This window comes from Dysgonomonas sp. ZJ709 (assembly GCF_011039195.1).
Lineage (GTDB): Bacteria > Bacteroidota > Bacteroidia > Bacteroidales > Dysgonomonadaceae > Dysgonomonas.
Genome location: NZ_JAAKEM010000018.1, coordinates 1 through 57,671 on the forward strand (window position 1 = coordinate 1; position 57,671 = coordinate 57,671).

Consider the following 57,671-nt stretch of genomic DNA (forward strand, 5'->3'; position numbering starts at 1 on the left):
CACTTAACGTGTCGATAGAACTTAAATAACGCTTATATTCTAAATACGTATTGAAGTTTATTCCGTGCAATTTTACAAAATGAATGAAGTGCTTTATTCTGGATAAGTATTCTTTACGAGTGTTTTCGGTAACATCTATACAATCAAAAATACTATTCTTTAATTGCAGTACATCGTTATACTTTACTATCCCCATAGTCTGATTATTTCTTATTTAACTATGAAGTTACAAAAAAATATTTACTTTTACAATATATAAACAATTGAATACAAGCTTTTTAAGCTTAATCAAACTAAATGTTTTACCTATGTTTAACCCATCTAAAAGAAAAAACGCTGCAATTTATTCAATTACAACGTTTTACAAATTTCTATTCGTGGTGCCACCAGGAATCGAACCGGGGACACAAGGATTTTCAGTCCTTTGCTCTACCAACTGAGCTATGGCACCATTGCTATTAGCGTGTGCAAAGATAGAACAATTTTCATTCACTCCAAATATCTGTGTAATAAATTTTGCTTCAAGCCTCTTTTTCTATCGAATCCCAGCCTTGAGCTTTCAACTCAATTTCTGTTCCATCACGGGTTTCGAGCATTAGTCCTAAGCTTTCTCTGGCGATATGCCCTACCACATGAACTCCTTTCATTTGAGATACTTTATCATGAAGATGTAAAGGTACGGTGAAAAGAAGCTCATAGTCCTCTCCCCCATTCAAAGCTACGGTAGTCACATTCATATTAAATTGTTCAGCCATCATGGCTGTTTGATAATCAATAGGTAAACGCTCTTCAAAAACACAGCACCCTACCCCACTTTGCTTACAAACATGCTTCAACTCAGAAGACAAACCATCCGAAATATCAATCATAGAAGTAGGAACAATACCATCTTTCGCTAAAAGATCAATGATGTCTTTACGAGCCTCCGGTTTCAATTGCCGTTCCAAAAGATATTCTTTACCCGAGAAATCCGGTTGAAAATCTTTCTCGCCACCGTAAACAGCTTTTTCACGCTCTAGTAATTGAAGTCCCATAAAAGCAGCACCTAAATCTCCGGACACACAAATCAAATCTGTTTCTTTGGCTCCGTTACGATAAACAATTTTCCCTTCATCACCTTCTCCCAAACAAGTAATGCTTATAGTTAATCCGGTCAATGATGATGAAGTATCCCCTCCTACTATATCGACACCATGATGATCGCAAGCAAGTTGCAGCCCATCATAGAATGCCTCCAGATCCTCAACCGAAAAACGCTTCGAGATACCTAAAGAAACCGTAATTTGCTTAGGTTGACCATTCATCGCATATATATCCGAGAAGTTGACAATAGCCGATTTATATCCCAAGTGTTTCATGGGTACGTAAGTCAGATCAAAGTGTATGCCTTCCAACAAAAGATCGGTCGTTACCAGAGTTTTTTTATCACCATACGATAAAACTGCAGCATCATCCCCTACCCCTTTTTGGCTACTACTATTTTTAAGTTCTATTGTTTTTGTCAAATGATCAATTAGACCAAATTCTCCTAAACTAGCTATTTCTGTTCGTTGCATTTGTATAAAGACTAAATTGTGAAATCCAAAGTTAATTATATTTTATCAGAATTGAGGAATGCTATATAGAAACCCTTAAGCCATTTCCCGAAAAATAAAAAGAGTGACTCTGCGGAGTCACTCTTTTTAAATATTTATAGCTATTGTATCAATAGGCTCTCTCTACTATATATTCCACTGCATGACCCAGAGCCTTACGAACATCCGGATTGGTTACTGTCGAAATTATATCTTCTGCTTTTTCTTTATATTCTTCAATCTTCTGATAAGCATATTCTATGCCACCATTTTCTTTGGCAAACGATATCAACCTTTCTATATTCTCTTCCGTATAATCATAAGATGAAATGATACCACGAAGTTCACTTTTTTCATCTTCAGACGCTTTCTCGATTGCATACAATAAAGGAAGTGTTATTTTACCTTCTCGTATATCATTACCAGTCGGTTTCCCCACATTTGTTTTAAAATAATCGAATATGTCGTCTCTCAATTGAAAACAAACACCTAATATTTCTCCCAATAGAGTAAACTTATCAACTTCGCTTCGAGGGGCATTTACTGATATCGCACCAATCTTCATACAAGTAGAAAGAAGTGATGCTGTCTTTTTCTTTATTACTTCAAAATATTCAGTCTCATCAATAATCAATTCTCTTACTAAAGACAATTGATTCAATTCTCCCTCTGCAAGACTGCGACCCAGATTAGAAACATCTGAAATTATTTCCATATTTCCGGTCAGAACACTTTTTATCAATGCAGTAGAAAGAAAATAATCGCCCGCAAGAACTGCCATTTTATTATCATACACAGCATTAAGGGATGCTTTCCCTCTACGAATCTTTGATTCATCCACTACATCGTCGTGAACAAGAGAAGCGGTATGAAGAAGCTCAACAGTAATCGCTGCATTATAGGTTGTATCATTAATCTCTCCACAAGCTCTGGCTGCAAGTAATAATAAAATCGGGCGAATTTTTTTTCCATCCGATTTCAGTATATAATCTATAATTTCTTGTATCCGAGAATTATTACAAAAGATCGAATCTTTGTAATAGAGATTAAATTTATCTAGTTCAGTGGCTACAGGTTGAGCTATTAAAAGCCTTTTATCCATATTTATGATTGAGTTGAAATGCAAATTTATAAATAATTCCGCTTTTAGCCTTATTTATTTATAACTTTGCATCTATGTCAAGAACATATTTAGCGTTGAAAAATAAAATTTCACATTTTTTATTTTTGTACGATGGTCTCTGCCTCAAAGATACGCAAACTTGTCATAATGCAGATAGTAATAATCAATTTTTAATTTCACTGATTTTTCTGTAATTTGGCAGCATATAACAACTCAAAATCATATTTAGATGAAATTATTTCTCTTAGACGCATACGCACTCATATATCGTTCATATTATGCTTTTATAAAAAGTCCCAGAATAAATTCGAAAGGGCTTAATACATCAGCCATATTCGGATTTGTAAATACATTGGAAGAGTTATTAAGAAAGGAAAATCCAACGCATATAGCTGTTGCTTTCGACCCTCCCGGTGGAACATTCCGTCATGATGCCTACGAACTTTATAAAGCTCAACGACAAGAAACTCCTGAAGATATAAGACTTGCTGTACCAATCATCAAGCAAATAATAGAGGCATATAATATTAAAATGCTTGAAGTGCCGCGTTACGAAGCCGATGATGTTATCGGAACAATAGCGAAAAAAGCCGAAAAAGAATCGTTTGACGTATATATGATGACCCCTGATAAGGACTATGGTCAACTCACCAGCGATCATATATTCATGTATAAACCGAAATTTGCTGGAAATGGCTTCGATGTGCTCGATTCAAAAGCAATCATGGCCAAATATGAGGTAAGCTCACCCGATCAAATGATCGATCTATTAGGATTGATGGGTGATTCTGCCGACAATATTCCGGGCTGTCCGGGAGTAGGTCCCAAAACTGCTCAGAAACTGCTAGAAGAGTATGGCACTATCGAAAATCTACTTGAGAATACGAAGCATATTAAAGGAACTTTAAAGATAAGATTAGAGGAAAATAAAGAACAAATTATATTTTCTAAATTCTTAGCCACAATAAAGACTGATGTACCAATCGATTTTAAAAGAGAAGAATTTAAACGTAAAGGAATAGATGTAGAAAAACTGGAAACTCTGTTCGAAGAACTCGAGTTTAGAACCCTTATTAATCGTGTGTTGAAGAAAGAGAATGCCGCTGCACCTCCCAGCACCACACATGAAGCTATTCAAGGAGATTTATTTGCAGAATTAATGCCTACTGCAGCTGTCAACGATACTACCAGTTACTCCGGTTTACAAGAATTGAAAGATGTCGCTCACTCCTATCACTTAGTTGATACAGATGAAAAAATAGCCGATCTGATAACTAAAATCTGCGCTCATGATTTCTGTGCATTCGATACAGAAACAACAGGTTTAGACCCAACATCAAGCGAACTAGTAGGGATGTCGTTCTCATTTAAGGAAGGTGAAGCATACTATGTACCCGTAGATGAAAATTTTGACGAAGCCAAAAAACTTGTAGAAAAATTCAGATGTTTTCTTGAGAATGATACAATTCTGAAAATAGGACAAAATATTAAATATGATATTATAGTACTTAAAAAATATGATATCAATGTGAAAGGAAAGCTATTTGATACAATGATAGCTCACTACCTAATCAATCCCGAATTGAGACACAATATGGACTATATGGCAGAAACTTATCTGAAATACAGGACAATACATATTGAAGAATTGATCGGATCGAAAGGTAAAAACCAATCGAATATGCGCAGTCTTAAACCTGAACAGATCTGCGACTATGCGTGCGAAGATGCCGACATAACTCTGAAATTGAAAATGATTTTAGAGAAGGCAATCGAAAAACAAGATGTTGAGAAATTGCTCTATGAAATCGAATTTCCTCTTATATATGTTCTGGCCGATATGGAATATGCAGGTGTCAGATTAGATATAGAAGCACTAGCTGAATATTCTAAAACATTGACTATTGAGCTTCAAAATATTGAAAAAGAAATATTTGGACTTGCTGGTTCCGAATTCAATATAAATTCGGCAAAGCAAGTTGGTGAAATCCTTTTCGAAAAACTTACAATTGTAGAAAAGCCTAAAAAAACAAAGACAGGTCAGTACGTAACCAGCGAAGAAGTGCTGGAGAGTCTGAAAGACTCCCACCCTATTGTCAATAAAATACTGGAATACAGAGGATTGAAAAAGTTGTTAAGTACCTATATAGATGCTCTTCCACTACTTATCAATCCGAAGGACAACAAACTACACACATCATATAATCAGACAGTTACAGCTACGGGTCGCTTAAGTTCGAGCAATCCTAATCTGCAAAATATACCGATTCGCGATGCACAAGGCAAAGAAATAAGAAGAGCATTTATAGCTGACAAGGGATGTACTTTCTTTTCTGCCGACTATTCACAAATAGAATTGCGCATTATGGCGCATCTGAGTAAAGATCCGAACATGATAGACGCCTTTAACAGTGGCGAAGATATCCATGCCGCTACAGCTGCCAAAATATTCAAATTGCCGATCGATCAGGTAACAGGTGATATGCGCCGTAAAGCTAAAACAGCCAACTTCGGTATTATATATGGTATATCGGTATTTGGTCTTGCCGAACGTTTATCTATTCCTCGCGGAGAAGCAAAAATACTGATTGATGGTTATTTCGAAACCTACCCTCAGGTAAAAGAATACATGGACAGATGTATTACCATTGCCCGTGAAAAAACATATGTCGAAACTATCTTCGGACGTAAACGTTATTTACCTGATATCAATTCACGCAATACAACTGTACGTGGATATGCTGAGCGAAATGCAATAAATGCCCCGATACAAGGGAGTGCCGCCGATATTATTAAGGTGGCTATGAACAAAATTTTTGAGCGATTCACTGCAGAAAATATAAAATCGAAAATGATTTTACAAGTACATGACGAATTGAACTTTAATGTTTTTGATAATGAGTTGAACAAAGTTCAGCAGATAGTTATTGAAGAAATGGAAAATGCGTATAAGTTAGTTGTACCATTGAGAGCTGATTGCGGTAGTGGCGAAAATTGGTTACAAGCGCATTAAATATATAGTTAGTAACATACAATAATATATGAATTCTTTCAATAGAATATTAAATAAAATATCAGATCATAAGAAATCACATTTCTGGTTATTTCTTATGATTTTGACTTTATTGACCATATATATGATGTTGGCTAACAAACCTTTATTGCTTGGTCACGATATGCTTGTTCATTATGCCCGCATAGAGGGTCTGAAAAATGCTATTGAAGACGGAAGATTCCCTTGGTATATCAACTATAATGGATTAGATGGATATGGCTATTTTATAAAAGCGTTCTATTGTGATTTGCTACTCGTTCCTTTTGCTGTAATTGCTATTTTTACAGATAATGTTACAGCTTATGAGTGCATGATTTTCATCATTACTCTTTTATGTGGCATATCTACTTATCTCGTGATTAAGCGAATCTATAATAGCTCAGTAGCTGCCATTCTGGGCGCATTACTCTATACCTTTTGCTGCTATCGCCTACTGGATTTATTCATTAGGGCAGCCATCGGAGAGTCATTCGCTTTCATTTTTTTACCAATAGTCTTATTAGGAGCATATGAAATTATAAGAGGAGACTATAAAAAATGGTATATACTAACTATTGGCTATAGCCTCCTTATTTTTTCTCATCTTATCTCTTCTGCACTTACCTTTATTACCCTAATAATATTTTTTGTAATCTATTATAAGTGTTTAATAAGAGAACCCAAACGTATTACTTATTTGTTTATAGCAGCTCTTGTAACATTGATTATTACCGCGTACTATCTATTTCCAATGATAGAGCAGATGATGTCCAACACATTTTATTATGAAGTTAAAGGCTCAATCCCCGATAATATGAATTCTGTGGCAGTTCGGATAACTCCAATCATAGAAGGAATGATACAAGGAGTTACTTCGCATTTGCAAACATTCCATGTAAAAATAGGCCTATTGCTCACCGCTTCGATATGTACGCGAGTATTTGTTTCCGGCAAATCGAAACTAGTAAGAAGTGCTGACATACTTGTAATTGTAGGTCTATTTTATGTTTTTATGTCTTCTACTATATTTCCATGGGCAATATTTCCTTTCAACAAACTAAGTTTTATGCAATTTCCATGGAGATTGTATCAATTCTCCAGTTTATTTTTTGCAATTGCAGGAGGATTTTATTTATCTGAGGCTACAAAGACAAATAAGAGAAAACTCATTGTTCTAATTGGCTTTATAATAGGAACCTGCATTGTTGTTAACTCCGAAGGTAAGAATTTCACATACCAAATAGCTGAAATTCATGGAAATAATACTTTAAGGGAGATAGATGAAACAAAACGATCGAACTATAGTGGGCTTGAATACATGCCAATTAAAGTACCTTCAAGTTCCTATATTTATGATAGAGGTAATAGAATAAGTACAAAATCCGAAGAGGCCAATATTACAGATTATAAGAAAGAAAAAGGTATTACAAGTTTCAGTATAAATACAAACAAAAAAGATATTCTCGAACTACCTTTAATATATTACAAAGGATATAGCGCAATCCTTAATGGAAGAGAAATAACGGTAGAACAAAGTCAAAACGGATTAATAGAAATACCGGTCGAACAGTCGGGAGAGGTAATTGTTTACTATAAAGGTACATTGATACAAAAAATTAGTTTCTATATTACAATCATCAGTATATTAGCTCTTTGTATCTACATATTCTCACAAAGAAGGAAAAAATCTCATTTAAAATATAAGTACGATGACACAACTGTCTGATATTGATTACATATACGCTGCAATAGGAGTGATTGTAGGCATCATAATGATATTCAGTCCTCGTACATTTATGCGAGGGGCAAAATATGATGAAGATAGTTTGAAAACAGAATCTTTTCTTAAAAAAATCGGAATAGCTGTAATCATACTTGGTATTGTATTTGCTGTAATTATCTATACCCGATAACCATGCTTGACGGATTTATCGAATATGGATATATAGGATTATTCCTTGCTTCATTTCTAGCTGCTACTATACTACCTTTCGGATCTGAATTTGTATTCGTCGGATTACTTGCTGCCGGTCTTAATGGATGGGGTTGTGTAGCAGTAGCATCTGTTGGAAATTGGATGGGAGGTATGACCAATTACTATCTGGGAAGCATGGGTAAAATAGAGTGGATAGAAAAATATCTGAAAGTAAAGAAAGAGAAAATAGAAAAAATGCAACATTGGCTCGAAGGAAAAGGTGCCATAATGGGATTTTTTAGCTTCATGCCAGTAGTAGGAGATCTTATCGCATTGGCTCTGGGTTACATGCGTGCCAACGTTTATATTGTAAGTGGTAGTATGTTTGCAGGCAAACTTATTCGTTATATACTAATTATGTATGGTGTAAGTTGGATTATTTAAATATTAAGATTTACTTATAATTATGTCAACTATATTATTTCACGAAATAGTTTTCGGACCTATTCACAGTCGTAGATTAGGCACCTCATTGGGTATGAATTTACTGCCTTATGACGGCAAATTATGTTCTTTCGACTGCATTTATTGCGAATGCGGGTATAATAAGGATTTCAAAACAAAAACAAAACTTCCTTCGCGCGAAAATGTAAAGGCTGCTCTTGAGGATAAACTCATTCGATTGAAAGAAGAGAATATAATTCCCGACGTTATCACTTTTGCCGGAAATGGCGAACCTACAATGCACCCACAATTCTCGGAGATAATAGATGATACAATCGAACTTCGCGACAAGTACATCCCACAGACCAAAATAAGCGTATTGTCGAACGCCATGCATATCTCTAATGAAAAAGTATTCGAAGCATTAAAAAAAGTTGATAACAATATACTCAAGCTAGATTCGGCCATACTGGAAACAGCAAAATTTATAGATCGTCCTAATGCACCTTCGTATAGTATAGAAAAGCAAATAGAACTTTTTAAGCGATTTGAAGGGAATTTTATCATGCAAACTATGTTCTTAAGGGGTAGCCACGAGGGTAGGGTGGTTGACAATACTACGGAAGAAGAGGTTTCAGCATGGATAGAAGCCATCAAGGCCACTAAACCGCGCGAAGTGATGATCTACACCATCGATAGAGAAACACCTTCTAAGATGCTTGAAAAAGTACCTGCCGAAGACCTAAGGAAAATAGGGAAGAAAGTTGAAGATTTGGGAATAAAAGTTAACATAGCGGGATAATATACAAAATATAAGTAATTTTGCAGCCTTAATTTATTATACTAATCACATATTATGGTAACAATAGTACTTGCCCATCCATGGCACGGAAGCTTCAATAAAGCAATATTAGACACAGTAACTGCCAAGTTCGATAAAGAGAATAAGGCATATCAGGTAATAGATCTTCACAAAGATAATTTCGACCCTGCATTCACAGAAAAAGAACTAGCTGTTTTCAATCAGGGAAAAGCCCTTGACCCATTGGTTATTCAATATCAGGCAGTACTAAAAAATGCCGATGAAATAATTTTTATTTTTCCTATCTGGTGGGGTACAATGCCGGCTATACTAAAAGGTTTCTTCGATAAAGTATTGCTTGTCAATTTCGCTTATTCTTACCAAGGGGGATGGACTCCACTCTTGAAGATAAATAAGGGCACTGTAATCACAACATCGCAAAGTCCGACAGAAAATTTCAGAAGCTCTATTGAAGATAATTTTATACCATCTATGCTAAATTCTATTGGAATTAATAATGCGACATGGCTCAACAATGAAGAAACATCTAGCGGAACAGATGAGCAGCGTAAAGATTTCTTGAAAAAAGTAGAGAATCAAATTTAAACTGATCCTCTATTCACTTAAATAGGTCAAACAGCCGATGATTATAAACTCATCGGCTGTTCTTTTTAGCATTTTATCCTCATACCTCATAAATATAGAAACAATTGTCAAAAAATACTTGAGATCAGATCATTTTTATATCTCAAAATGATCAAAATGAAAGTATTTAAACGACATACATATTCCTTTGCAATAGTTACACATAGAGCACTTTTTTTTAACGCGGATTAACTACCATTTTTTTCAAACTAGCTATACATTTGGTGTGTAATTAATCACATGTTTAACCCTTTTACAATAAGGAAAATTTTATGAAAAAATTTATTATTTCAGGTGTTATGGCCATCGCTCTTATTGCTTCTGCTAATGTAATGGCTCAGGATGTACATAAAAAAACAGTATCAGAAAAAGCTAAGACAGAAGTTAAATCGGAAGGTAAAGCAGGTAAAGCTGAAGCAAAGAAAGATGCTCAGGCAGTGAAAACAGATGCGAAAAAAGTAGAAAAGGCAACAAAAGACAAACTAAAGTAAAACAATAAAAAGATAATAGTAAATTAAGTTTTGAAAAGAAAAGATCGATACGTCTAACGTACCGACCTTTTTTGTTTATTGAATAGGCAGATAAATCTCTGTCTTCAGTTTCTCAGGAGCTACTTTTGACGAATCATTCACGTATTTTTCAAACCCGCATTCCATACGAAGTTCGTATCCACTTTCAGGCAGCCATTTCCCGTAAATAGTATCAAATACATTGATTAGTTTATCATAAGGTCCGATGTAAGTAAACACAGCAAATTTACCTCCGGGAATATCTCTTATTCCTATTTCGCCTTTAGGCAATACTTCCTTGTGAACAGCTAAGCAGACATCTGTACGAAGCTTATCTGTATCTGTAACCTTAGGATCGTCATGGCTTATTGTAATCGCTTCGATACCTGCTGTAAACAGTTTATTTTCTTTTATAAAAGCCCATAATTTATTATATGCTCCACAGTAATCCATAGTCCTGTAATCGCCTTGTAGCCGTACATAAATCGCTTTTCGAGGCGGTAACTCAACTATTTTAGGATCTTTCAATTTTACATCTTCACTTATTTGTAATGGTCTCATAATTGTGTGATTTTTATTGTTACGATAATCTATTGGCGAAATAGCATAGAACTGCTTAAAAACCTTTGTTAACGAAGACGGAACATTATAACCGACACTATAAGCAATATCCTGAACTGGTACTGCTGTATATCTGAGCAACCGAGCTGCAGTCTCGATACGCATCCTCACTATAAATGCCCCCAAAGATTCACCTACAATAGCTTTAAATATACGATGAAAATGAAATGGAGAAAAACCTGATACTCCGGCAAGTCTTTGCAAATCTATCTCCCCATCCAGATTATTAGCTATATAATCTATGATGATATTTATTCGTTTCGCATATTCTTCTCTTGTAATTACTTTTCGTTGCATATTCTATAATATTTCATCACAAAATTAGAGATCTTATAACACAAGTACTTTTCCGAACTTGCTAACTTAATAAAAAAAGAGCACCGATAAACGGTACTCTTTCACGATGTATATGATAGTATCAGATTTTATACTAAAAGTGCTTTCACTTTTTCCAAATCTTTGAAGTCTTCTATAACTCCATAAGAATAATCCTTCAAAAAGTCTGCCGATAGGGTAGTGGATATACCTATTACACGCATAAAAGCATATGTAGCAGCTTTAATTCCTGTAAATGAATCTTCGAAAACAGCACATTCGCTAGGATGAACTCCCAAATTTGTGCTAGCCAATACATAACCCATAGGATCGGGTTTACCTCTTTTTATAGAATCGGAAGTGATAATGGTATCGAATACACCACCGTTCAACGATAGTTCATTCAATACAGCACCTACTTTACTTGTGGGTGAGCTTGTAACTAGACCAAGCTTATAATTTGATTTTTTGATATATTTAATAAAATCGATAAGACCCGGAGTCATTATGTCTTTATATGGGATAGATTGCTCCATTTCGGAAGATGCTTTTCTGATAGCTTGCTTTTCTTCGGGTGTAGAAATAGCGAAATAAAGTTCTATAATAGAATTTATTGTCATCCCCTTTATGACAGCAGAGAAATTATCTATTTTTAATCCGTTGTCAAGTGCAATCTGATTCCAAAATTTATCGTAGTAGCTTTCTGTATCTACAACAACACCATCCAAACCAAGCAATATGGTTGTAATTTTACTTTCCGCCATTATATTTATTTTAGTTATTTATGTTCCCCAGTATAATTTCTATGCAAAGTAATACATTTTTATTTTACAAGAACAAAAAAGAGAGACTTTTGTTAGTCTCTCTTTCCAAAAATAAGACAATTACCTTATTTTTTCTCTTTTCCGTATTTTTGATCTAATTTCTCAGCTCTCTTCGCACTGTCCGGATGGCTGGAAAATAATTGATTCACTTTACTTTTGTCCGCACCTGCATCATCTTGCAATTTTTGGATCACACGCAAAGCCGAAGCCATACTTTGAGGATCTTTTCCCGATCTTTTCAAAAACTCATACCCATAATCATCAGCTGCATATTCTTGCTTTTGAGAATAGGTAGCCCCTGCTAATGATTCTCCTAATGCACCTAATTGAGAGTCGGTAAGAGCCGCCGCTGTTCCACTTGTAGAACCTACTGCATCTTTAAGAGCCGAAGTAAGCAGGGCGTTTTTAAATGCGTCTTTAGAGTCTTTATTTACGATATGTCCTACTTCATGACCGATAATACCTAATATCTCATCGTCTGTCATTAGTTCCATTAGTCCTGCAAAGACACGGATACTACCATTTGCACAAGCAAAAGCATTTTGATCTACCACATAAAATGCCTGTATATCAAGATTTAATTCTTTCACATCAGGGGCAGTCGATATTATTTTTTCAAGACGTTCGGCACATGCCTTTTTACCGGGATCAGTATCAGTTACTTTACATAAAGGATTATGAGCATCTACCCAGTCGATATATTCTTGGCAGTATGCTGCCATTTCTGCATCTGTAAGTGTAAGTGCCTTAGCCGTTTTGGTAGCTGCTTCAATCTGTTTGCTGTTAATTTTCACTTTGCCGAATTGAGCATTCGCAACAAAACAACACGACATAACAAGTGTTAGGGTAAGAAGAATCTTTTTCATAAGTTTTATTTGTTTAGTATCAAAGTATAATTATAATATTAAGTGTATCAAGGGATAATTTTTACCTTCAGAATCGTGTGCCGATCTATTTATTTGTTTAAAACCAAAATAAGTATAGAATTCTAAAGCTTGTTTATTTTCTTCATTTACATCTACTTTACGCAGATTCAAATTTTCAGTTGCAAAAGTAAGTAATTTTTTTCCTATTCCCAATCCTCTGAAGCAGTTATGAACAAAAAGCATTTCTATATTATCGTCCAATACGCCTAGAAATCCCTTTATATCTGAATTTTCATCTCTGAAAACAAATAAAGATACCTGTGTGAAATAAAAAGGCAGGCGCGATTTGTAATACTCAAAATCTTCTTTACTCAGAAAATCGTGAGTTGCCGAAACTGCACTTGCCCAAATATCTATAAGTATGGGATAATCTTTTTCAGAAGCAGGAAGAATCATTTATACATTAAATCTGAAATGCATTATATCACCATCCTGAGCAACATATTCCTTACCTTCTACATTCATTTTACCGGCTTCTTTTACAGCAGCCTCCGAACCTAATGTAATAAAGTCTTCGTATTTAATAACCTCGGCACGGATAAATCCTTTTTCGAAATCGGTATGTATTACAGCAGCACATTGAGGAGCTTTCGATCCGCGAAGGAATGTCCATGCACGCACTTCCTGCACACCACATGTAAAGTAAGTCTGTAAATCAAGTAATTTATAAGCGGATTTGATAAGTCGAGCTACACCCGACTCTTGAAGTCCTATTTCAGATAGGAACATTTCGCGCTCTTCGTAAGTTTCAAATTCGGCTATTTCCGATTCTATCTTAGCAGCTACTATTATTATTTCAGCATTTTCGTCTTTTATAGCTTCGCGTACCTCTTCTACATATTTATTACCTGTAACAGCATTTGATTCGTCTACGTTACAAACGTATAGCACAGGCTTGTAAGTAAGCAAATAAAGCTCCTTAGCTGCCTTCTCGTCTTCTTTATTATCGAATGTCACAGTACGTGCCGATTTACCTTGTAACAATACTTCTTTGAATTGTAGAAGTATGTCATACATGCGTTTAGCATCCTTGTCGCCACCTGTTTTAGCTTGCTTCTCTACTTTCTGAATGCGTGCTTGTACTGTTTCAAGGTCTTTAAGTTGAAGTTCGGTATCAATAATTTCTTTGTCACGAACCGGGTTTATACTACCATCTACGTGTGTAATATTATCGTCGTCGAAACAACGTAATACATGCAGAATCGCATCCGTTTCACGTATGTTGGCAAGAAATTTATTCCCAAGTCCTTCACCTTTGCTGGCACCTTTTACAAGTCCGGCTATATCTACTATTTCTACTGTGGTAGGTACAATACGGTTTGGTTTTACTATTTCCGCCAATTTGTTCAAACGCTCGTCGGGAACAGTAATCACACCAACATTGGGTTCTATTGTGCAGAAAGGGAAGTTTGCCGATTGTGCTTTAGCGTTCGATAAACAGTTGAAAAGTGTAGATTTTCCTACATTTGGAAGCCCTACTATACCACATTGTAATGCCATTATATTATTCTAGTTATTTATTTTGAGGTGCAAAGATAGGACTTTTTTAGTTATGTGGTATAACTAATAAGTGGTCAATCATTTATTATTTGTACTTCCCAGTCTGCAAAAATATGTTAAAAGGTAATAAAAGTAACACTTTTTACCCTATTTATGAATGTAACTTTTCTACTAAGAATTAATACTGATTCGCATAACTAATAAATTTTATTCTACTTCAACAAACATCTCATCAAAACTGATGGTCACCTTGTCAAAAGCGTTAATAAATGCCATACCCAGCGCACCAAATCCAAACTGCTGACTAGTTGCCTCAGGGTTACTGCCTACAATCATATGTTTAATTTCAAATTGTTTATTTCCTATTTTTAGAGAAAAAGAAGGAAGACTGTAAAATTCTGTTTGTTTAGTTCCTCCGAATCCTCCGCTTATTTTGCTTTCCTTCAATCCATTGATATTTACATATTCTTTGTGCACATTGTAATATTTTTCGTTGAAGTGAGAATAAACATCGCCTGTATCGAATAGCATAGTTAATCTTTCATCACCGGAATAGGCTTTCAAAAAGAAGGCATCCCCGCCAAGCATCCGCATCATATTTTTTCCTGTAGCCGGCAGGGAAGTTTTATTTATGGGAAAGACTATCTTCTTTTCGTTTGGAAATATCTGTACTTCGCCTGCATAATCCATAATATCAACACCCAGTACCGCATCTACTTTATACAAAGTATCCACTTGAAGATTAGGCATCATAATAGTTGCTGTCACGTTTTTGAATATCATATTACCCACTTGTATACTGTCGATAATTGCCATTTGTCCGGAGCTATGCCCTCCTGAACCCGATATTGATAACGAATCCATCTTAATTCTGGCTCCTAAACGGTTCGCGTACTCCTGAGATAAAAAAATACCTCCGCCACATCCCGTATCGAAAATAAAACGTTCTTGTTGACCGTTAACAACGACCGGCACAAACATGAGTGTAGAATACCTGAGTGTATCATCTTCATTTCCCTTTATTCTTATAGTATCTATCTCCATCGGGATCACACAATCCACGTTAGGACGATCAAGCCGAGGCTTGCTTTCATCTAAGAATGCTTTATATAGCCTTAGATTTGCTTTAGAACCGGCAAGAAATTCAACCGGCATATGAGGCTCAAGTTGTTCGATAAAACTTTTCAGACGATTATATCCATCCTGATATTCACCTTTACGAAAAAGCATCCAACATTGGTTAATAAGCATATTTCTTACATTTTCGAGCCCTATTTCTCCCTGATACTTAGCTATCAGAGAGTCTATAGCCGACACTGCTTGTTCAGGGTTATTGAACGCAGCATAAAGCAGAGACTCTGCAAAAGTATTCAGTACTGGAATCTGTACATCATTTTTAATTGTCGGATAAATTTCTTCCAAAAGAAAAAAATCTGACGTGTTCAGACAATTGCCAATCTGCTCGTCCGGAGACTGAGCAAATCCAAATGTGCTAAAAAATGCAACCAAAAACGTAAGTGCTATTTTGTTCATATTTGTACACATATTATTTTATTCTTTAAAGATAAAATAAATTACTTAATTCAGTAAATGTGTAGTGTCTGATATAACGTGAATTAATTATCCATATATTATTTTCATTACATATACATAAAACAGAGAGGAGCAAGAGAATAATTCATTGTCATCAATTTCAAGAAGAAGTGCCCTCTCTGTTTTAGTTTGTTTCTGCCTTGTTTTACAAACTATGCTTTACGCAATGGTTGCCACTTAAGATAAGTACCGGATCGCCACAACCACTCCAATGGTCCATAACGAAACTTTTTCAACCAATAATGGCTTATTATAATTTGTATAGCGTATACTACCAATCCCAGTGCAAATACTTCTGTTGTACCCCAAGTACCAAAGATTGCACCAAATCCCCACGCCGAAAATATAAAAGCACCCAATATACCTTGCATCTCATAGTTTGTCAGCCCCATACGTCCATAAGGAGTTAGCACATCCAAATATTTTCCAATGCTTTTGATCTGATAAAGGACAATAAATCCAAGGGCTAAGGCTCCTGAAAATATCACAATCTGAATATCGTTTAGAGCTGTAACTGCAAGCAGCGCAAAAGATATATCAAAGCCAGGCGTCATAAGCATTCTGAAATTAAGTGGCTCCTGCGGAATTAAATTGAGTATCAAACTAATTACTGCGGATGAAAGCGCAAATCCGAAAAAGAGGATTATATTTCTTTTCTGCTTGGTCTGAACATCTTCGAAGAAGCGCAAACGACCTATAACTAAACCCAGTATAAAAAGTGCCAATGTGATATATCCACGTCCATACATCCCGAACTGGTAGTTTAGCTTTCCTTGTAGTTTGAAAGTTAAGTTTTCTTTAGCCGAATTAATAAACGAAGGCTTTGCTGTGTTAGACATTGCAGGTCGTCGTGCAGGTTGGCTCGTTTCCGATACTTGTTCTGTTTTTACAATACGGTCGTAACCTGTCATTAATGCTCGGGGAGCACCCAATAGTAGTAAACTGGCAATAAGTATCAATATCCAATTTTTTAATGGGAAAAGGAAGACCATTATAATTCCGAATACTGCATATATAGATAAAATATCAGCAGTAAAAAAACAGTTTCCAATCACACCTATAACAAAAAGTATAGCCATCCGCCATAAGAAGCGTTTACGAAAATCAATTCCTTTTTTTGCAGCACTATCCATCTGTATAAAGAAGCTCAATCCAAACAAACAGGCGAAAATATTAATAAACCGCCCCATTATCACGTTTTGTGAAAGCCATTGGATAGCTTCGTCCAACATAGGAAACAAAGACTCGTCAGGTCTCACACCAGAAAATATACCGAAGCGCTGCAACATGTGCATAAGTATAACACCAAGCAGAGCGAATCCCCTTAGTGCATCTATTACTGTAATCCTTCTAGTTTTAGTTGCCTCGTTACTCAAGTTTATTGTTTGCATAAAGAATATACTTAATATTTATAATTCTTGATTTTCACAAAGATTTAATAAATATCTAGTATTTGTATTAAAGGGCAGATTAACACGAAAAGATTAATACTTAACACGAAAAAAGACTCTTATTTTATGAGGATGTGACACACTTATTTATTCATTTACTATCCATGCCTTAAAGTCTGCGGCCTTATTTTTACTGACATAAATGCGTTCCGGAACATCAATATCGAGTGTAACAAGCAAGCGATTGTCAAACCAAATAGTTATATCCTTAATACTCTCACGAGCTATGATAAATTGTTTATTGGCACGATAAAAATCTGCAGGATTCAATGATAAAAATATCTGTTCCAATGTTTTAGAGTAAGGATAGGATTGGCCGTTTTTTAGATAAATATGAGTACTCTTATCTGTTGTATAAAAATAGGAAACCTCCCGTAAATTTATTGGGAGCAACTTATCTTTTATTGGAATTAAAAACTTGTCTTTATATCGTGATGTTGGCGCTAGTTGTGTCAATCTGGATAAATATTCAACCACTTCGGATCGAGTCCATTTCTTAAATTTATTCAGAGCACGCTCCAGTTCTTCCGACTTGATAGGTTTTAACAAATAATCTACACTATTAAGTTTAAAGGCTTCAATTGCGTATTCATCATAAGCCGTTGTGAAAATAATGGGGGTTTCTACTTCTATAACATCAAATATGAGAAACGAAGAACCGTCTGACAAATGAATATCCATCAATATCAGATCCGGTTCGGGATGGGAATTTAACCATTGAATAGTTTGACTAACACTTTCTGCATTGCCTACGACTTGTATAGAAGGATCAATATCTTTTAGTATTTCCACTAAGCTTTCGTAAGCAGCTGTTTCATCTTCTACTATCAATACTTTCATAATACTGCTATTTTAGTGGTAAATATACACTGAAAATCATACCATCATTTTCAACTCTTATTCGTTTATCCATAAGCAATGAAAAGCGGTTTTCCAAATTCTTTAGTCCTGTACCGTTAGTTATGGGCGATGACAGTTTAGGATATATAGGATTAGATATAACCAGCTCTTGTTCTTCATTCAGACATATAGTAACTTCCATCTTATGATCACTATCAATCATATTATGAACAACTATATTGTCAAGAAGAGGAAGAATAGAAAGAACAGGTATTTTATACGACAACTTTTCTTTATCTATCTCTACATGATATACGAGTTTATTTGCAAAACGAACTTCCATCATATAGCGAAATGCATCTACAAATTCAAGTTCTTCGCCTAATGTCACAAGTCCCTTTTTATCACTTTGCAAAATATACCGGAAAACATCCGACAGCTTATTTACATAGGTAAGTGTGATTTCGTTGTCCTTTTTTCGGATCAACGAAGTCAAGCCATTTAATGAATTAAAGAAAAAATGTGGATTTATCTGATTTGTAAGTGCATCATAGCGGCTTTGCAAATTTTCAATTTTAAGTTGTTCTATTTCTTGTTCTTTGTTCCTTTGTTCTTTATATAACAAAAAAATGTGTCCTATAAAAGTATCTAAAAGGCACATTATAAAAAATTGAAATAATATTAAACTACCGAAATGCCTAACCATCGAATAGATTAAGAATGAGGTCACGCCGTAAATAGCATACGCAGCAATACTAATCAGTGCATTATACCCAAAACGCACCTTAAAAGAAGAAGTCTTTATTTTTTGTAAATTGATTTTTATCAATAAGAAGATCAAAACTGTGTAAAAAGCATAGCGAAAAACAAAAAAAGCTATATAACTTACTCGTCTAGTCTCTTCCAGTTTACTCAACTCCCAAGGTATCCAGGTTATTTCGGGATATATGACAAATAATGCACATATCATACTTATAAGAACAAACTTATAAGGACTATATATATTTGATAAATTTTTCATTCTTGATTTAGAGGATTAATAATTATTTCTTCCTCAATGTACGAAAATAGATATTTTCATTCTCAAATGAATAACTAATCCTGCTAAAACGAAAAAAGAAAACATTAAGACGAAAATATTCTCGTTAATGATTACATACTTTACTTATATCCACAGTAAATCCTTCTTCCTCTGTTGATTTAAATTTGCCTTTATTTTTTAAGAATATAATAAGTTGATCCACATCCATATCTTCGGCCGAACAAGCATAAAAATGTTGCTCTTTTCCAAACTTTTGAATAATAGCTTCTTTTAATGAAGACTCTGTATAGCTGTTTCCTTCCATCATATGAAGTACTTCGTGTGCGTGTAACTGTTCCATAAGAATTTGTATTTGTAAATTATTAAGTACAAAAATACAAATTAGGGTAAGATAAAATCTGTAACAATTGTTACTCAAAAAGAGATAGTTGAAAGAAAAATACTATTTGAATAGTTTTACAAGAAAAGAAAAAATAATAACAGTGGGTTTCAAATGGAATAGGGTAGATAAATTCTCTTTTTTGTATAGATAATTTATACATTTCATCATCAGTTCACTTTCCCTTATACATCGTATTTCAGCAATCGCTTTTTGTAATGGAAACAAGAGTAGAGCTTGCCTCGAAGCACTATATAAGGAACATACAATATTTTTAGACAAATAGTATTGACATTTATCTTCACTAATTCCATTTTGATTCAGAAATAAATATAATTCTGTAAAATATGAAATTCTATTCTTTACCGATCGGTAGTCATATATTTTCCCCGTATTATTTGAATGAAAAACATGATGGTACAAATAATCTGAAACTATGCCTAAATTATTAAGTTTACGATAAACTTCAATAAAAAATATCCCATCTTCGGAGCATATCTTTCTCGAATCTAAGAATTGTATATTATTCTCTGTCAGAAAATCTGCTTTATAGATATGATTCCATATAACACACGAAATATTACCGTTACTAACATTCTCATATATCCATTCTTTGTTTGAAGCATCTGTCGAAATATCGGGATATTTGTATTGTTCGTCGATATTTTCAGATCCCGAAGCCTTCACATAAACACAAGTGAAATTACATCTAACAACATCAAGTTCTTCTTGTTCAGCCTTTTTATACAATAATTCGTACATCGTAGGTTCACTATAATCATCATGATCATGAAAACCTATGTACTTTCCCCGAGCCATTTTCATTCCTTTATTTCGGCTCAATCCTGTATGTAAATTTTCCTCGTTATATATTAGCTTTATGCGATTATCCTTTGCAGCAAACGTTTCAGCAACTTTATCGCTACCGTCTGAAGGACAATCGAGAACAAGAATAATTTCAATTTCTTCGATTGTCTGATTAACCAAAGAAGCCAAACATTTTTCAAAATAATGCCCGGCATTATGAACAGGAACAATAATACTTACTTTAGGTTGATTCATTATTTGTTATAAATTACAAAACTGATCAGTCAAATAAAATTAATATCTTATTTCACACAATTTACATATCAGAAAACAGGAGCATATAAATATATGGGTTAGTATCAATCATTCAATTACCTTATCTATTACTTTCTTAGCTATCACTTCCATTACTTCATATCCTTTTATTGTAGGATGTACACCATCCGAGCCGTAACCCTCTATCATAGCTCCATTGGCATCACGCATCTCTATGTTATAATCTATATAATCGAAACCATTAGCTTCGGCATATGCCTTAATATTAGCATTCAGTGCATCTATTGTTTGAGGTACATTTTTAATCTCGGTTCTCCATGGGTATTCTCCTACAGGAAGAACAGACGATAAAATTACTTTTATACCATTAGCTTTAGCAATTTCAGCCATTGACTTAATATTGTCGAAAGTATATACAGGATTATATTTACCTGTATTTTCAGCTATATCGTTTGTTCCTATGTTAATAATAACTGCTGTAGGCTGAAGATCTACTACATCCTGACGAAAACGAAGCAATAATTGAGGACTAGTCTGTCCACCGATCCCTCTTCCTATATAGTTATTAGCGGTAAAGAAATCAGGTCGCATATTTACCCAACCTTCAGTAATAGAATTACCTATAAACACAACTCTTTTCTCACCCTGTTGGGGCGAAGCTAATTCACTGTTAGCCTTGGCATATTTATCAAAATTAGGTGCTTCACTAAGACTTTGGGCATTAAGATAGATATTCATAGCAAATAAGAAAGACAAAATAAATACTGATTTTTTCATGTGTATTGAATTTAAATATTTGACAATCAACAGCTATATAGTTTACATATAACCACTTTTATAAGAGAGAATAAAAATAACACTTTTCTATTTGAATTTTATGACAAAGTGAATTAATTCTGAAACTTAAATCTTATTTCAAATCAATGTTATTAAAACATATATATAATAAGGTTTTTATTTAATTCCTTTTCAAAAAAATCATACTTGTATTTATAGGCTGTTAATTGTGTTTATCCTTTTTTTGTATATTACTTGTATATATCGTTCTTAAATGTCTGTTTACATACAAATCTTAGTTATTAACAATGATAAAAGCAGCCAATTTATTTATATAAAGGAGATTGTGAACTTTATTAAAATACTGTTAATAACTATTTTTGTTAATAACTATTTTTTGTAATTATTCACTATTGATGTTAATAACCCTTTCAAATACGAATGATAAATAGCTGTGATTTTTTAGTTATCATCTGCGACTAATTTCATATATGTTCTTTAGTTTGGAAAAGCAATGGTTATTGTTTGAAAAATATATCAACACTTATTAACAGGTTATCAACACTGTTTTGTTGATTGTGAAAAGTAGAGTTTAAAGGAGCTTATAACCTAAAGATACAAACTTTATCAGCTATTTTGTAAAAAACTGTTATATATAGGTAACCAATGTGATTATGTACTCTATTAAATAGCATATTGTTAGATAAATATATATTTTTGTTAAATATAATTGAAAATCGAATTATGAAAGGATTTTTTAAAAATGTGTTAGCATCTATGTTGGGATGCTTTGTAGTCTTAGGACTTTTCTTTTTTATGCTTTTTGCAGGACTTGCTGCTATGATACTCAGTTCCGATCAGCAGTATAATTTGAAAGATAATACAGTCTTAACTATTAGACTTGAGGGAACTTTATCCGATAGATCGAATCCGAATCCTCTTTATGAGTTGTTTGGTATAAGTCAAAACGATCAGATGGGACTTGATGATATTCTTTCGTCTATCAAAAAAGCAAAGGAGAACGATAAAATTAAAGGTATTTATATCAATGCCGGAGCTTTTGCAGCATCGGGTGCTTCGCTTAAGGAAATAAGAGATCAGTTGGTCGATTATAAAGAAAGCGGAAAATTCCTGGTTGCTTATGCTGATGTGTATACACAAGGTTGTTACTATCTATCTACAGCAGCCGATAAAGTAATCCTCAATCCTCAGGGAAATCTGGATTTACATGGTTATTCTTCTTCACCTATGTTCTATAAAGGATTATTGGAAAAATTAGGTATAGAAATGCAGATATTCAAAGTAGGTACTTTCAAATCGGCAGTAGAACCGTTTATTCTTGACAAGATGAGCGATGCCAATAGAGAACAAGTATCTTCTTTTATGGGTGATTCATGGTCGACTATTCTTTCTGAAATATCGGTATCACGAAATATATCAGTAGATAAATTGAATATTCTTACTGATTCGATGCCATTATTTCGCGATCCTGTGGTTAATGTACAAGATCGTTTGATAGATACTTTAATGTATGAAACTGAGGCAAGACAATATATTCAAACACTTGCCGGTGTAGAAAAGAAAGAAGATTTACGATTGGCTTCTGTTAAGAATATGTCGTCTGTATCGTTTCTTAAGAAAGATAAATCGGATGATATAATTGCTGTATTATATGCAGAAGGTACTATCAATGTAGGCACGTCGAGAGATGGTATTACCGATAGAAGATATGTAAGAGAAATAGAAAAATTAAAAGATAACGATAAAGTAAAAGCCGTTGTTTTACGTGTCAACTCTCCGGGAGGTAGTGCTTACGCATCGGAACAAATATGGAAAGCTATTACCGATCTTAAAGCAAAGAAACCGGTAGTAGTTTCTATGGGAGATCTTGCTGCATCGGGCGGATACTATATCTCTTGTAATGCTTCTAAAATTATAGCTCAACCAAATACATTAACAGGGTCGATAGGTATATTCGGTATGTTTCCGAATGCAGAAGGGCTGACAAAGAAAGTAGGTCTTACATTTGATAATGTGAAAACAAATAAATTCTCGGATTTTGGTGATATCACTCGCCCAATGAGAGACGATGAAAAGGTAATGCTTCAAAATTTCGTAGAAAAAGGGTATGATTTATTTCTTACTCGTTGTTCTGAAGGTCGTGGTATTCCGAAAGATTCTTTAGATAATATAGCTCAGGGGCGTGTATGGACAGGAAATCAAGCTCTTAAAATTGGACTTGTGGATGCTCTTGGTGGAATAGATGTTGCTATAAAAGAAGCTGCAAAATTGGCTGAATTAGAAGATTATGCGCTGTCAGGTTTCCCTGTAAAAGTAGATTTCTTTGAGGCTTTATTTTCCGATCAGAAAGAAGAAATGACCACCCGTGCCATGAAGGAATATTTAGGTGTCGATTACGAGCTATTTAAACTAATGAAAGAAATTAAAGAACAGGATTTTATACAAGCCCGTTTACCTTACGACTTTCAAATAAAATAAATATATAATGATTACAAATCCACCCGTACGCATTAATAAATGGTTATTGCCGTTTTCATGGTTGTACGGGCTTATTGTGTTTTTTCGGAATAAGTTATTCGATTGGAAAATACTGAAGCACGAAGAATTTGATATTCCTGTTATTTGTATTGGAAATATTACGGCGGGTGGTACGGGAAAAACGCCACACACTGAATATTTGATAGAAATACTTCAGGATAAATATCGTGTAGCAGTATTGAGTCGTGGTTATAAGCGAAAAACAAAGGGATTTGTATTAGCTACAAGTGAGTCTACAAGTCTGGAAATAGGTGATGAGTCTTTCCAGATCAAACAGAAATATCCGAATGCTATTATAGCTGTAGATGGAAATAGGAGAAGGGGTATTAATGAATTGCTTGCACTAGAAAAACCTCCGCAGATTATCTTGTTAGACGATGCTTTTCAACATCGTTATGTGAAGCCGTCTTACACCATTATCCTTTCTGATTATAACAGACCCATTTATGAAGATAAATTGCTTCCTGCCGGCAGATTACGGGAATCAGCAATGCATGTTCGTAAGGCCAGTATGGTGATTGTAACAAAATGCCCTCAGAAATTGCAACCCATAGAATACCGAATTATTTCACACAACATAAATACATTCCCTTATCAGAGCCTTTTCTTTACCAGCTTTAATTATCAGAACCTTAAGCCGGTATTTAGTGAGAACGAACAGGATATTGATTTGGATTATCTGAATGATAAAGATATATTATTGGTTACAGGAATAGCCTCGCCTAAAATGATAATTGAAAAATTATCGGAGTATACCAATAAAGTGGAAACAATGATCTATCCTGATCATCATGCTTTCAAGGCAAGAGATATTAAGGATATAGCAAATAAATTCGAGGCTATACAATCGGTGAATAAGATTATTTTAGTAACAGAAAAAGATGCTGCTCGACTCATACTGCGAGATGATATTGACGAGCAATTAAAACCTTCGTTTTACTATCTTCCTATCGAAGTTGTTTTTTCGGATGAGGAGAGTAAACAACAATTTAAAGACAAAATATATAAGCATGTTAAAGAAAATACAGGAAACCGCGCATTTTATAAAAGATAAAGTAGAAGTTATTCCTAATATCGCTATCATTTTAGGCACTGGATTGGGTGAGCTTGTACATGAAATAAGTGATAAAAAGGAAATCCCATACGAACATATACCAAACTTTCCTCTATCGACAGTAGAGGGGCATAGTGGTAAGTTGATTTTCGGAAAACTTGGTGGTAAAGACGTTATTGCAATGCAAGGACGCTTTCATTTTTACGAAGGTTATAATATGAAAGAAGTTACTTTTCCTATCCGCGTATTTCAGGCATTGGGTATAGAATATCTATTTGTTTCGAATGCAGCAGGTGGAATGAATGGCAGTTTCGATATAGGTGATATTATGCTTATCGACGATCATATAAATCTGTTTCCGGAACACCCGCTTCATGGCAAAAATTATAAAGAATTAGGAGTCCGCTTTCCCGATATGAGTGAGGCTTATAATAGAGAACTTCGTTTGATGGCAATGCAAGTTGCCAAGGATAATAATATAAAATTACAGCATGGAGTTTATATAGGTACGCAAGGGCCTACATTCGAAACACCTTCCGAATATAATTATTTCCGTATAATAGGAGGGGATGCAGTCGGTATGTCTACAGTACCGGAAGTTATCGTGGCTAATCATGCTAAAATGAAGGTGCTGGCATTCTCTATAATCACCGATTTGGGTGTAATAGGTAAGATAGTCGAATGTACACACGAAGATGTCCAGGAGGCAGCTAAAATAGCTCAGCCGAAGATGGCATTTATTATGCAGGAGATCATAAAGAAGATCTAAATTTGAAAATAAAAATGGAGAACAGATAGCTGTTCTCCATTTTCTTTATTAATAATAGTTGGTGATAATTATTTTATACTATTGATCAGGTTACTGGCCAAACGGCTTGCACCGATACGGAAATATTCATTAGACAAATACTCGTCGCCTAGCACCTCTTTTACTATTGTATAATACTTTACGGCCTCTTCTGTTGTAGAAATACCACCGGAAGCTTTAAAACCCGATTTTATGCCTGTTTTACTTTCATATTCTTTAATAGCTGTACACATGACATAAGCCGCTTCGAGTGAAGCTCCTTCATATCCTTTGCCTGTAGAAGTTTTTATAAAATCTGCTCCCGAATAGAGCGATAGGATAGAGGCTTTCATTATATTCGAGGCCGATTTGAGAGCTCCTGTTTCGAGGATTACTTTCAGTTTAGCATCGCGGCATGTATCTTTTATTTCACTTATTTCCTCCGAAAGTTCTTCGTAATTTTCCTCAAGAAAGTATCCTAAATTAAGCACTATATCTATTTCGTCGGCTCCTGCCGCTACTGCAAGTGCTGCTTCGGCTACCTTTATTTCGGTAAAGGTCTGAGATGAAGGGAATCCTCCGGCAACAGCAGCGATTTTCACATCGGCTATCAATGCTTCTTTTACCACTTCGGCAAAGTTAGGGTATACGCATATTGCTGCTACATTCGGTGTATCGGATGAACCATCGAAATCGTTTACTTTTTCGGTAAAGTTCCATATATCTTCACGTGTATCGGTAGCATTCAGCGATGTGAGATCAATGCATGAATAGATACGTTTATATGCTTCTTTTGTATTATTAGCTGCAAATTTTTTGCTGATTATCTCGTTCACAGTAGCTGTTATGTCTTCATCTTTGATGTCAGTTTTATACTTATTCAGCGCGTCGAGATATTTATTTGTTTCGGCCATTTTATTTTAGTTTTTCGTTATTTATATGTCTGTCTTTATCCCTGTTTGTTTTTTTCTCCATATTCTTTTTGAAGGCTTCTGTGAGGTTTATTCCTGTCTGATTGGCTATGCAGATCAGTACCCAGAGTACATCGGCCATCTCGTCCCCTAAATCTTTTGCCAAGTCTGATTTTTTGAATGATTGGTCACCATAAGTTCGGGCCATTATGCGAGCTAGTTCTCCTACTTCTTCGGTAAGGATAGCCATATTGGTCAATTCATTAAAGTAGCGGACACCAATAGTTTGTATCCAGTTGTCTACTTCTTGTTGAGCTTCTTCTATTGTCATTTATTCTTTGTTTTTAGAATCGATCCAGATAGTTACCGGACCATCGTTTATTAACTCCACTTGCATGTCTGCACCGAAAATACCTGTCTGTACCTGTTTGTTCAATAGTTTTTGGAGGTTGTCGCAAAACTCGTTGTAAAGAGGAATCGCAATATCAGGTTTAGATGCACGAATATAAGATGGGCGGTTGCCCTTCTTGGTCGAAGCATGCAGTGTAAATTGCGATACGACCAATATTTCGCCATCTATATCAGTTATTGGCAAATTCATAATTCCCTTTTCATCATCAAAGATACGAAGATTAATTGCTTTGTTGCAAAGCCATTCTATATCTTCCTGATTATCAATATCTTCTATTCCAACAAAGATTAATAATCCTTTTCCTATCTCTCCTTTTATCGTATTATCTATTGTTACCGATGCTTTTTTAACCCGTTGTATAAGTATTCTCATTACGTATATCTTAAAAATAAAGGTCGCATATCAAACTTGATATGCGACCTTAAAATTAGGTATTTATTTGTAAACAATTTCCTCCTAACTTTTAATTATGGAGTTTATTTATCTTCTAATATTTTTTCTACTTCCTCTATTTCTCCTCCCAATGCTTTTAATTTGAATGCATAGAATATTCTGAGGAGCCCGTAGCATATAAAGGTTATAGCTGTTAAGCCAACTATAAATCCGCTTGCAAATACTGGATTTACAATCAATACGAATGATAGTAACAGCCCTATTATTGCTAATACAAGCGCCCATCCCCAATTTTTAGCTCCGTGGCGTTGTAGTTCTATAGCGGCACCGATTCCCCATACGGATTGGAACATTATCCAGAATCCGATAAAGAATATCAGAACGAAAATACTTTGTACGGGAAGTGCAATTAGTAAAAATCCGAAAAGTAGGTCTATAAATCCGCTTGCTAGTGTCCAACCCCATCCATTGAGACTGTTTCTGTTTGATATTGCAAAAGAAATTTCAAATATACCACTGACGATGAAGCCGGCAACAAACACAGCGGATAAAGCAATAAGAGTTGTGTTAGGTGCTGCTGCACACCATATACCTAGTATTACAGCTAATGCGCCTATTAGGAGGGATACCCACCAGTATTTAACTGCTTGTTTTACTGAACTTAATAAGCCATTTTTCATAATTTGAACAATTTAATTAGTGTTTTAGTCTTTTATTTTTAGGAAAGCACACTAAATAGTATGTGTACTTACTATTTATTATATAACAGACTATAGCTTATTTTTGTTCAAAATAATCTTTTAAAAGTTTGGCTCTGAAAACGCCCACAATTGCTTCTACTTCTGCCTGTGGAGCCATTTTTATTCGTTTTACACTTTTGAAATGTTTTAGGAGTATCCGTTTGGTTTCGTCACCGATACCTTTAATATTGTCTAGTTCCGATTTTACCTGAGCTTTACTTCTTTTGTTTCTATGGAAGGTAATTCCGAACCTATGTGCTTCATCCCTAAGGTATTGAATTACCTTTAGAGATTCTGAATTTTTGTCGAGATACAAAGGAACAGAGTCTTCGGGATAATATATTTCTTCGAGTCGTTTAGCAATACCCACAATCGCAACTTTTCCATATATACCAAGAGCTTTGAGAGATTCGCATGCTGCACTTAGTTGCCCCTTTCCTCCATCTATTACAATGAGTTGGGGTAGGGGAGTTTTCTCTTCTAGTAGCCTGTGATAGCGTCTGTATATAACTTCGCGCATTGTGGAAAAATCGTCAGGACCTTCTACGGTCTTTACATTAAAATGACGGTAATCTCTCTTGGAAGGTTTTCCCATTTTGAAAACAACACATGCCGATACTGGATTTGTTCCTTGTATATTTGAGTTGTCGAAACATTCTATATGTGTCGGTAATTCTTTTAGGTTGAGATCTTTTTGTATATTTTTGAGAATGCGTGTATTTCGCTGCTCAGGATTTAGTGTTTCTGCTTTCTTAAGTTTATCAAGTTTATATTGTTTTACATTTTTAATGGAGAGGCCGAGTAGCTTTGCTTTATCACCTCGTTGAGGAATCGTAAATTCCACACCACTAAGAATGAGATCGGGATAGAAGGGAACTACAATTTCTTTTGCTTTTGCACCGAATCGATTTTGCATTTCAAGAATACCCAATCCGAGCAATTCTTCTTTAGCTTCTTCCATTCTTTTTCTGTATTCGAACGTATATGCCTGTATGATAGCGCCGTTATGTACACTTAAGTAGTTGATATATGCAGAGTTATCATCTTCGTCGTAGCTGTAAACATCTATATTATATTTAATGCTGCTAACTACGGTCGATTTACTTTTGAAGCTCTCTATGAGCATGTATTTTTCCTTTAGCTTGTGTGCCTCTTCAAAGTTTTGATTATCAGATAGTTTGATCATTTCATTGTAGATACCTTCGCTAACAGAATTGGTATCTCCACGCAAGATGCCTTTTATTGCTTCTATACTTTTATGATAATCCTCTAAAGATTGTAGTCCTTCACAAGGGCCCATACATCTTTTTATATGATACTCAAGACAAACTTTATATTTTCCGGAGGCTATATTTTCGGGTGTAAGACTTAGCGAGCATGTACGGATCGGATATATTTTGTGAATTGTTTCAAGTAATACTTTTATTGCATTTCCACTAGGGTAGGGGCCAAAATATAATGAATTGTCTTTTACAAGATTTCTTGTTTGTTCTACTCTTGGAAAATATTCGTTTCGGATAACAATAGATGCATACGTTTTGTCATCCTTCAGTAAAACATTATACCTTGGTTGTAATTCTTTTATTAAATTATTTTCGAGAAGAAAAGTATCTTCTTCTGTATCTACAATGATGTATTTTATATCCCTGATCTTACTTACTAAGACTCTGGTCTTAGTGCTATTATCGTGACTCTTAGTGAAATAGGATGATACTCTCTTCTTGAGATTTTTTGCTTTACCTACATATATAATAGTCCCTTTGTCATCAAAATATTGATAGCAACCAGGCTTTTCGGGAATATTTTGTATTATATTTTTTAGGTATTCTTTCATCCGAAATAATTTTATGCTAAGAAATTTCTATTAAATAAATATACTATTTTGATTTAAATAACCAAAATTATTTAAATAGAATATTTTAGCAATGCTTTTACTTCTATCTCTTCGGGAAATACTTCTCTACCTGCTAATTCCTCAAGTTCTATGATAAAATTAACATATATCTTTTTTACGCCCATTCTTTTTACAAGCCTATATGCTGCAAGCATTGTTCCGCCAGTAGCAAGGAGATCATCGTGAAGAAGTATTACATCTTCACTGGTTAATGCATCTTTGTGAATTTGTATGCTATCCTCACCGTATTCTTTTTCGTACAGTTCTTCGAAGACTTCAGCAGGTAATTTTCCGGGTTTGCGAATTGGTACAAATCCGGCTCCTAATTCGAGTGCCATAATGGGACCCATTATAAAACCTCTGGATTCTATCCCGACTACTTTAGTTATTCCTTTGTTTCTATATTCATCAAGTAATACTTCTGTAAGATCGAATAAAGATTCTTTGGTTTTAAATAGGGGAGTCACATCTTTAAATTGAATTCCTTCGATTGGAAAGTCTGGAATGTTTCTTACTGTTCTTCTCAGTTTTTCAATTTTAGACTCTTTTTCTTCTACTGTCATTTCTGCTTTTTAGTTTATGTTCCACGTGAAACATCATTTTTATTTTGTGCGTTTTCTATTCTTTTTCTGAATTTTTATTCTCTTTGTTTCACGCTGTTTCACGTGGAACATTTATTTTATCGCCCTAAAAGAATAAGTAAAATGGAAATATCATTTGGTGAAACTCCGGGTATTCTGCTTGCTTGTGCAATAGTTTCCGGATCTATATTTTTGAGCTTTTGTCTTGCCTCCGTAGATAAAGATAATATGTTTTCGTAATTTAATTTGCCTTTTATTTTTATGTTTTCAAGGCGGCTTATCTTATCTGCTATTATTTGCTCTCTCTTTATATAACCGTCATACTTTATAATAATCTCGGTAGCTTCTATTATTTCTTCTTTTCTATTCGGAATTTTATCAAGCTCTTCTTTGAATGCCGGCACATATTCTGCTATATTGTTAATGGATATTTGCGGTCTTGTTATTACATCTTTTAGTTTGAGCCCATGTTTGAGAGGGGAGGTTCCTAATGCAATTAGACCTTCATTTATATATCCGGGTTTCAAAGAGTAGTTAGTAGCAAATTCTACAAGTCTGTTTATTTCTCCTTTTTTCTCTTTGAGGAGATCCATACGTTCTCTTTTTGCCAGACCTATATTGTAGGCTTTCTCAGTTAGGCGTGCATCTGCATCATCTTGCCTAAGTAGTATTCTATATTCAGCCCTAGAGGTAAACATACGATATGGTTCATCAACTCCTTTTGTAACAAGATCGTCAATTAATACGCCGATATAAGCTTCGTCTCTTTGTAGTGTATACTCGTTTCCACCGTGTGTGTTGATGTGTGCATTTATACCTGCGATTAGTCCTTGCCCTCCGGCTTCCTCATATCCTGTAGTTCCATTTATTTGTCCTGCGAAAAATAGATTTTTTACAAGCTTAGTTTCCAATGTATGTTTCAATTGTCTTGGATCGAAGAAATCATATTCGATTGCATACCCTGGTCTATATATGTGTATGTTTCTAAATGCAGGTACTTTTTGCAGAGCTTCGATTTGTATGCGGAGTGGGAGAGAGGATGAAAATCCATTCAAATAATACTCTTGAGTGTTTTCACCTTCTGGTTCCAGAAACAATTGATGTGCTGTTTTTTCGGCAAAAGTTACAATCTTAGTTTCTATACTAGGGCAATATCTTGGTCCGATACTTTTTATCTGTCCGTTATATAAAGGAGACTCATCTAAACCATTGCGTAATTCTGCATGGGTTTCTTCATTCGTGTAGGTAATCCAGCAACTTAATTGTTTTAATGTGCGAGGGGCAAAATCAAGGTAAGAGAACTTATGAAAATCTTCTTCTCCTTTTTGTTCTTCCATTAAACTAAAATCGACGCTTCTACCATCTATTCTGGCAGGTGTTCCGGTTTTCATTCTGTCGGTGGTAAAGCCTAATTCTTTCAGTTGTTCTGTGATACCGAATGATGCTGGTTCGGAAACCCGACCGCCTCCAAGTTGTACACTACCTATATGTATCAATCCATTCAGGAATGTCCCATTCGTGAGAACGACCGATTTGGCCGTGAAAGTAACTCCCATTGCAGTCTTTACTCCTTTTACTTCATTGTCTTCTATGACTAACGAATTCACCGTGTCTTGCCAGATAAATAGGTTATCCGTATTTTCAACTATTTCCCTCCATTTCAGTATGAATTGTGCACGGTCGCTTTGTGCTCGTGGACTCCACATGGCTGGTCCTTTCGATCGGTTAAGCATTCTGAATTGGATAGCTGTCTTATCGGTAACTATCCCCATTTGACCGCCAATAGCATCTATTTCTCTTACTATTTGTCCTTTGGCGATTCCACCGACGGCCGGATTGCAACTCATTTGTGCAATCTTATTCATATCCATCGTTATGAGGAGAGTTCTCGATCCCATGTTGGCGGCTGCTGTTGCTGCCTCACATCCGGCATGACCTGCTCCAACTACAATAACATCGTATTTAAAGTTCATCTTTTTATTCTATATCTTTGGTTTATTGGAGTTGCAAAGTTACTATTTTATATATTTTTACTTGTAGTATTTTTAATTAATAAATATGTTGACCGAGAGGCTTTAAGTTAATTTATTCATTTTTCAAATATCTCTATTTGCATTTTCAATAGCTTGTTCTACTTTTTTATAATCAGTAAGTAAGATAGAATACTCTTCATCTGGTGTGCCTAAGCCTTCAGTTACGAATTCCATTCCTCCTTTATACTTGCTTCTGAACGAACCATGAAATTCGGTTAAGCCTGTGGCCTCTACCAATTCTGAAATATTATTTTCTGTAATACCTGAGCCCGGCATAATAATAATGCGACCACCGGCTTTTTTGATGAGTTGCTTAATTATTTCTTTACCTTCTAAAGCTGTCTTTTTACCGCCGGAAGTGAGGATTCTGTCGCAGCCTAAATCGATGATATCTTCGAGCGATTGGAATAAATCTGCACAACGGTCGAATGCTCGGTGAAAGGTAACGCTCATCCTGTACTTTCTTGCGATTTCTATTAATTCCGCATTCCTGTTTTTGTCGATGGAACCGTCAGCATTTAACATACCGATAACTACTCCGTCACATTTTGATAAACCACAATGATGCACATCTCTTTTCATTATTTCGAACTCAAGATCATTGTACAGAAAGTCTCCACCACGTGGTCTTATTATCACATTCAACTGTATATCAATGTATTGTCTTGATAATTCTATTTGAGATAGGGCAGGTGTTGTACCTCCTTCAGCCAAATTATCGCATAATTCGACTCTTACGGCTCCTCCTCGTTGGGCTTCTATCGATGACTGCACCGAATTTGAACAAATTTCTAATGTTACCATGTGATTTTATTTTATAAGTGGACGACAAATATAGTGAATACAAAGTTATTACTTTATCCAATCGGATAGTACTGCTCTCATTACATTAATTATTTTTATGCGTAGAGAGGTACTATCTATTCTAAAAAAGATAAGTTTTTATGTATATTTGCACTGTTTAGAAATATAAAATTTTATATCAAGATGAAAATAGCACTTATTGGGTACGGAAAGATGGGTCACGAGATCGAGAAAATTGCGATCGAAAGAGGTCATACAATTGTTTCGATAATAGATATGGGTAATATAGCAGACTTCGATTCTCCTGCTTTCAAAAGTGCGGATGTAGCGATCGAATTTTCTACGCCTGATACAGCTGTAGATAATTATAGAAAATGTTTTGCGGCTAATGTTCCTGTAGTAGCAGGTACGACAGGCTGGCTCGAGCATCTTGATGAAATGAAGAAAGCTTGTTCAGAAGATGGGAAAACTTTTTTCTATGCGTCGAATTACAGTTTGGGCGTAAATATATTTTTTGCTGTGAATAAATATCTGGCTAAAATAATGAACCGATATCCTGATTATGATGTTAGAATGGAGGAAACGCATCACATTCATAAGCTGGATGCACCTAGTGGCACTGCTATTACTTTGGCTGAAGGAATAATCGAAAACTTCGATAGAAAAGACAGATGGAATCTTGAGGTGGAAGAAAAACCAACGGATATATCTATTCATTGTATGAGAGAGGGTGAAGTTCCTGGTATACATACCGTTATATATGAATCGGAGGCTGATGTAATAACTATTGAGCACGATTCTAAAAACCGTAAGGGGCTTGCTTTGGGAGCAGTTTTAGCAGCCGAATTTACAAATGGTAAGAAAGGATTTCTTGGTATGAAAGATATGTTTAATTTCTAAAATATTAGATATCTTAATATTATATTGTTAATCAGATGTATAGCGTTAATATATTCTTTACTTAATATAAAATATGGAAAATAAACTGCCTAATAAAGACGAAAAAAGAGATAAGCAGAAACCGGGTATGCGACAATGGGTATATGGTATTCTGGCAAGCGTACTTTGTATACTATTTGTTATCTGGACGAGCTATTATATTGTACTACTTCTGATACCGGTTTTTATCGATATTTACATTACTAAATTTATCCCTTGGGCTAGTTGGAAGAATGTGAAGAATCCGAGGTTACGAAGCATACTTGAGTGGGTAGATGCTATTGTATTCGCTTTGGTAGGTGTTTATTTTATCAATACTTTCTTTTTTCAAAACTATCAGATTCCCTCTTCATCACTGGAGAAATCGTTGTTAGTTGGAGATTTTCTTTGTGTAAGTAAACTAAGCTACGGATCGCGCTCTCCGATGACTCCGTTTTCTTTACCTTTGATGCAGCATACAATCCCTTTCTTCGATGTTAAATCTTACTTGGAAAAACCTCAGGTCGATTATCAACGTTTTTCGGGAGGTAGGGCTATAGAGCATGACGATATTGTAGTGTTCAACTACCCGTCGGGTGATACTGTTGCTTTGAACAGGCAGAACGAAGATTATTATACGATCTGTAAGGAAGAAGGCCGTGCTAATATTTGGGCTAATAAAGCAAAGAATGGAAATATCGTTTATCGTCCTATAGACAGACGCGAAAACTATGTGAAACGCGCTATTGGCCTTCCGGGAGAAACATTCGAATTGCGTAATGATACAGTATTTATCGATGGCAAAGTACAAAAAGAGCCTGAAAATATGCAGTTATTGTATTGTGTGCAAACTGATGGAACAATGATTGCACCGAGTATTTTTGAAGAGCTTGTTATCAGTGACGAAGATAAGGCGATGATTGGTGTTGAAGATATCAGCAAACTAGATAGTGCGTACGCTGCTCAGTTAGGATTGAAAAGAGAGAAAGGTAATGCCGGACTTCTTTATTCAAATGTTCCTTTGACAAAAGAAATGATCAAGCAGCTTGAAAGCCGCTCATTTGTATGGTCTATAGTGAAACGTAACGAATATCTTAAGCGTAGAGGTGCTATCGAAGGACATATATATACTCAGCCACCATTATATCCTGTATCGTATGACCGGGATATCGAATATGGAGACTACCCTTCGATATGGATTCCTAAACGCGGCGAAACCATCAAGTTCGACAAAGATGTAGATTACAAAGTTGCGCTTTATGAACGTTGTATCAAAAATTACGAGCTTAATGATTTTGACTATCGCGATGGAAAAGTATATATCAATGGTCAGCAAGCCGATTCTTATACTTTCAAGTTCGATTATTATTTCATGATGGGTGATAATCGAGATAAATCGGCAGATTCACGTATGTGGGGATTTGTTCCTGAAGATCATATTGTGGGTAAACCCTTATTTATCTGGCTTTCATTAGATAAAGATAAAGGTTGGTTTAGTGGTAAGATACGTTGGAGCAGGCTATTCACATCGGGAAATAAGAAATAATGTCTTCTAATAAGAAAAAGAACATACTCATCTATTTGAGCAAAGCAATATTGATTGCTTTGCTCATTGTTTTTGTGGTACGTTCTTTTATTGTTGAGTCATACACTATCTCATCGACTCAAATGGAGACTGCCCTATTGAAAGGAGACGAAGTTCTGGTCAATAAAACAGCTTATGGCATACGCCTTCCTATGACCATTTTTAGCGTTCCTTTTGTATTCGACGATCTGTTTGGCCTAAAATCTTATTCAACAGCGCTAGAGGCTCCATACTGCCGAATTTTCGATACTTATCTTAAGCCCAATGATATCATTCTATTTAATAATCCGTTGGAATCGGAAAAACCGATCGATAAGCGAGCATTATTAGTTAGTCGTTGTGTGGCTCTGCCGGGCGATACGTTGGAAATGAAAAATGGAGTATTGTTTATTAACAACATGAGCTATATTCTTTCGCCCGATGTCGTGAATGAGTATATATTCAATATTTCGATTCAGAAAGATATAGAAGAGGTCTTACAAGAGCAGAATATTTCTATCCGTAATTATAAATTGTCGGGTGATACTGCCTCGATTGAATTAAATAAGTATGAAGCATTCATTGTCAATCAGAATTTACGTGACTCTCTCAATATAGCTGTTTCGGGTGTTCATTACAACGAGAGCTATAAAATGGCTGTTCCGGCTAAGGGCATGGAAATAGATTTAACAGCATTCAATCTGTCCGCATATAAACAAACTATATTGCAGGAGCAGGGTAGCAAGGCCCGTTTCAACAATGATAAACTGATTATTGATGGTAAAGAACAGGCGCGCTACATATTCGAGGATGATTATTATTGGATGTTATCTGACAATAGCTCACATTCAATAGATTCCCGTTCACTCGGGTTTATTCCTTTTAGTCATGTAATAGGCGAAGTAACTTATGTATGGTATCATTCCGATAATGCGAATATATCGGAAGACCGCCGTTTTTCGGCAGTTAAATAATGAATCGATAATGGACATTTACTTATCATCAGCCTATCTGGCTCCGGTGCAATATTATGCTAAGTTTGTAAATAGCAACCGCATTTTTATCGAGCAAAACGATAATTATGTAAAACAAACTTATCGTAATCGCTGCATCATTATGGCAGCAAACGGACCTATGCCATTGTCTGTACCTGTGGTACATTCCTCTCTCGATAAGATAGCAATGAAAGATATTCGAATCGCCGAGCATGGGAATTGGCAGCATATACATTGGAATGCAATAATCTCGGCGTATAATTCGACTCCATTCTTCGAATATTATCAGGATGATTTTTATCCGTTTTATCATAAAAAATATTCATTTCTATTCGATTTTAACGAAGAATTACGAATAATGATTCTTAAATTACTGAATATAGATTCTCCTATAGTAGCTTATACAAGTGAGTATAAAATGGATTTTGCTGCAAGTGAGATAGACTTGCGTGAAGTAATTCACCCTAAGAAAGATTGGAAGATTGTAGATTCGGCTTTCAAGCCGGAGCCTTATTATCAGGTATTTGATCAGAAGTTTGGCTTTAAGGACAATATGAGTATTATTGACTTGTTGTTTAATATGGGCAATGAGAGTTTAATTGTATTGAATAAATCAGACAGATGTACAGAGAGTTAACCTATTTTATAGGCTATACAGTTTATTTGTATATAAAACATTGTATTTTTGCGTAAATTAAAATCAGCGAATGAAACATTCTGTGAAAAAATATGCAAGTTTATTGATCGTGTCGGGCCTATTAGCCGGATTAGTAACTGCATGTGCCAATATGGCTTCACCATCAGGTGGTGCATACGATTTCGATCCGCCTAAAGTGGTAAGAACATCACCGGCTATCAATGCTATTAATGTAAAAGATGGGAAAGTTGTTATTGAGTTTGACGAGAATGTCGTTTTAGTAAAACCATCAGAGAAAATTATTATAACTCCTCCGCAAAAAGCATTTCCTATTATTCAGGCAGTGAACAGGAGAGTCAGTGTGACCCTGAAGGATACATTGACGGAGAATACAACTTATACAATTGATTTTACAGATGCCATCACGGATAATAATGAAGGCAATGCATTCGAGAATTTTTCATTTTCATTCTCGACGGGCGATTATGTAGATACACTGGCTGTTTCGGGTAAGGTACTTACCGCTGATAATCTAGAACCGGTGAAAGGTATGTATGTCGGTCTGCACTCTAATTTGTCAGATACAGCATTTACTCATACAAAGTTTTTACGTATATCGCGTACCAATGATTTTGGATTATTCACTATACGGGGTGTTGCTCCCGGTACTTATAATATATATGCTTTAGATGATGCCAATAGAGATTATATGTATGATAATCCGGGCGAAGCTATTGCATTTATGGATGCTACTTTAGAGCCTTCTGTCACTCGTGATACCCGTACAGATACGACTTCGTTTGTAATCGGAGATCATGAGATCGATTCCATAAAAACAATAGAATACACGCGTTTTTTACCGGATGATATTGTTTTAAGATCATTTAATTCGGGTTTTAAACGTCAGTATTTGCAAAAATATGAGCGCACAGCAAAGCACATAGCTCTGTATTTTGGAGCACCAACTCCTATGCCGAAGATAGAGTTCTTGAATTTTGATGCGGATAACGATTGGGCAATCCTTGAAAAAACGGCAGCTAACGATACACTGATTTATTGGTTGAAAGATCCTAAAATGACGGCTATTGATACACTTTCGGCTAAAATTTTCTATATGAAGACCGATTCATTAAATCAGTCTGTTCCGACAACCGATACGTTGAAACTTATAGATAGAACCCGCCCTAAAGAGAAGAAAAAAGATAATAAGAAAAAAGAAGAAGAGGAAGAAATTCCTATCACATTTATCGATTTGAAGAGTGATGCTGCATCTTCGTGGGATGTTTATAAGAATATAACATTTGAATTTAATGAACCTATTATCGGTAAATTGGAAGATAAAATAAAATTTGAGCATCTTGTAGATACTACATTTGTTGTTTCGGATTTCCAAATATTGGAAGATTCCCTCAATCCGCGGAAATTCACATTAAAACGTAAATGGGAATATGGGCACGAGTATCGGATTTCGATCGATTCAGCCTCTATTCACAGTATTTATGGGATATGGAACAATAAGTACGAGCAGAAACTTAAAATAAAAGATGCCGACCAATATGGCAGTCTAGCCATAACTCTTCATGGATTACAGGATAGTGTACCGGCTTTTGTTCAGCTCCTCGACAAATCGGATAGACCTGTACGTCAGGCTCGGGTTATAGATAATATAGCTGTGTTTAAGAACCTCACTCCGGATAAGTATTATGCACGTGTTGTTATTGATACTAATGGCAACGGCAAATGGGATACAGGTGATTATTTCAAAAACTTACAGCCTGAGATGGTTTATTATTTTGATAAATATTGGGATGTGAAGGCTAACTGGGAAGTAGAAGAAGACTGGACGATAAATGATCTTCCGTTGGATAAACAAAAACCGTTAGAAATAACGAAGAACAAGCCGCAGGAGAAAGCTTCGAAACAAAAAGAAATGGAGCAAAAAGATCAAAAAGCCCAGCAGCAGCGTCAAAGGGCGAATAGCACGAATAATACACAGAATACGCAAACGGGAGTGAATAGGAACAGGTAGATTTTATTTACTATAAATGTTGACTAATTATGATAAAAAAAACGATAAAAGTAATATTTACGCTATTTATACTCTTTAGTAGTATACAAGCAAATGGACAATGTAAGATCGAAAATAAATACTTCCAGGCAGGGGAAGATCTGAATTATGATCTTTATTTCAAGTATGGGATTATTTATACGAAAGCAGGGAAATCTTCTTTGAGGACTGTCTCCGAAAAGTATAATGGCAAGGATGCATATAAAATGTCTTTATTGGCCGAATCTACTGGCGCAGCGAAATCTGTTTTCACTCTGAATGATACGTTATCATCCTACATGACGAAAGATCTGATTCCTCTGGCTTTCACCAAAGATGCGCATGAAGGTAAGGAATACACAAAAGAAAACATTACTTATACGTATGGCAAGGGAGGTAATGTAACGATCCGTACCAAGCGTGTGAAAAATGGAGAGCCACGTTTTGACGAAACTCTATCTAGTCCCAATTGTGTGTACGATATGATTAGTGTAGTCTTTTATGCACGTACGCTTGACTATTCGAAGATGAAACAAGGGGACGAGGCTGCTGTTGAATTTATGGCAGGGAAAAAGAAGGTTTATATGGTTATTGAGCATCAGGGAACAGAAATAATAAAGGGAAATGATGATAAGAAGTATGATTGCATCAAGTTGGTGCTGAGCATGAGTAATGGTAACAAGCTGGCTTTCGAGGATAAGGAAGAGGCAATGAGGGTATACATTACGAACGATAATAACAGAATGCCTGTAAGATTGGATTCGAAATTGAAAGTCGGTTCTACCCGGGCAATATTAAAAAGCTATTCGGGAAACAGGCATGCAGTAAATACGAAGTAAGTAAGGTTACAGAATACACGCATAATAAAAAAGAGCAGGGTGAAAATCCTGCTCTTTTTTATTATTTAAACTTCAAATATGTCCAGATAGGGTAGTGGTCGGAGTATCCGACTTTGCCTACCGCAGAATTGTATGACTCTATACCCATAGAATGCATTATATAGTCTATTCTAAACCAGAATTTGTTCTCATTGTAGGTTATACCTTGCCCTAGTCCGGTGTGGGCAAAAGAGTCGATTAAATCGCCTTTAATCGTGTGGTAGGCATAAGATATAGGAGTGTCATTGAAATCTCCGCAAACAATGGTTGCATCGGTTTCCTGCTTATCCATATAGGTACGTATAATATTTGCCTGCTTTTCTCTGATAAGATAGGCCACACCAAGTCTATTCTTAATATTTCGGGTTATTTCGTCAAGCATGTCTTTGTCTTTCGATCTGAAAAACTTACTGTATAATTTCTTATCCTCGGCTGTTATTCGATTAGATTCCAGATGATTATTGACAAGGGTAACCATTCTTCCCTTTATCTTTATCTCGTGTATGGCCGACCCGTTATATGTGCTTTCGATAGGAAGTTGTGCCGATTTCTCTATTGGGAATTTCGAATAGCAAGCAATTCCATATTTATAAGAACTATGTGCATTGCCGAGTCTTATGATAGAATGATATGGATAGTCTTTCATTATTTTGTTGAATTCAGCCTCCGATATAATCCCATTTTTTGTTTTCTTCTGTGCTACCACAAATTCTTGTAAACAAATAATGTCGGCATTACTGCTTGTAATATAATCGAATATAGGGTTATTTCGTGCACTATCACCGGTTATCCAATTGAAGCCTCGAACATTGTATGAAAGAACCTTAAAACTACTTTCGGGTATTTCCTTTGTTTTAGAATTAACAGGGAAGTAGGTCGATATGGAATCCCAGCAGAATAATAAAGCAATGAGTTGTACCAATGCCAACTTCCAACGAAGTAGCACGCTCCATAAAATAAGGTAAGAAACATTGAGTGCTAAAATAAAAGGAAATCCGAGTCCGAGATATGCTATAAAGGTAACCTTAGAGGGTAGCACTGTCCAAGCAAGAGTGGACAGAATTAATAAGAGTATGGCTAAGATATTAGTCGTGAATATTGTATATCTCAGATACTTCCTTATTACTTCTTTATTAAATTTATTTTTTGCTGGCATCGAATAATCGTTTTTTCTCGTCTTTATTTAAACTGCTATATCCTGACGATTTTATTTTGTCCAAAATATGATCTATTTCTTCCGATTGACTCTTGCGGCGTTGATTATAATTGTAGTCTTCTTCACGAGCTTTGAACTTTACTTTCATTTTTTTAGGAGAGCGTTTTTTGAATAGATTGGCAATCGAATCTATAATACGGCTTATCCAACGGGTAATATCTTTTCCTTTCAGATACTGTTTAGCAAATATATAGCCTAAAATAGCTCCTCCGATATGCGCAACGTGCCCTCCCGGATTCGATTCGTCGCCAAGCAATACGAAATCTATAATCAATATAAAGATAGCGATATATACTATTTTTATTCGCCCAAACAGAAGTAAGCCTACTTCTAGGTTTGGCTTATAGAAAGCTGCTGCGAATATAATGGCTGTAACCGAAGCCGATGCACCTATCATAAATGGATGATTCATCCCTATATAATAAGGGATTGTATTGAATGCTATCATATAAAGTGCAGCTCCTGCTAATCCGCCTAGTATGTAAAGACTTCCCAGGTTCTTGGCATTGAAATAAGTCAGAAATATCTGTCCGAAAGAGAATAGTAATAACATATTAAACAGAATATGCCAAAGTCCTTCGTGTACAAACATATAGGTCAATATAGTCCACGGATGACTTAGAAGCATTCCAGTATCAGACGATACTGCTATGTATTCGAATAATGAGATACTATCGATCTGAAATAGTTTAGTAATCAGATTAACACATGTAAGCACGAGGAATATGAATATATTGATAACTATCAATTGTATCAATATATCTTTTTGCTTGAATCTCAATTTTATGCTATCAATAAAAACGCCCATCTACTTTTGCTTTTTTTCTCCAATACAATAATATAAGAAGTCCGGCTATCAACCCACCTAAGTGGGCAAAGTGTGCCACATTATCTCCCGATCTGTTCGCTACACCAAGTCCCAGTTCTATGAGTCCGTATCCTATTACAAAATATTTTGCTTTGATAGGGAAAGGGAATGGGATAATAAATAATTCGGCATTGGGGAATAACATTCCAAAGGCTAATAGTATTCCAAATACTGCACCGGATGCACCAACTGTCGAGGTATTGATGAGCTTATTTAGACTGGCCATTGCTGGATCTGTATAGTTTTTGCCTATTTCCAAAGCACTTGCACCATTAGCATAAACTTCTGCAATCATTTCGCTCGAAAGTCCCGATTCGATAAAATGAGCTCTCAGGTAGATAACAAATAATTGCGAAAGTCCGGCAAAAATACCTGTCAGCATGTAATAGGTGAAAAACTTTTTAGGCCCCCAAACTGTTTCTAATGTACGACCGAACATAAAGACAGCAAACATATTAAACAGGACATGCGAAAAGTCTGTAGGACTGTGCATGAACATGTAAGTAATAATTTGGTGGGGCATGAAATGGTCGGATGTGACATAATGCAATCCGAGGTATTCAGTTATATCAATACTATTCTTTAATAGTAAGAATTGTGCTAGCCACAAAAGTGCATTAATGATAATGAGATTTCGAGTAACAACGGGTATCGAACTCAAGAATCCGGAGCTGTTTTGATTCATATATTTCTTTGAATTGCTTTGAATGCTACAAAATTAGGTATATTTTTCGTTTTCTTACGCAATAAAGAGTTTGTTTTACATATTTTCTGATTTTCAGTTAGTTTTTCTATTTTTTTTTTACGATTATTAAATAAAACACTTATATTTGAATCCTAGAACTAGATCTAGTTTAGATTAAGAACAAAAAAGTATTTAGTTATATATAATGTTTAATTAATTTCATTCCGTTTAATTATGAACAAGACAGAACTTATAAATGCGATCGCTGACAAATCAGGATTAAGCAAAGTGGATTCTAAGAAAGCTTTAGAAGCTTTTATTGAATCAGTAACAGAAGAAGTAAAAAAAGGTGGTAAAATCGCGCTAGTTGGATTTGGTACATTCTCTGTAACAGAAAAAGCTGCAAGAAAAGGTATCAATCCAAGAACTAAGGAAGTTATTAACATTCCTGCAAAGAAAACAGTTAAGTTTAAAGCTGGCTCTGATTTGGCTGCGCTATAATTTAGCATATAAGACTCAAAAGAGGCAGGAAAGATTTTTATCTTTTCTGCTTTTCTTTTTTATTCCGATCTATTTTTATTTTAAGTATGAAGAACTTATAGGTTCTTTTTTATAATTTTGCGGACTCAAAATATAACTATCAAATAATCTACTAACGAGATATGAAGATTGAAAACAATTTGCAGGCGGTAGTCATCAAGGCTATAGACACGCTTTATGGGCAAACCGTTTCGGCAGACCAAGTACAATTACAGAAAACGAAGAAAGAATTTGAAGGGCATCTTACTCTTGTTGTTTTTCCTTTTTTGAAAATGTCAAAAAAAGGACCTGAACAAACTGCACAGGAAATAGGAGAGTGGCTTGTTGCCAATGCAAGCGAGATTGCATCTTTCAATGTAATAAAAGGGTTCCTTAACCTGACTGTTACAACTGCTTGTTGGATCGACTTGCTTAATGATATAAATTCTACTGTTAATTATGGTATTAAGGCTGTTACTGCCGATGCACCGTTGGTAATGATAGAATATTCTTCACCAAATACGAATAAGCCTTTGCATTTGGGGCATGTGCGTAATAACCTCTTAGGATTTTCATTAGCTGAGGTTCTGACTGCCAATGGTTTCAATGTGGTGAAAACTAATATTGTGAACGATAGGGGTATTCATATCTGTAAATCGATGCTTGCCTGGAAGAAGTGGGGAAATGGAGAAACTCCAGAATCTACCGGTAAAAAGGGCGATCATTTGGTAGGCGATTATTACGTATTATTCGATAAACACTATAAGGCAGAACTTGCAGAGCTGAAAGCTAAAGGCTTATCGGAAAAAGAAGCTGAAGCGAAATCTATGTTGATGGAAGAAGCTCGTGAGATGCTTCGTTCGTGGGAGGCTGGAGATATTGATACCGTTGGTTTATGGGAAACGATGAACTCGTGGGTATATGCAGGTTTTGACGAAACATATAAAAAATTAGGAGTCGATTTTGATAAGATATATTACGAATCGCAAACCTATCTTGAAGGTAAAGATACTGTATTGGATGGCTTGAAAAAAGGTGTCTTTTATCAAAAAGAGGACGGATCGGTTTGGGCTGACCTTACTTCCGATGGACTGGATCAAAAACTGCTATTACGTGGTGATGGGACATCCGTTTATATGACTCAGGATATTGGGACAGCTAAACTGCGTTTCGATGATTATCCTATCAAGAAGATGGTATATGTAGTAGGAAATGAGCAGAATTATCACTTCCAGGTTCTATCTATTTTACTTGATAAGTTGGGATTTGAGTTTGGAAAAGGTCTTATCCATTTCTCTTACGGTATGGTTGAATTGCCCGAAGGTAAAATGAAATCGCGCGAAGGTACGGTTGTTGATGCAGACGATTTAGTTGATGAAATGGTTAGTACTGCTAAAGAAACCTCAAAGGAACTCGGTAAACTGGATGGATGTACCGAAGAAGAAGCGGACAATATATCTCGTATAGTGGGTCTAGGAGCTTTGAAATATTTTATATTGAAAGTTGATCCTAAGAAGAATATGACCTTCAATCCGAAAGAATCAATCGATTTCAACGGGAATACAGGGCCATTTATCCAATATACACATGCACGTATTAAATCGGTATTACGTAAGGCGGAAGAGCAAGGTATAACTATTCCTCAAGCGCTACCTATGGATATTGCACTTACAACAAAAGAAGAAAGCTTAGTTCAATTGCTTGCTGATTTTGCTGTTGTCGTAAAACAAGCAGGCGATGAGCATAATCCTGCTTTGATCGCTAATTACATATACGATCTGGTAAAAGAATATAACCAGTTTTATCATGATTACTCTATATTGAAAGAAGAGAATACAGATTTAAAAGCTTTCAGATTGATACTTTCTGATAATGTATCGAGAATCATTAAAAAAGGTATGTCTCTACTTGGTATAGAAGTGCCGGATAGAATGTAAATTCTTATACAATTATAATTTGAACAGCCATTGAGACAATCAGTGGCTGTTTTTGTTTGTGCTAAGTAAATCACTACATATAGTGATTGTTCAGATTTTCAGAAAAGAGTTCCTTTACAGATGTAATTAAAAAACATCAATAAATCCTATTATTCTGAAAATGAAGAAATCTATACTTCCCTTATTAATTCTTTTCTCTTTTACTGTAGCTCATGCGAATGACCACTTGAGAAAAGATACATTATACACAGAATTAAAAAACGATATTGTAATTCTGTCATCAGTTAAAGAAACTAATAGTCTAAAATCATTACCGGCAGCTGTATCCGTTTTCTCTCCGAAAAATCTGGAAGCTTTGCAAGTTCATTCACTGAAAGACTTAAGTTCATTTGTTCCTAACTATTTTGTTGCCGATTATGGTTCCCGTATGACTGCCCCCGTTTATATCAGAGGAATTGGCGCACGTTCGGGTGCTCAGACTGTAAGTATGTATGTCGATAATATTGCATATTTTAATACCACATCTTTCGATATCGAATTATTTGATATCCAACGTATCGAAGTGTTGAGGGGTACGCAAGGCACACTTTATGGGCGTAATGCTATGGGTGGTATACTGAACGTGTATACACTATCTCCCCTTAGTTATGAGGGTACAATGCTGAGAGTAGGTGGCGGTAGTTATGGACAACTATCTGCTCATGTATCTAATTACAAGCGTTTGAATAATGATATGGGTATTTCTGTATCAGGTTACTATAAGCAAGACAACGGCTTCTTCAAGAATCTTTATACCGGAAATAAAGTAGATGATATAAAGAATGGCGGAGGTCGTGCCAAATTTGTATGGAATATAACCCCAAGATTATTAGCAAATTATTCACTAAGCCTCGACTTTGTTGATCAAGGAGCTTTCCCTTATGAAGATGTAGACACTCGTGAAATAAATTATAATTCGGAAGGATATTATAAAAGAAATCTAATAACCAATGGTTTGTCGCTAAAATACTCAGGGATTGGCTATGAAGTTAACTCAACAACAGGTTATCAATTTCTGAAAGATGAGATGAATATGGATCAAGATTATACTCCTCTGTCTATATTCCAGATCAATCAACGTCAGAATCAAAATTCATGGAGTCAAGAAATAACGATAAAATCGAATAATCAGTCAAAATATCAGTGGTCGAATGGGGTTTACGGTTTCCATGATAATCTGCGCACGACACCACCTGTGTATATGATGGAAGATGGTATACGAATGATTTTACAGTCGCAAATGGATGCTTTGAAAATTCAATTTCCTAATATGCCGGCTATTACATTTACAGACTCGCAAATAGATTTAAAAGGCGTTTACAAGAGCCCGACCTATGGTGCGGCCGTTTTTCATCAATCTACATTTAACGATTTGGGTGTAAAAGGGCTCTCTATGACTTTGGGGCTTCGTCTCGATTATGAAAAAACGAAACTTGATTACAATGCAAGTACTAAAGCTAATTTTACTGTAGGAAATTATCCGGGTTCATTTCCAGCGGATACAGCGATTATTGGTAATGTATCCGACGATTTTCTTGAATTATTACCAAAAGCTCTCTTGAAATATCAGATTAACCCGCAATCGTTTATATATGCATCCGCTTCTCGTGGTTACAAAACAGGAGGACATAATATCCAGATATTCGCAGACTTGCTGCAAGAAGCTTTAGAGGCAAAAATGATGAGTTATATACCCGGTATGGGTGGAAGACCTAATGATGAACCGTCATTAGAAGATCGTATTTCTTTTAAACCCGAATATAGCTGGAACTATGAATTGGGCGGACAAATAGACATTATAGATAATACCCTTTCTACCAATTTTGCCGCTTACTATATTGATGTACAGAATGTGCAAATCACCAAATTCATAAGAAGTGGTGGCGGTCGTATGGTTGCCAACGCAGGAGAGGCAACAAGCAAAGGTTTTGAGTTGGGATTGAAGGCCCGCCCTTGCGATGGTTTCTATTTATATGCTAATTATGGCTTCTCGGATGCTCGTTTCAAAGATTATGAAAATGGAGCGGGGGAAGACTTTTCTAATAATTATATTCCATTTGCCCCACGTTCTACATTTAGTGTAGGAGGGACTATTACTCGAAATGTAAAAAATAGTTCATTGCTAGACAGAGTAACGCTTGATTCTAACTTCGCTGGTATCGGTCGTATTTATTGGAATGAGGCGAACGATATGTCGCAAGGTTTTTATGGAACATTGGATGCACGCGTTGCTTTTGAGAAAAATATTTTGACTCTTGAATTCTGGGGAAAGAACCTTTTGGATCGCGATTATCACACATTTTTGTTTGAGTCGATGAATAATTTTTTCGGACAGAGAGGTAAACCGATGCGATGGGGAGCATCTTTGAAAATAAAGTTGTAATTTTGTCGCTTAAAGTCAATACCTTTTAGGCAAATGAATTATAAGAAAATAATACTTAAACCGAAGAAAGAAGAATCCTTGTTACGTTTTCATCCATGGATCTTCTCAGGTGCGGTACAACGAAAAGACGATAATCTGACCGAAGGTGAGGTTGTCGCTGTATATACGAATAGCAATGAATTCATTGCGGTAGGTCATTATCAGATAGGAAGTATCGAGGTACGTGTTCTGTCTTTCGAAGAAGAGAAGATAGATTCCAGATTCTGGCAAAAACGTTTATCCGCTGCCCTTGAGTTGCGTAAATCTATCGGTTTGATTTCACCAACAAACAACTCGTATCGTCTTATTCATGGTGAAGGGGATAGTCTTCCGGGATTAATTGTCGATGTATATGCCGGAACGGCTGTTATTCAGTCACATTCGGTAGGTATGCACGAATCACGTATGGCTATTTGCGATGCTATGCGGGAGGTGATGGGCGATAGTCTGCAAAATATATATTATAAGTCGGAAACTACATTGCCGTTTAAAGCTGATTTAGGAGCCGAAAATGGCTATTTATTCGGTGGAACTAATGTAGAGGAGGTCGCAGAAGAAAATGGTCTTAAATTCTATCCTGATTGGGTGAAAGGGCAAAAGACCGGATTTTTTGTCGATCAACGCGACAATCGTTCATTGTTAGAGAAATATGCGACTGGTCGTTCGGTTCTCAATATGTTTTGCTATACCGGTGGGTTTTCATTCTATGCCTTGCGAGGTGATGCAAAGCTTGTACACTCGGTGGATAGTTCGTCGAAAGCGATTATGCTGACTGATAAAAATGTAGAACTTAATTTCCCCGGAGATAAACGCCATGAGGCGTTTGCTGAAGATGCATTCAAGTATCTGGCAAATATAAATAAGGGCGATTATGATCTGATTATACTTGATCCTCCTGCTTTTGCAAAACACCGTGGAGCGATAAGAAACGCACTACAAGGTTATAAGCGACTGAATGCCGTGGCTTTTGATAAGGTTGCAAAAGGTGGAATCGTATTTACTTTCTCTTGTTCGCAGGTGATAAGCAAGGATGCTTTCCGTTTAGCAGTATTTAGTGCAGCAGCGCAATCGGGTAGGAGTGTACGTATTCTTCACCAGTTGACTCAGCCGGCAGATCATCCTATTAATATATATCATCCCGAAGGAGAGTATCTGAAAGGATTGGTATTGTATGTGGAGTAAGGGTTAGGAATATAATATTCGCCGATAAAATATAAAATCTCGCAACAAGGTTATTTGTTGCGAGATTTGTTTTTCTATACTCTATTTAGTTTAGCAGATAATATGCGGCTTTACCCATAATATAGCTAAGGCAAATAAGCGCAATGCACGCCCATGATATAACGTTCAATAATGCGCAATCTTTTTTTGTAAATGATAAATTCATAAGGCTATAATTTTTTAGTATAGTTGTATCTATTTCTATTTTTAAAATGAATAGCCTATGGTTCTTCCAATATTACAGGCTATCTCCCCTAGTATGTATAATATGTAAATAGATATCGTTGTGTAAATTATTGCAGTAGTAGCAAGATTTTTTTTAACTGTTATCATATCAATCTTTATTTAGTGTTCTCAATTTTTTTTTTTCTGCTTTTGCGGCATTTTTATCTATGAAAATGCTGATTACAATTACTATTTTATTAAATTCTCAATAGTTACTGATGAGCGAGCATATTCTCTACCTAATTTAAAAGACCATCCGAATAATAATAAAGAAAAGAAAATTCCGATTAGAAGGAAGTTGGATATTTTATTACTATAAGACACCTTAATCTGTCTGTTTTGTTGTTTCATAATTTTGAGGATTTGATTTATTACACCTAAATTAACACAATTATTTAAAATGCCAAGCTCTCATTGTATTTAAAAATTAAATTAATTATTTTCCAATAGTTTAACCCTGCTTGTAACACAAGTGAAAATAAAAATTGCTAGTTGATAAAAAAAATATGATTGAAGTGAAAAAAAGAGTACACTTTTCTTAGGGTTTTTGCCATTTAAATGATCATACTTATTAACGATAAACTATTAATCTTATGAAAAAAACAATTTTAAATTCTTTCATGTTCCTGATGCTTGTACTTGCATCCGTATATGCACAAGGGCAAACCACTCTATCGCATGAAGGTCATATTCACACTAAGGCTTATGCTGTAAAAGAAGAAAAAGGGAATCTCGTACCTTATGATTTCGACCGTCGCGCAGTCGGTGATGATGATATTCTTATTGATATTTTATATTCGGGTATTTGTCATTCAGATATCCACACCGTAAAGGGTGATTGGGGATCTATATCATATCCATGTGTTCCGGGACATGAAATTGTAGGGCGAGTGAGCAAAATAGGAAAAAATGTAAGTAAATTTAAAATTGGCGATATAGCAGGAGTTGGATGTATGGTTAATTCATGTGGTAAATGCCACTATTGTGAATCAGGAGAGGAGCAATACTGTACTGGTGGTGCTACATATACTTACAATAGTCGTGAGGGAGACGGATATACTCAAGGTGGGTATTCGACAAATATTGTTGTTAAAGAATCGTTTGCTCTTAAGGTTCCCCAAAATGTGCCATTAGCAAGAGTTGCACCGCTTCTTTGTGCCGGAATTACTACTTACTCTCCTCTTCGTTACAACCATGTAAAGAAAGGAGATAAAGTAGCTGTTGCCGGTTTTGGAGGTTTGGGGCACATGGCTTTAAAATATGCCTTAGCGATGGGAGCTGAGGTAACCGTTTTCGATATTACCGAAGACAAACGCCAAGCCGCATTGGATATGGGAGCTCGTCAGTATGTAAATACTACTAACCCGAAAGAAATGGAGGGCTTTAACAGTTCGTTCAATTTGATATTAAGCACTATTCCTTTTAATTTTCAGGTAGAATCTTATCTGAGTATGCTCGAAGTAGATGGTACGATGGTACTGATAGGTGTGCAACCAATGGATCAAATTCCGTCGGTGAATACAATGGCATTATGGGGCAGGAGAAAAATATACCACTCACTCATTGGAGGAATAAACGAAACACAAGAAATGCTTGATTATTCGATCAAAAATAATATTTATCCTCAGATAGAAATAATCCCTATGCAGCAGGTAAATGAAGCATACGAAAACGTACTTGACGGCAAGGTGCAGTTTAGATATGTGATAGATATGCAGTCTATCAAATAGTTGTTTTAGCCAAATGTGTTTCTAATATATAAATTCTATATTAAAAATGTACACCGCTTGAAGGTGCAGAATGTGTTCTTGTCAGTTTATTTTTAAACATGTAACTGGCTGTTTGGAACATTGCGGCAGAGTATATCTTCATATTATCAGCCTCTACCCGATGCTGTTCTATGAGATTTTCGGGGCTGTTGGTTCGATAGTCATATAATCCTTCTATTTTGGCTTTGAAGTTGTAAGTATAAAACTTTTCATCACTCACACATCCCAATGCATCATCGGACGAGAAAAACATATATGGTCGTGTAGTCTTAAACAAGTCTACACCGAACGTATTATTCTCGTAAGAATGGTTTAAGAGACCCATTATGGTAGGGAAAGCATCTACTTGTCCACCCAGCTGCATAAAACGCTGAGGTGCGTCTTTAAATGCCGGAGAATACATTATAAAGGGTACGTGATTATATGATAATGGCATCTCATAAGTCGGAGACCCTACAATTTTACCGTGATCGCCTAAAAGTACAAAGATTGTATTTTTGTACCAGTCTTGCTTTTCGGCTTCTGTCATAAACTGGCGTATAGCATCGTCAGCAAAGGCTACAATCTGATATTGTGGGTCATTGCTTACCGATTTAAATCTATCGGGCACAACATAGGGTGGATGATTACTAACAGTAAGCAAAGTAGCAAAGAATGGCCTGTTATCCTTTGACTCCTCATTGAATTTATCAAGAGCATATTCCAATAGAAAGTCATCTTGCACACCAAAACTATTTACACGCTTTGCTTTGGGATAATTTTCTTCTGAATAAACTTCTTCAATGCCATTTTCTAAGAGGAAAGCATTCATATTATCATATTGCGCTTCGTGGGTCATAAAGAACATTGTTCTATATCCCTGTTGATGTAATATATACGGAATTCCCTGACAAAGAGTAATATCGACGTTTTTCATCATATTGCGATCGAACAAGGCCGGTAATCCGTATAAGCTGGCAAGTATGCCATGATTTGTATGTGTACCTGCCGAATAGAAATTCTCGAAATAATATGACTTGTTAATTAACTCATTTAAGAAAGGAGTAATCTCTTTTCCATTCTCCTTAACTGTCAGTAAATCAGCTGACATTGATTCCATGAGAATGAATATTACATTCATATTTTTTGCTTCCCCTTCAGCTATAACTTCACGTGCGATAGGGGATAAGGAGAGTTCCATAGAATCTTTATCTATTCCCAATGCTTTTTGGACAACTACAATAGCCTCTTCTTCTGAGATGATATTATCCACATTGTGATGTGATTTAGAAGATTCAATGACATCACGCATGAAATAGAACGAAGGGTTTATTCCTAATTGATTTAAAAACGAATTATCACAGAAATAGGCTTGACTAGTTTTAATCGGATTATATCCTAATCGCCCTCTTATACCCAGTAAACTAAGGCCTATTAATAAAATACAGATGGGAATATAGATGAGGTATTCTTTGGAAACTAGATTTTCTTGGTATTTGGATAAAAGTTTCTTTACTAATCTTGATAATGAGAAAGAGAATAGAATAATTACAATTATAAAAAACAGGAAATAAATATAATATGATGTTTCTTGTAATATCATTCCTGCTGTGGTCGCTCCTTCTTCATTCCAATTGAAAATAGAAGCATTGAGGTGTTTGAAAAAATAGTTGAAATAGGGAATGTCTGCCATTCCAATGGCAAAAACGATAGAGTAGATAGCAATATAGAATATATTGAACGTTTTGAGAATCGTTTTATTTATCTTATTACATAATCCTAAAATCGATATAATAACCAGTGGTAGGATGGTGATGTAAGAGGCGATCACATTATCGAACCAAATACCACGCAGTAATGCTGAAGATACCCAGCTTAGCTTCGTTTCTACTTCACTTATATTTTGCAGATTGGTAAGTAGAAGGGCAATACGTTGCAGGGTCATTACGATGAGAGCCAAAATATGTACAGAAAGTATGTAGTATAAGGCAGTTTTTATTTTTTTCATCCTGATATTTTATTGCTTAGAATTTGGACCTGTTAGTTTATTTTTAACCAGATAGTCGGCGGTTAGCATCATCGATATGGAATAATTTTTCATGCTATCTGCCACATTCGGATATTGTTGAATGAGATTCTCTTCTTCTATATTTCTATATTTATGCAGTGCATCTGTTTTAGTTGCGGGATTATAAATATAGAAAAAATTATTATCGACGCAACCTAGATGACTGTCGGATACAAAATACATATATGGTCGTTCTGTCTTGAATAAGTCTACCCCCAAAGAGTTATTTATGTAAGGGCGATTAAGTAGGCCCATAACTGTTGGAAAAATGTCTATTTGACCTCCAAATTGTTCGAATCGCTTCGGCATATCATCAAATAGAGGAGAATATATAATCAATGGCACATGATTATATCCCATACACATTTCATAAGGTTGTTTATCTGATGGTTTACCATGATCGCCTAATATTACAAATATTGTATTGTCGTACCATTCTTGTTTTGCTGCATTTATCATAAAATCCTGCAAACTATGGTCTGCAAATCTAAGAATACTTTCAGCATCATTTTTTCCTGCATCCATAAACTGCTTCGGGATTACGTATGGAGGATGGTTGCTTACGGTCATAAATGTAGCTAAAAAAGGTTTTTTCTGTTCAGCTATATTGCTTAATTTATTCAATCCATATTCGAACAAATAATCATCCTGCACCCCAAAATTATTAACTACTTTTTCTTTAGGATAGTCATACTGAGAAAAAATCCGGTCAAATCCATTTTCCAATAAAAAAGAATTCATATTATCGTATTGAGGATTGCTTGTCAGAAAGAAAAGCGTTTGATAGCCTTGCTCCTTGAGATTGATAGGCAAACCTGTATAAAAGTCGACATCGGCACTCATCATTGTTTGATCAAATATAGGTGGAAAACCGTATAGGGTGGATGCGATCCCATTGTTTGTATGTATGCCCGAAGAGTAGAAATTCTCGAAATAATATGATTTGTCTATCAAGTCGTTGAGGTAAGGCATGAGTTTATTCCCTTGGTATTCGGTGTCTAAATTTTCACTAGACATAGATTCCATTAAAATAATTATAACATTAGCATCTTTTGGTGCTCCTTCAGTCTTCACTAACCGACTAATGGGGTTAGAATCTATTTTAGTATCTATATTAAACTCTTTTTGTACAAATAGTATAGCATCTTTCTGGTCTATTGTTCCTGCCAATTTATTATTTTTTTTGAAAAAGGCACTGCTGCTTTTCACAAAATAAAATGCAGGATTTACTCCCAGTTGATTGAAAAATGAATTGTTGCAAAAATATGCATCACCTACTCTGAGGGGGTATCGTTCGAAAGTCCCTCGTATACCAAGAAAGCAGAGTCCCCAGACTAATATCACTACGGGAATATAAAACTTGTAGTCTTTTTTAGTCAGATTGGCTGCTTGTTTTTTTAGTAGCCTTTTCCCTATGGACATTACCATAGCAGAGAACAAAAAGGATAGAATAATAAAAACTGCAAAATAAATATAGTAAGATGACTCCTGAAATATCATTCCTGCTGTTCCTTCAAATCCTATCCAATTGAAGATGGATGCACCCATGTGCATGAAGTAATATTTAAAGTAGGGAATATCTGCAGCCGAGAACGCAAACACAATAGTATAGAGGATAATAAAATAAATATTGAAACCTTTGATAACAGCAGCGGGTACTTTATTAAAGAGGGACATTATTGTTAGCACAGCCACAGGTAGAGCAACTATATAGCATGCCATAACATTGTCGAACTGTACTCCTTTTAGTATAGCTCCCCCAAAGAGTGATAATTTATCATCTACATCATTTACATAATGCATATTTGCTATATATAAAATACAGCGGAAAACCGTTAAAATGATAAGGGCTGAAATATGTACAGATAGTAGGTATTGTAGTGTCAGTAAGGGTTTCTTCATTTTTATTCATTTGCGAAGCTGCAAAGATACGATTTTTTTGCTTCTAAAGTATTGAGGACAAATAAAAAAGGGTTGTATTACCAACCCTTTTTATTAATCTTACTATCTTATTTTCACCATGCAAAAAGCGGATAATCTTTCATTGTGCTATTTACTTTTTCGCGAACAGCTTTAATAATTTGTTCACTCTCAGGATTAGAAAGAACTGTATCTATCAGCTCTACAATCTCCCCCATAAGTGGTTCTTTAGCACCGCGAGTCGTAATAGCAGGTGTTCCGAAACGAAGTCCTGATGTTTGGAACGGACTACGGCTGTCGAATGGAACCATATTTTTATTTGTTGTAATATCGGCTTCTACCAGTATCTTCTCTGCCACTTTACCTGTAAGTTCAGGGAATTTGGTGCGAAGATCAACCAGAATACAGTGATTATCTGTTCCGCCCGATACAACTTTATAACCTTTGTCCATAAATGCTTTAGCCATAGCTTGTGCATTATCTTTCACCTGAGTTTGATATACTTTATATGATGGATCGAGCACCTCTGCGAAAGAAACCGCTTTAGCTGCGATTACATGTTCTAGCGGACCACCTTGAATTCCCGGAAATACAGCAGAGTCGAGCAATGCCGACATCATGCGTGTTTCACCTTTAGGTGTTTTTTTACCCCAAGGGTTTTCGAAGTCTTTACCTAGCAAAATAGCTCCTCCACGAGGACCGCGTAATGTCTTGTGAGTCGTTGTAGTAACAATGTGTGCGTGAGGAAGTGGGTTTTCTAACAATCCTGCTGCAATAAGTCCTGCCGGATGTGCCATATCTACCATAAAAATTGCTCCTACCTCGTCCGCAATTTTACGGATACGTGCATAATCCCATTCGCGAGAATAGGCTGATGCTCCGGCAATTATTACTTTGGGTTTTTCCTGACGGGCAACTTGTTCCATTTGCTCGTAATCTACTTGCTCAGTATCTTGTTTTACGTTGTATTCTAATGCGTGGAACATTAATCCCGAAAAGTTAACGGGTGAACCATGCGAAAGGTGACCACCATGCGAAAGATTCAGTCCTAAAAACTTATCTCCGGCTTGCATACATGCAAGGAATACAGCAGCATTAGCCTGTGCTCCCGAATGCGGTTGTACATTAGCCCATTCAGCACCGAAGATTTTTTTCAAACGGTCTATTGCTAATTGTTCACTTAGATCTACTATTTCACAGCCACCATAATATCTTTTACCGGGATAACCTTCAGCGTACTTGTTAGTAAGGCATGAGCCCATTGCTTCCATTACTTGCCCGCTCACAAAGTTCTCAGAAGCAATAAGTTCGATTCCTTTGAGTTGGCGTTGATGCTCTCTTTCAATAATGTCAAAAATAGCAGTATCTCTTTTCATACGTTTAAAATTGTTATGAGTTGAAAATGTATCGTACAAATTTAGTGATTATAATTGTTAATAGTATCTTGTACTTCTTTTAAATTTTGGAAAGTATAAACGATATTCACAGCAAGTATTTACATTAAATGATTTTCTGCCACATACTTCCAAAGTGGGGTGGCATGTAATGCTTGTTTAATCTCGTCGTTTTGTAGTAATGCTTTTACTTCATCTATAGATAGTAGGTGAATAGTCAGATCTTCGGTCGATTCTAAATTTTGTTTAGCGACCGGTTCAACATCAGTGGCAAGAAAGCAGTGTGTTAAATTTGTATGGGTACTCGGGTTAGCCGATATTACAGCATATTCTTCCCAATTGCCATTGCCGTAGCCTGTCTCTTCCAATAGTTCGCGTTGAGCAGAAACCATATAAGATGGATCTTCTTTTTCTGAGACTCCAGCGCATAATTCGAAGCAGGTCTTTCCTAATCCATGGCGATACTGACGTACAAAAATGAATTTCTTTTCCTTTGTTATTGCAATAACATTTACCCAATCCGGATATTCTAATACATAATAATTGGGTATCTCGTTTCCGTTAGGTAACTCTACGCGTTCTTTCCTTACTGTGAACCATGGCTCGCGACTTAAATATTCGCTATGCAATACTTTCCACTTTCTATCTTCCATTCTGTTGGTATTATAAAAAATAGACGAATATTTATTCGTCTATTTTTTGAGGATTATATTTTAGTATCTATAATGATCGGCTTTAAATGGTCCGTCAACCGGAACACCTAAATAATCGGCCTGTTCCTTGGATAGTTTCGTTAGTTTGACAC

At 35.6% G+C, this 57,671-nt stretch carries 51 protein-coding genes, 1 tRNA gene and 1 pseudogene (1 of these 53 running past the window's edge); 21 read left to right on the forward strand and 32 right to left on the reverse strand.

Annotation, left to right across the window (positions count from 1 at the left end; genetic code table 11):
- The 4 genes and pseudogenes from G7Y56_RS18485 to G7Y56_RS12445 form a co-directional block, all read right to left on the reverse strand.
- A pseudogene (locus G7Y56_RS18485) lies at positions 1-196 on the reverse strand (site-specific integrase); the annotation flags it as partial.
- Between the two features lie 182 nt (positions 197-378).
- Positions 379-451 (reverse strand) — tRNA-Phe (locus tag G7Y56_RS12435).
- A 70-nt stretch (positions 452-521) separates the two neighbouring features.
- Positions 522-1,556, reverse strand: a complete 1,035-nt coding sequence (gene thiL / locus G7Y56_RS12440; protein ID WP_165043916.1) for a thiamine-phosphate kinase — start codon at positions 1,554-1,556, stop codon at positions 522-524.
- 148 nt (positions 1,557-1,704) lie between these two features.
- On the reverse strand, positions 1,705-2,676 hold the full coding sequence (locus tag G7Y56_RS12445; RefSeq protein ID WP_165043918.1) for a polyprenyl synthetase family protein: 972 nt from the start codon (positions 2,674-2,676) through the stop codon (positions 1,705-1,707).
- 250 nt (positions 2,677-2,926) lie between these two features.
- On the opposite strand from G7Y56_RS12445, the gene polA reads away from it, so the two are divergent.
- The 7 genes from polA to G7Y56_RS12480 all read left to right on the forward strand — a co-directional run bounded on the left by polA (position 2,927) and on the right by G7Y56_RS12480 (position 10,028).
- Positions 2,927-5,710, forward strand: coding sequence for a DNA polymerase I (gene polA, locus G7Y56_RS12450; RefSeq protein WP_165043920.1), 2,784 nt, complete (start codon positions 2,927-2,929; stop codon positions 5,708-5,710).
- Positions 5,711-5,807: 97 nt separating this feature from the next.
- Positions 5,808-7,457, forward strand: coding sequence for a YfhO family protein (locus G7Y56_RS12455; RefSeq protein WP_255498746.1), 1,650 nt, complete (start codon positions 5,808-5,810; stop codon positions 7,455-7,457).
- Positions 7,441-7,644: a hypothetical protein gene (locus G7Y56_RS12460; protein WP_165043924.1), complete on the forward strand. Its 204-nt coding sequence runs from the start codon at positions 7,441-7,443 to the stop codon at positions 7,642-7,644. The genes G7Y56_RS12455 and G7Y56_RS12460 overlap by 17 nt, the downstream gene beginning before the upstream one ends.
- Positions 7,645-7,646: 2 nt before the next feature.
- Positions 7,647-8,090, forward strand: coding sequence for a YqaA family protein (locus G7Y56_RS12465; RefSeq protein ID WP_165021134.1), 444 nt, complete (start codon positions 7,647-7,649; stop codon positions 8,088-8,090).
- Positions 8,091-8,112: 22 nt separating this feature from the next.
- The gene (locus G7Y56_RS12470) at positions 8,113-8,892 is read left to right on the forward strand and encodes a radical SAM protein (protein ID WP_165043926.1); all 780 of its coding nucleotides are present in this window, start codon (positions 8,113-8,115) and stop codon (positions 8,890-8,892) included.
- 54 nt (positions 8,893-8,946) lie between these two features.
- On the forward strand, positions 8,947-9,498 hold the full coding sequence (locus tag G7Y56_RS12475; RefSeq protein WP_165043928.1) for an NAD(P)H-dependent oxidoreductase: 552 nt from the start codon (positions 8,947-8,949) through the stop codon (positions 9,496-9,498).
- 311 nt (positions 9,499-9,809) lie between these two features.
- Entirely contained in the window at positions 9,810-10,028 is a 219-nt protein-coding gene (locus G7Y56_RS12480; protein WP_165043930.1) for a hypothetical protein, read from the forward strand.
- A 75-nt stretch (positions 10,029-10,103) separates the two neighbouring features.
- On the opposite strand, the gene G7Y56_RS12485 is transcribed toward G7Y56_RS12480, so the two are convergent.
- The 12 genes from G7Y56_RS12485 to G7Y56_RS12540 form a co-directional block, all read right to left on the reverse strand.
- Positions 10,104-10,964 carry a GyrI-like domain-containing protein gene (locus tag G7Y56_RS12485; protein ID WP_165043932.1) on the reverse strand — a complete coding sequence of 287 codons (861 nt, stop codon included), beginning with the start codon at positions 10,962-10,964 and terminating at the stop codon, positions 10,104-10,106.
- Positions 10,965-11,092: 128 nt separating this feature from the next.
- On the reverse strand, positions 11,093-11,746 hold the full coding sequence (locus G7Y56_RS12490; protein ID WP_165021139.1) for an HAD family phosphatase: 654 nt from the start codon (positions 11,744-11,746) through the stop codon (positions 11,093-11,095).
- A gap of 125 nt (positions 11,747-11,871) precedes the next feature.
- The gene (locus tag G7Y56_RS12495) at positions 11,872-12,672 is read right to left on the reverse strand and encodes a M48 family metallopeptidase (protein WP_165021140.1); all 801 of its coding nucleotides are present in this window, start codon (positions 12,670-12,672) and stop codon (positions 11,872-11,874) included.
- A gap of 30 nt (positions 12,673-12,702) precedes the next feature.
- Positions 12,703-13,128: a GNAT family N-acetyltransferase gene (locus G7Y56_RS12500; RefSeq protein WP_165043934.1), complete on the reverse strand. Its 426-nt coding sequence runs from the start codon at positions 13,126-13,128 to the stop codon at positions 12,703-12,705.
- Positions 13,129-14,232, reverse strand: a complete 1,104-nt coding sequence (gene ychF / locus G7Y56_RS12505; protein WP_165021142.1) for a redox-regulated ATPase YchF — start codon at positions 14,230-14,232, stop codon at positions 13,129-13,131.
- A 207-nt stretch (positions 14,233-14,439) separates the two neighbouring features.
- A complete protein-coding gene (locus G7Y56_RS12510; protein ID WP_165043936.1) occupies positions 14,440-15,765 on the reverse strand; it encodes a retropepsin-like aspartic protease in 1,326 nt (441 codons plus the stop codon).
- A 212-nt stretch (positions 15,766-15,977) separates the two neighbouring features.
- Positions 15,978-17,216: a DUF418 domain-containing protein gene (locus G7Y56_RS12515; RefSeq protein WP_165043938.1), complete on the reverse strand. Its 1,239-nt coding sequence runs from the start codon at positions 17,214-17,216 to the stop codon at positions 15,978-15,980.
- A gap of 147 nt (positions 17,217-17,363) precedes the next feature.
- Positions 17,364-18,116, reverse strand: coding sequence for a LytTR family DNA-binding domain-containing protein (locus G7Y56_RS12520; protein ID WP_165043940.1), 753 nt, complete (start codon positions 18,114-18,116; stop codon positions 17,364-17,366).
- Positions 18,117-18,123: 7 nt separating this feature from the next.
- Positions 18,124-19,137 carry a sensor histidine kinase gene (locus G7Y56_RS12525; RefSeq protein ID WP_165043942.1) on the reverse strand — a complete coding sequence of 338 codons (1,014 nt, stop codon included), beginning with the start codon at positions 19,135-19,137 and terminating at the stop codon, positions 18,124-18,126.
- Between the two features lie 124 nt (positions 19,138-19,261).
- Positions 19,262-19,498, reverse strand: coding sequence for a YecH family metal-binding protein (locus G7Y56_RS12530; protein ID WP_165043944.1), 237 nt, complete (start codon positions 19,496-19,498; stop codon positions 19,262-19,264).
- A 102-nt stretch (positions 19,499-19,600) separates the two neighbouring features.
- The gene (locus tag G7Y56_RS12535; RefSeq protein ID WP_165021147.1) at positions 19,601-20,599 is read right to left on the reverse strand and encodes a glycosyltransferase; all 999 of its coding nucleotides are present in this window, start codon (positions 20,597-20,599) and stop codon (positions 19,601-19,603) included.
- Positions 20,600-20,707: 108 nt separating this feature from the next.
- Positions 20,708-21,397, reverse strand: coding sequence for an SGNH/GDSL hydrolase family protein (locus G7Y56_RS12540; protein WP_165043946.1), 690 nt, complete (start codon positions 21,395-21,397; stop codon positions 20,708-20,710).
- Between the two features lie 744 nt (positions 21,398-22,141).
- On the opposite strand from G7Y56_RS12540, the gene sppA reads away from it, so the two are divergent.
- From sppA to G7Y56_RS12555, 3 genes are read left to right on the forward strand one after another with little or no spacing between them, the layout of a single operon-like run.
- Positions 22,142-23,896 carry a signal peptide peptidase SppA gene (gene sppA, locus G7Y56_RS12545; protein WP_165021149.1) on the forward strand — a complete coding sequence of 585 codons (1,755 nt, stop codon included), beginning with the start codon at positions 22,142-22,144 and terminating at the stop codon, positions 23,894-23,896.
- A gap of 7 nt (positions 23,897-23,903) precedes the next feature.
- Entirely contained in the window at positions 23,904-25,010 is a 1,107-nt protein-coding gene (lpxK, locus tag G7Y56_RS12550; RefSeq protein WP_165043948.1) for a tetraacyldisaccharide 4'-kinase, read from the forward strand.
- The gene (locus G7Y56_RS12555) at positions 24,967-25,779 is read left to right on the forward strand and encodes a purine-nucleoside phosphorylase (RefSeq protein WP_165043950.1); all 813 of its coding nucleotides are present in this window, start codon (positions 24,967-24,969) and stop codon (positions 25,777-25,779) included. Before lpxK ends, G7Y56_RS12555 begins: the two co-directional genes overlap by 44 nt.
- 68 nt (positions 25,780-25,847) lie before the next feature.
- Here the strand turns inward: G7Y56_RS12555 and deoC are convergent, their stop codons facing one another.
- From deoC to G7Y56_RS12595, 8 genes are all read right to left on the reverse strand, one after another.
- Positions 25,848-26,711 (reverse strand): deoxyribose-phosphate aldolase, encoded by an 864-nt coding sequence (deoC, locus tag G7Y56_RS12560; RefSeq protein WP_165043952.1) that lies wholly within the window; start codon positions 26,709-26,711, stop codon positions 25,848-25,850.
- Position 26,712: 1 nt separating this feature from the next.
- The gene (locus G7Y56_RS12565) at positions 26,713-27,039 is read right to left on the reverse strand and encodes a nucleotide pyrophosphohydrolase (protein ID WP_165021153.1); all 327 of its coding nucleotides are present in this window, start codon (positions 27,037-27,039) and stop codon (positions 26,713-26,715) included.
- Positions 27,040-27,492, reverse strand: coding sequence for a D-aminoacyl-tRNA deacylase (dtd, locus tag G7Y56_RS12570; protein ID WP_165043954.1), 453 nt, complete (start codon positions 27,490-27,492; stop codon positions 27,040-27,042).
- Positions 27,493-27,596: 104 nt separating this feature from the next.
- Entirely contained in the window at positions 27,597-28,193 is a 597-nt protein-coding gene (locus G7Y56_RS12575) for an HdeD family acid-resistance protein (RefSeq protein WP_165043956.1), read from the reverse strand.
- Between the two features lie 97 nt (positions 28,194-28,290).
- Positions 28,291-30,087, reverse strand: a complete 1,797-nt coding sequence (uvrC, locus tag G7Y56_RS12580; protein ID WP_165021156.1) for an excinuclease ABC subunit UvrC — start codon at positions 30,085-30,087, stop codon at positions 28,291-28,293.
- A 71-nt stretch (positions 30,088-30,158) separates the two neighbouring features.
- A complete protein-coding gene (locus G7Y56_RS12585) occupies positions 30,159-30,710 on the reverse strand; it encodes an adenine phosphoribosyltransferase (protein WP_165021157.1) in 552 nt (183 codons plus the stop codon).
- Positions 30,711-30,826: 116 nt separating this feature from the next.
- Entirely contained in the window at positions 30,827-32,701 is a 1,875-nt protein-coding gene (mnmG, locus tag G7Y56_RS12590) for a tRNA uridine-5-carboxymethylaminomethyl(34) synthesis enzyme MnmG (protein ID WP_165043958.1), read from the reverse strand.
- A 123-nt stretch (positions 32,702-32,824) separates the two neighbouring features.
- Positions 32,825-33,565, reverse strand: coding sequence for a copper homeostasis protein CutC (locus G7Y56_RS12595; RefSeq protein WP_165043960.1), 741 nt, complete (start codon positions 33,563-33,565; stop codon positions 32,825-32,827).
- A 183-nt stretch (positions 33,566-33,748) separates the two neighbouring features.
- On the opposite strand from G7Y56_RS12595, the gene dapB reads away from it, so the two are divergent.
- The 6 genes from dapB to G7Y56_RS12625 all read left to right on the forward strand — a co-directional run bounded on the left by dapB (position 33,749) and on the right by G7Y56_RS12625 (position 40,565).
- Positions 33,749-34,465, forward strand: coding sequence for a 4-hydroxy-tetrahydrodipicolinate reductase (gene dapB, locus G7Y56_RS12600; protein WP_165043962.1), 717 nt, complete (start codon positions 33,749-33,751; stop codon positions 34,463-34,465).
- A gap of 73 nt (positions 34,466-34,538) precedes the next feature.
- Entirely contained in the window at positions 34,539-36,029 is a 1,491-nt protein-coding gene (locus tag G7Y56_RS12605; protein WP_165043965.1) for a S26 family signal peptidase, read from the forward strand.
- Complete coding sequence (gene lepB / locus G7Y56_RS12610; RefSeq protein WP_165043967.1) at positions 36,029-37,021, forward strand: signal peptidase I; 993 nt, start codon at positions 36,029-36,031, stop codon at positions 37,019-37,021. Before G7Y56_RS12605 ends, lepB begins: the two co-directional genes overlap by 1 nt.
- 10 nt (positions 37,022-37,031) lie before the next feature.
- Positions 37,032-37,679, forward strand: a complete 648-nt coding sequence (locus G7Y56_RS12615; RefSeq protein WP_165043969.1) for a WbqC family protein — start codon at positions 37,032-37,034, stop codon at positions 37,677-37,679.
- Between the two features lie 70 nt (positions 37,680-37,749).
- Positions 37,750-39,708: an Ig-like domain-containing protein gene (locus G7Y56_RS12620; protein WP_165043971.1), complete on the forward strand. Its 1,959-nt coding sequence runs from the start codon at positions 37,750-37,752 to the stop codon at positions 39,706-39,708.
- Between the two features lie 29 nt (positions 39,709-39,737).
- Positions 39,738-40,565: a DUF3108 domain-containing protein gene (locus G7Y56_RS12625; RefSeq protein ID WP_165021165.1), complete on the forward strand. Its 828-nt coding sequence runs from the start codon at positions 39,738-39,740 to the stop codon at positions 40,563-40,565.
- A gap of 61 nt (positions 40,566-40,626) precedes the next feature.
- Here G7Y56_RS12625 and G7Y56_RS12630 read toward each other — a convergent pair whose 3' ends face one another.
- The 3 genes from G7Y56_RS12630 to G7Y56_RS12640 are packed head-to-tail and all read right to left on the reverse strand — an operon-like array spanning position 40,627 to position 43,373.
- The gene (locus G7Y56_RS12630) at positions 40,627-41,760 is read right to left on the reverse strand and encodes an endonuclease/exonuclease/phosphatase family protein (protein ID WP_165043973.1); all 1,134 of its coding nucleotides are present in this window, start codon (positions 41,758-41,760) and stop codon (positions 40,627-40,629) included.
- Positions 41,744-42,628 (reverse strand): rhomboid family intramembrane serine protease, encoded by an 885-nt coding sequence (locus G7Y56_RS12635; RefSeq protein ID WP_165021167.1) that lies wholly within the window; start codon positions 42,626-42,628, stop codon positions 41,744-41,746. The genes G7Y56_RS12630 and G7Y56_RS12635 overlap by 17 nt, the downstream gene beginning before the upstream one ends.
- A complete protein-coding gene (locus tag G7Y56_RS12640) occupies positions 42,612-43,373 on the reverse strand; it encodes a rhomboid family intramembrane serine protease (protein ID WP_165021168.1) in 762 nt (253 codons plus the stop codon). The genes G7Y56_RS12635 and G7Y56_RS12640 overlap by 17 nt, the downstream gene beginning before the upstream one ends.
- Before the next feature lie 234 nt (positions 43,374-43,607).
- On the opposite strand from G7Y56_RS12640, the gene G7Y56_RS12645 reads away from it, so the two are divergent.
- The 5 genes from G7Y56_RS12645 to G7Y56_RS12665 all read left to right on the forward strand — a co-directional run bounded on the left by G7Y56_RS12645 (position 43,608) and on the right by G7Y56_RS12665 (position 51,466).
- The gene (locus G7Y56_RS12645; RefSeq protein WP_165021169.1) at positions 43,608-43,874 is read left to right on the forward strand and encodes an HU family DNA-binding protein; all 267 of its coding nucleotides are present in this window, start codon (positions 43,608-43,610) and stop codon (positions 43,872-43,874) included.
- 161 nt (positions 43,875-44,035) lie between these two features.
- Positions 44,036-45,829 carry an arginine--tRNA ligase gene (gene argS, locus G7Y56_RS12650; protein WP_165043975.1) on the forward strand — a complete coding sequence of 598 codons (1,794 nt, stop codon included), beginning with the start codon at positions 44,036-44,038 and terminating at the stop codon, positions 45,827-45,829.
- Between the two features lie 160 nt (positions 45,830-45,989).
- Positions 45,990-48,251, forward strand: a complete 2,262-nt coding sequence (locus G7Y56_RS12655) for a TonB-dependent receptor (protein ID WP_165043977.1) — start codon at positions 45,990-45,992, stop codon at positions 48,249-48,251.
- A 33-nt stretch (positions 48,252-48,284) separates the two neighbouring features.
- Positions 48,285-49,472, forward strand: coding sequence for a class I SAM-dependent rRNA methyltransferase (locus G7Y56_RS12660; protein WP_165043979.1), 1,188 nt, complete (start codon positions 48,285-48,287; stop codon positions 49,470-49,472).
- An 857-nt stretch (positions 49,473-50,329) separates the two neighbouring features.
- Entirely contained in the window at positions 50,330-51,466 is a 1,137-nt protein-coding gene (locus G7Y56_RS12665) for an NAD(P)-dependent alcohol dehydrogenase (RefSeq protein ID WP_165043981.1), read from the forward strand.
- A 40-nt stretch (positions 51,467-51,506) separates the two neighbouring features.
- Here the strand turns inward: G7Y56_RS12665 and G7Y56_RS12670 are convergent, their stop codons facing one another.
- From G7Y56_RS12670 to ahcY, 5 genes are all read right to left on the reverse strand, one after another.
- Positions 51,507-53,492 (reverse strand): LTA synthase family protein, encoded by a 1,986-nt coding sequence (locus G7Y56_RS12670; RefSeq protein WP_255498748.1) that lies wholly within the window; start codon positions 53,490-53,492, stop codon positions 51,507-51,509.
- A 9-nt stretch (positions 53,493-53,501) separates the two neighbouring features.
- Positions 53,502-55,454 (reverse strand): LTA synthase family protein, encoded by a 1,953-nt coding sequence (locus tag G7Y56_RS12675; protein ID WP_165043983.1) that lies wholly within the window; start codon positions 55,452-55,454, stop codon positions 53,502-53,504.
- A 113-nt stretch (positions 55,455-55,567) separates the two neighbouring features.
- Entirely contained in the window at positions 55,568-56,848 is a 1,281-nt protein-coding gene (gene glyA / locus G7Y56_RS12680) for a serine hydroxymethyltransferase (protein ID WP_165043985.1), read from the reverse strand.
- A gap of 119 nt (positions 56,849-56,967) precedes the next feature.
- The gene (locus tag G7Y56_RS12685) at positions 56,968-57,519 is read right to left on the reverse strand and encodes an NUDIX hydrolase (RefSeq protein ID WP_165043987.1); all 552 of its coding nucleotides are present in this window, start codon (positions 57,517-57,519) and stop codon (positions 56,968-56,970) included.
- A 60-nt stretch (positions 57,520-57,579) separates the two neighbouring features.
- On the reverse strand, positions 57,580-57,671 hold the end of the coding sequence (ahcY, locus tag G7Y56_RS12690) for an adenosylhomocysteinase (protein WP_165043989.1). The gene runs 1,327 nt beyond the window's last position; 92 of the gene's 1,419 nt are visible here — the last part of the coding sequence; its start codon lies off the right edge, out of view — the gene reads right to left on this strand; it ends in the stop codon at positions 57,580-57,582.

Bases quoted from the DNA above. Each gene is read 5' to 3' on its own strand.
- G7Y56_RS12480 (WP_165043930.1), top strand. From the start codon at position 9,810: ATGAAAAAATTTATTATTTCAGGTGTTATGGCCATCGCTCTTATTGCT.
- lepB (WP_165043967.1), top strand. From the start codon at position 36,029: ATGTCTTCTAATAAGAAAAAGAACATACTCATCTATTTGAGCAAAGCA.
- G7Y56_RS12445 (WP_165043918.1), bottom strand. From the start codon at position 2,676: ATGGATAAAAGGCTTTTAATAGCTCAACCTGTAGCCACTGAACTAGAT.
- glyA (WP_165043985.1), bottom strand. From the start codon at position 56,848: ATGAAAAGAGATACTGCTATTTTTGACATTATTGAAAGAGAGCATCAA.
- G7Y56_RS12470 (WP_165043926.1), top strand. From the start codon at position 8,113: ATGTCAACTATATTATTTCACGAAATAGTTTTCGGACCTATTCACAGT.
- G7Y56_RS12455 (WP_255498746.1), top strand. From the start codon at position 5,808: ATGATTTTGACTTTATTGACCATATATATGATGTTGGCTAACAAACCT.
- G7Y56_RS12510 (WP_165043936.1), bottom strand. From the start codon at position 15,765: ATGAACAAAATAGCACTTACGTTTTTGGTTGCATTTTTTAGCACATTT.
- polA (WP_165043920.1), top strand. From the start codon at position 2,927: ATGAAATTATTTCTCTTAGACGCATACGCACTCATATATCGTTCATAT.
- G7Y56_RS12565 (WP_165021153.1), bottom strand. From the start codon at position 27,039: ATGACAATAGAAGAAGCTCAACAAGAAGTAGACAACTGGATACAAACT.
- G7Y56_RS12660 (WP_165043979.1), top strand. From the start codon at position 48,285: ATGAATTATAAGAAAATAATACTTAAACCGAAGAAAGAAGAATCCTTG.
- dapB (WP_165043962.1), top strand. From the start codon at position 33,749: ATGAAAATAGCACTTATTGGGTACGGAAAGATGGGTCACGAGATCGAG.
- G7Y56_RS12500 (WP_165043934.1), bottom strand. From the start codon at position 13,128: ATGATTCTTCCTGCTTCTGAAAAAGATTATCCCATACTTATAGATATT.
- mnmG (WP_165043958.1), bottom strand. From the start codon at position 32,701: ATGAACTTTAAATACGATGTTATTGTAGTTGGAGCAGGTCATGCCGGA.
- G7Y56_RS12615 (WP_165043969.1), top strand. From the start codon at position 37,032: ATGGACATTTACTTATCATCAGCCTATCTGGCTCCGGTGCAATATTAT.
- G7Y56_RS12630 (WP_165043973.1), bottom strand. From the start codon at position 41,760: ATGCCAGCAAAAAATAAATTTAATAAAGAAGTAATAAGGAAGTATCTG.
- argS (WP_165043975.1), top strand. From the start codon at position 44,036: ATGAAGATTGAAAACAATTTGCAGGCGGTAGTCATCAAGGCTATAGAC.
- G7Y56_RS12520 (WP_165043940.1), bottom strand. From the start codon at position 18,116: ATGAAAGTATTGATAGTAGAAGATGAAACAGCTGCTTACGAAAGCTTA.
- G7Y56_RS12575 (WP_165043956.1), bottom strand. From the start codon at position 28,193: ATGAAAAATGGCTTATTAAGTTCAGTAAAACAAGCAGTTAAATACTGG.
- lpxK (WP_165043948.1), top strand. From the start codon at position 23,904: ATGATTACAAATCCACCCGTACGCATTAATAAATGGTTATTGCCGTTT.
- G7Y56_RS12675 (WP_165043983.1), bottom strand. From the start codon at position 55,454: ATGAAGAAACCCTTACTGACACTACAATACCTACTATCTGTACATATT.
- G7Y56_RS12625 (WP_165021165.1), top strand. From the start codon at position 39,738: ATGATAAAAAAAACGATAAAAGTAATATTTACGCTATTTATACTCTTT.
- uvrC (WP_165021156.1), bottom strand. From the start codon at position 30,087: ATGAAAGAATACCTAAAAAATATAATACAAAATATTCCCGAAAAGCCT.
- G7Y56_RS12475 (WP_165043928.1), top strand. From the start codon at position 8,947: ATGGTAACAATAGTACTTGCCCATCCATGGCACGGAAGCTTCAATAAA.
- G7Y56_RS12530 (WP_165043944.1), bottom strand. From the start codon at position 19,498: ATGGAACAGTTACACGCACACGAAGTACTTCATATGATGGAAGGAAAC.
- G7Y56_RS12555 (WP_165043950.1), top strand. From the start codon at position 24,967: ATGTTAAAGAAAATACAGGAAACCGCGCATTTTATAAAAGATAAAGTA.
- G7Y56_RS12465 (WP_165021134.1), top strand. From the start codon at position 7,647: ATGCTTGACGGATTTATCGAATATGGATATATAGGATTATTCCTTGCT.
- G7Y56_RS12585 (WP_165021157.1), bottom strand. From the start codon at position 30,710: ATGACAGTAGAAGAAAAAGAGTCTAAAATTGAAAAACTGAGAAGAACA.
- G7Y56_RS12645 (WP_165021169.1), top strand. From the start codon at position 43,608: ATGAACAAGACAGAACTTATAAATGCGATCGCTGACAAATCAGGATTA.
- G7Y56_RS12620 (WP_165043971.1), top strand. From the start codon at position 37,750: ATGAAACATTCTGTGAAAAAATATGCAAGTTTATTGATCGTGTCGGGC.
- G7Y56_RS12640 (WP_165021168.1), bottom strand. From the start codon at position 43,373: ATGAATCAAAACAGCTCCGGATTCTTGAGTTCGATACCCGTTGTTACT.
- G7Y56_RS12515 (WP_165043938.1), bottom strand. From the start codon at position 17,216: ATGCAAACAATAAACTTGAGTAACGAGGCAACTAAAACTAGAAGGATT.
- G7Y56_RS12535 (WP_165021147.1), bottom strand. From the start codon at position 20,599: ATGAATCAACCTAAAGTAAGTATTATTGTTCCTGTTCATAATGCCGGG.
- G7Y56_RS12485 (WP_165043932.1), bottom strand. From the start codon at position 10,964: ATGCAACGAAAAGTAATTACAAGAGAAGAATATGCGAAACGAATAAAT.
- G7Y56_RS12655 (WP_165043977.1), top strand. From the start codon at position 45,990: ATGAAGAAATCTATACTTCCCTTATTAATTCTTTTCTCTTTTACTGTA.
- G7Y56_RS12670 (WP_255498748.1), bottom strand. From the start codon at position 53,492: ATGAAAAAAATAAAAACTGCCTTATACTACATACTTTCTGTACATATT.
- G7Y56_RS12490 (WP_165021139.1), bottom strand. From the start codon at position 11,746: ATGGCGGAAAGTAAAATTACAACCATATTGCTTGGTTTGGATGGTGTT.
- G7Y56_RS12540 (WP_165043946.1), bottom strand. From the start codon at position 21,397: ATGAAAAAATCAGTATTTATTTTGTCTTTCTTATTTGCTATGAATATC.
- G7Y56_RS12685 (WP_165043987.1), bottom strand. From the start codon at position 57,519: ATGGAAGATAGAAAGTGGAAAGTATTGCATAGCGAATATTTAAGTCGC.
- dtd (WP_165043954.1), bottom strand. From the start codon at position 27,492: ATGAGAATACTTATACAACGGGTTAAAAAAGCATCGGTAACAATAGAT.
- deoC (WP_165043952.1), bottom strand. From the start codon at position 26,711: ATGGCCGAAACAAATAAATATCTCGACGCGCTGAATAAGTATAAAACT.
- G7Y56_RS12605 (WP_165043965.1), top strand. From the start codon at position 34,539: ATGGAAAATAAACTGCCTAATAAAGACGAAAAAAGAGATAAGCAGAAA.
- G7Y56_RS12665 (WP_165043981.1), top strand. From the start codon at position 50,330: ATGAAAAAAACAATTTTAAATTCTTTCATGTTCCTGATGCTTGTACTT.
- G7Y56_RS12495 (WP_165021140.1), bottom strand. From the start codon at position 12,672: ATGAAAAAGATTCTTCTTACCCTAACACTTGTTATGTCGTGTTGTTTT.
- thiL (WP_165043916.1), bottom strand. From the start codon at position 1,556: ATGCAACGAACAGAAATAGCTAGTTTAGGAGAATTTGGTCTAATTGAT.
- sppA (WP_165021149.1), top strand. From the start codon at position 22,142: ATGAAAGGATTTTTTAAAAATGTGTTAGCATCTATGTTGGGATGCTTT.
- ychF (WP_165021142.1), bottom strand. From the start codon at position 14,232: ATGGCATTACAATGTGGTATAGTAGGGCTTCCAAATGTAGGAAAATCT.
- G7Y56_RS12525 (WP_165043942.1), bottom strand. From the start codon at position 19,137: ATGAAAAATTTATCAAATATATATAGTCCTTATAAGTTTGTTCTTATA.
- G7Y56_RS12460 (WP_165043924.1), top strand. From the start codon at position 7,441: ATGACACAACTGTCTGATATTGATTACATATACGCTGCAATAGGAGTG.
- G7Y56_RS12635 (WP_165021167.1), bottom strand. From the start codon at position 42,628: ATGGGCGTTTTTATTGATAGCATAAAATTGAGATTCAAGCAAAAAGAT.
- G7Y56_RS12595 (WP_165043960.1), bottom strand. From the start codon at position 33,565: ATGGTAACATTAGAAATTTGTTCAAATTCGGTGCAGTCATCGATAGAA.